The 57,671-nt window shown below is 66.8% G+C and carries 45 protein-coding genes, 1 tRNA gene and 1 pseudogene (1 of these 47 cut by a window edge); 30 read left to right on the top strand and 17 right to left on the bottom strand.

What is annotated here, in order from left to right; all coding sequences use genetic code 11:
- The 3 genes from E6K79_09600 to tkt all read right to left on the bottom strand — a co-directional run.
- On the bottom strand, window positions 1-1,989 hold the 5' portion of the coding sequence (locus E6K79_09600) for a hypothetical protein (protein TMQ63879.1). It extends 2,139 nt beyond the left edge of the window; 1,989 of the gene's 4,128 nt are visible here — the first part of the coding sequence; it begins with the start codon at window positions 1,987-1,989; the stop codon falls past the left edge of the window.
- 133 nt (window positions 1,990-2,122) lie between these two features.
- On the bottom strand, window positions 2,123-3,733 hold the full coding sequence (locus E6K79_09595; GenBank protein TMQ63878.1) for a hypothetical protein: 1,611 nt from the start codon (window positions 3,731-3,733) through the stop codon (window positions 2,123-2,125).
- A 7-nt stretch (window positions 3,734-3,740) separates the two neighbouring features.
- On the bottom strand, window positions 3,741-5,774 hold the full coding sequence (gene tkt / locus E6K79_09590) for a transketolase (protein ID TMQ63877.1): 2,034 nt from the start codon (window positions 5,772-5,774) through the stop codon (window positions 3,741-3,743).
- Here tkt and E6K79_09585 point away from each other — a divergent pair.
- Window positions 5,668-7,359: a peptidase M48 gene (locus tag E6K79_09585; GenBank protein TMQ63876.1), complete on the top strand. Its 1,692-nt coding sequence runs from the start codon at window positions 5,668-5,670 to the stop codon at window positions 7,357-7,359. The two genes, tkt and E6K79_09585, sit on opposite strands and share 107 nt — an antisense overlap.
- Here E6K79_09585 and E6K79_09580 read toward each other — a convergent pair.
- Window positions 7,356-7,982 (bottom strand): TVP38/TMEM64 family protein, encoded by a 627-nt coding sequence (locus E6K79_09580; GenBank protein ID TMQ63875.1) that lies wholly within the window; start codon window positions 7,980-7,982, stop codon window positions 7,356-7,358. The two genes, E6K79_09585 and E6K79_09580, sit on opposite strands and share 4 nt — an antisense overlap.
- Window positions 7,983-8,111: 129 nt before the next feature.
- Here E6K79_09580 and acnA point away from each other — a divergent pair, with 129 nt between their 5' ends.
- Window positions 8,112-10,877, top strand: a complete 2,766-nt coding sequence (gene acnA / locus E6K79_09575) for an aconitate hydratase AcnA (GenBank protein TMQ63874.1) — start codon at window positions 8,112-8,114, stop codon at window positions 10,875-10,877.
- Window positions 10,738-12,135 (top strand): DUF4010 domain-containing protein, encoded by a 1,398-nt coding sequence (locus E6K79_09570; GenBank protein ID TMQ63873.1) that lies wholly within the window; start codon window positions 10,738-10,740, stop codon window positions 12,133-12,135. Before acnA ends, E6K79_09570 begins: the two co-directional genes overlap by 140 nt.
- On the opposite strand, the gene E6K79_09565 is transcribed toward E6K79_09570, so the two are convergent.
- Complete coding sequence (locus E6K79_09565; GenBank protein TMQ63872.1) at window positions 12,132-12,899, bottom strand: methyltransferase domain-containing protein; 768 nt, start codon at window positions 12,897-12,899, stop codon at window positions 12,132-12,134. The genes E6K79_09570 and E6K79_09565 overlap by 4 nt on opposite strands.
- A 42-nt stretch (window positions 12,900-12,941) precedes the next feature.
- Here E6K79_09565 and E6K79_09560 point away from each other — a divergent pair, with 42 nt between their 5' ends.
- Together E6K79_09560 and E6K79_09555 are read left to right on the top strand one after the other, a co-directional pair.
- Complete coding sequence (locus E6K79_09560) at window positions 12,942-14,324, top strand: DEAD/DEAH box helicase (GenBank protein ID TMQ63871.1); 1,383 nt, start codon at window positions 12,942-12,944, stop codon at window positions 14,322-14,324.
- A 95-nt stretch (window positions 14,325-14,419) separates the two neighbouring features.
- On the top strand, window positions 14,420-14,983 hold the full coding sequence (locus E6K79_09555) for a DNA-3-methyladenine glycosylase 2 family protein (protein ID TMQ63914.1): 564 nt from the start codon (window positions 14,420-14,422) through the stop codon (window positions 14,981-14,983).
- Window positions 14,984-14,990: 7 nt separating this feature from the next.
- Here E6K79_09555 and carB read toward each other — a convergent pair whose 3' ends face one another.
- Together carB and carA are read right to left on the bottom strand one after the other, a co-directional pair.
- On the bottom strand, window positions 14,991-18,218 hold the full coding sequence (carB, locus tag E6K79_09550) for a carbamoyl-phosphate synthase large subunit (GenBank protein TMQ63870.1): 3,228 nt from the start codon (window positions 18,216-18,218) through the stop codon (window positions 14,991-14,993).
- Between the two features lie 3 nt (window positions 18,219-18,221).
- Window positions 18,222-19,343 carry a glutamine-hydrolyzing carbamoyl-phosphate synthase small subunit gene (gene carA / locus E6K79_09545; GenBank protein TMQ63869.1) on the bottom strand — a complete coding sequence of 374 codons (1,122 nt, stop codon included), beginning with the start codon at window positions 19,341-19,343 and terminating at the stop codon, window positions 18,222-18,224.
- A gap of 136 nt (window positions 19,344-19,479) precedes the next feature.
- Between carA and msrB the strand changes: the two are divergent.
- From msrB to E6K79_09530, 3 genes and pseudogenes are all read left to right on the top strand, one after another.
- Window positions 19,480-19,979, top strand: a pseudogene (gene msrB / locus E6K79_09540) (peptide-methionine (R)-S-oxide reductase MsrB).
- Window positions 19,980-20,031: 52 nt separating this feature from the next.
- Complete coding sequence (locus E6K79_09535) at window positions 20,032-22,284, top strand: tetratricopeptide repeat protein (protein ID TMQ63868.1); 2,253 nt, start codon at window positions 20,032-20,034, stop codon at window positions 22,282-22,284.
- A complete protein-coding gene (locus tag E6K79_09530; protein ID TMQ63867.1) occupies window positions 22,149-23,096 on the top strand; it encodes a class I SAM-dependent methyltransferase in 948 nt (315 codons plus the stop codon). Before E6K79_09535 ends, E6K79_09530 begins: the two co-directional genes overlap by 136 nt.
- Here E6K79_09530 and E6K79_09525 read toward each other — a convergent pair.
- On the bottom strand, window positions 23,012-24,256 hold the full coding sequence (locus E6K79_09525) for an MFS transporter (GenBank protein ID TMQ63866.1): 1,245 nt from the start codon (window positions 24,254-24,256) through the stop codon (window positions 23,012-23,014). The genes E6K79_09530 and E6K79_09525 overlap by 85 nt on opposite strands.
- On the opposite strand from E6K79_09525, the gene E6K79_09520 reads away from it, so the two are divergent.
- The 3 genes from E6K79_09520 (at window position 24,216) to E6K79_09510 (ending at window position 27,572) form a co-directional block, all read left to right on the top strand.
- Complete coding sequence (locus tag E6K79_09520; protein TMQ63865.1) at window positions 24,216-24,944, top strand: porin family protein; 729 nt, start codon at window positions 24,216-24,218, stop codon at window positions 24,942-24,944. The two genes, E6K79_09525 and E6K79_09520, sit on opposite strands and share 41 nt — an antisense overlap.
- A gap of 98 nt (window positions 24,945-25,042) precedes the next feature.
- A complete protein-coding gene (locus E6K79_09515; GenBank protein ID TMQ63864.1) occupies window positions 25,043-25,459 on the top strand; it encodes a GNAT family N-acetyltransferase in 417 nt (138 codons plus the stop codon).
- A 46-nt stretch (window positions 25,460-25,505) separates the two neighbouring features.
- Window positions 25,506-27,572 (top strand): Zn-dependent oligopeptidase, encoded by a 2,067-nt coding sequence (locus E6K79_09510; protein TMQ63863.1) that lies wholly within the window; start codon window positions 25,506-25,508, stop codon window positions 27,570-27,572.
- A 25-nt stretch (window positions 27,573-27,597) separates the two neighbouring features.
- On the opposite strand, the gene E6K79_09505 is transcribed toward E6K79_09510, so the two are convergent.
- Window positions 27,598-29,499 carry a M61 family metallopeptidase gene (locus E6K79_09505; GenBank protein TMQ63862.1) on the bottom strand — a complete coding sequence of 634 codons (1,902 nt, stop codon included), beginning with the start codon at window positions 29,497-29,499 and terminating at the stop codon, window positions 27,598-27,600.
- 51 nt (window positions 29,500-29,550) lie between these two features.
- Window positions 29,551-29,976, bottom strand: coding sequence for an OsmC family protein (locus E6K79_09500; GenBank protein ID TMQ63861.1), 426 nt, complete (start codon window positions 29,974-29,976; stop codon window positions 29,551-29,553).
- 269 nt (window positions 29,977-30,245) lie between these two features.
- Between E6K79_09500 and E6K79_09495 the strand changes: the two genes are divergently transcribed.
- From E6K79_09495 to E6K79_09440, 12 genes are all read left to right on the top strand, one after another.
- Complete coding sequence (locus E6K79_09495; GenBank protein ID TMQ63860.1) at window positions 30,246-31,139, top strand: STAS domain-containing protein; 894 nt, start codon at window positions 30,246-30,248, stop codon at window positions 31,137-31,139.
- Between the two features lie 41 nt (window positions 31,140-31,180).
- On the top strand, window positions 31,181-31,549 hold the full coding sequence (locus E6K79_09490; protein TMQ63859.1) for an STAS domain-containing protein: 369 nt from the start codon (window positions 31,181-31,183) through the stop codon (window positions 31,547-31,549).
- On the top strand, window positions 31,546-31,992 hold the full coding sequence (locus E6K79_09485; GenBank protein TMQ63858.1) for an anti-sigma regulatory factor: 447 nt from the start codon (window positions 31,546-31,548) through the stop codon (window positions 31,990-31,992). Before E6K79_09490 ends, E6K79_09485 begins: the two co-directional genes overlap by 4 nt.
- A gap of 11 nt (window positions 31,993-32,003) precedes the next feature.
- Window positions 32,004-32,597 (top strand): stage II sporulation protein E (SpoIIE), encoded by a 594-nt coding sequence (locus tag E6K79_09480; GenBank protein TMQ63913.1) that lies wholly within the window; start codon window positions 32,004-32,006, stop codon window positions 32,595-32,597.
- Window positions 32,594-33,532 (top strand): hypothetical protein, encoded by a 939-nt coding sequence (locus E6K79_09475; GenBank protein TMQ63857.1) that lies wholly within the window; start codon window positions 32,594-32,596, stop codon window positions 33,530-33,532. Before E6K79_09480 ends, E6K79_09475 begins: the two co-directional genes overlap by 4 nt.
- The gene (locus tag E6K79_09470; GenBank protein ID TMQ63856.1) at window positions 33,525-34,157 is read left to right on the top strand and encodes a response regulator transcription factor; all 633 of its coding nucleotides are present in this window, start codon (window positions 33,525-33,527) and stop codon (window positions 34,155-34,157) included. The genes E6K79_09475 and E6K79_09470 overlap by 8 nt, the downstream gene beginning before the upstream one ends.
- 185 nt (window positions 34,158-34,342) lie before the next feature.
- Window positions 34,343-35,023, top strand: coding sequence for a hypothetical protein (locus E6K79_09465; GenBank protein ID TMQ63855.1), 681 nt, complete (start codon window positions 34,343-34,345; stop codon window positions 35,021-35,023).
- A complete protein-coding gene (locus E6K79_09460; GenBank protein TMQ63854.1) occupies window positions 35,023-35,766 on the top strand; it encodes a sugar transferase in 744 nt (247 codons plus the stop codon). The genes E6K79_09465 and E6K79_09460 overlap by 1 nt, the downstream gene beginning before the upstream one ends.
- A 37-nt stretch (window positions 35,767-35,803) precedes the next feature.
- A complete protein-coding gene (locus E6K79_09455) occupies window positions 35,804-36,649 on the top strand; it encodes a hypothetical protein (protein ID TMQ63853.1) in 846 nt (281 codons plus the stop codon).
- A 240-nt stretch (window positions 36,650-36,889) separates the two neighbouring features.
- A complete protein-coding gene (locus E6K79_09450; GenBank protein TMQ63852.1) occupies window positions 36,890-37,624 on the top strand; it encodes a hypothetical protein in 735 nt (244 codons plus the stop codon).
- A 365-nt stretch (window positions 37,625-37,989) separates the two neighbouring features.
- The gene (locus tag E6K79_09445; protein TMQ63851.1) at window positions 37,990-38,757 is read left to right on the top strand and encodes a hypothetical protein; all 768 of its coding nucleotides are present in this window, start codon (window positions 37,990-37,992) and stop codon (window positions 38,755-38,757) included.
- A 9-nt stretch (window positions 38,758-38,766) separates the two neighbouring features.
- Window positions 38,767-39,531 (top strand): hypothetical protein, encoded by a 765-nt coding sequence (locus tag E6K79_09440; GenBank protein ID TMQ63850.1) that lies wholly within the window; start codon window positions 38,767-38,769, stop codon window positions 39,529-39,531.
- Between the two features lie 30 nt (window positions 39,532-39,561).
- On the opposite strand, the gene E6K79_09435 is transcribed toward E6K79_09440, so the two are convergent.
- On the bottom strand, window positions 39,562-40,752 hold the full coding sequence (locus tag E6K79_09435; protein ID TMQ63849.1) for a T9SS type A sorting domain-containing protein: 1,191 nt from the start codon (window positions 40,750-40,752) through the stop codon (window positions 39,562-39,564).
- 276 nt (window positions 40,753-41,028) lie between these two features.
- Between E6K79_09435 and E6K79_09430 the strand changes: the two genes are divergently transcribed.
- The 3 genes from E6K79_09430 (at window position 41,029) to E6K79_09420 (ending at window position 47,520) form a co-directional block, all read left to right on the top strand.
- Window positions 41,029-43,116, top strand: coding sequence for a PKD domain-containing protein (locus E6K79_09430; protein ID TMQ63848.1), 2,088 nt, complete (start codon window positions 41,029-41,031; stop codon window positions 43,114-43,116).
- A gap of 190 nt (window positions 43,117-43,306) precedes the next feature.
- Window positions 43,307-45,373 carry a PKD domain-containing protein gene (locus E6K79_09425; GenBank protein TMQ63847.1) on the top strand — a complete coding sequence of 689 codons (2,067 nt, stop codon included), beginning with the start codon at window positions 43,307-43,309 and terminating at the stop codon, window positions 45,371-45,373.
- A gap of 86 nt (window positions 45,374-45,459) precedes the next feature.
- A complete protein-coding gene (locus tag E6K79_09420) occupies window positions 45,460-47,520 on the top strand; it encodes a PKD domain-containing protein (protein ID TMQ63846.1) in 2,061 nt (686 codons plus the stop codon).
- On the opposite strand, the gene E6K79_09415 is transcribed toward E6K79_09420, so the two are convergent.
- Together E6K79_09415 and E6K79_09410 are read right to left on the bottom strand one after the other, a co-directional pair.
- A complete protein-coding gene (locus E6K79_09415; protein TMQ63845.1) occupies window positions 47,510-48,418 on the bottom strand; it encodes a permease in 909 nt (302 codons plus the stop codon). The two genes, E6K79_09420 and E6K79_09415, sit on opposite strands and share 11 nt — an antisense overlap.
- Before the next feature lie 84 nt (window positions 48,419-48,502).
- Window positions 48,503-49,333 (bottom strand): hypothetical protein, encoded by an 831-nt coding sequence (locus tag E6K79_09410; GenBank protein ID TMQ63844.1) that lies wholly within the window; start codon window positions 49,331-49,333, stop codon window positions 48,503-48,505.
- 785 nt (window positions 49,334-50,118) lie between these two features.
- On the opposite strand from E6K79_09410, the gene E6K79_09405 reads away from it, so the two are divergent.
- On the top strand, window positions 50,119-50,475 hold the full coding sequence (locus tag E6K79_09405; GenBank protein ID TMQ63843.1) for a hypothetical protein: 357 nt from the start codon (window positions 50,119-50,121) through the stop codon (window positions 50,473-50,475).
- On the opposite strand, the gene E6K79_09400 is transcribed toward E6K79_09405, so the two are convergent.
- The 4 genes from E6K79_09400 to E6K79_09385 form a co-directional block, all read right to left on the bottom strand.
- Window positions 50,448-50,885, bottom strand: coding sequence for a hypothetical protein (locus E6K79_09400; protein ID TMQ63842.1), 438 nt, complete (start codon window positions 50,883-50,885; stop codon window positions 50,448-50,450). The two genes, E6K79_09405 and E6K79_09400, sit on opposite strands and share 28 nt — an antisense overlap.
- Window positions 50,886-51,514: 629 nt before the next feature.
- A tRNA-Leu gene (locus tag E6K79_09395) sits at window positions 51,515-51,597 on the bottom strand.
- A gap of 11 nt (window positions 51,598-51,608) precedes the next feature.
- Window positions 51,609-52,688 (bottom strand): HlyC/CorC family transporter, encoded by a 1,080-nt coding sequence (locus E6K79_09390; GenBank protein TMQ63841.1) that lies wholly within the window; start codon window positions 52,686-52,688, stop codon window positions 51,609-51,611.
- Between the two features lie 21 nt (window positions 52,689-52,709).
- The gene (locus E6K79_09385) at window positions 52,710-54,590 is read right to left on the bottom strand and encodes a redoxin domain-containing protein (protein TMQ63840.1); all 1,881 of its coding nucleotides are present in this window, start codon (window positions 54,588-54,590) and stop codon (window positions 52,710-52,712) included.
- A gap of 102 nt (window positions 54,591-54,692) precedes the next feature.
- Between E6K79_09385 and E6K79_09380 the strand changes: the two genes are divergently transcribed.
- From E6K79_09380 to E6K79_09370, 3 genes are all read left to right on the top strand, one after another.
- On the top strand, window positions 54,693-55,271 hold the full coding sequence (locus E6K79_09380; GenBank protein ID TMQ63839.1) for a hypothetical protein: 579 nt from the start codon (window positions 54,693-54,695) through the stop codon (window positions 55,269-55,271).
- 3 nt (window positions 55,272-55,274) lie between these two features.
- Entirely contained in the window at window positions 55,275-56,108 is an 834-nt protein-coding gene (locus E6K79_09375) for a hypothetical protein (GenBank protein TMQ63838.1), read from the top strand.
- Window positions 56,109-56,169: 61 nt separating this feature from the next.
- Window positions 56,170-57,671, top strand: a 1,502-nt coding sequence (locus tag E6K79_09370; GenBank protein ID TMQ63837.1) for a Zn-dependent oligopeptidase, incomplete at its 3' end; no start/stop codon positions are given.

The following is a 57,671-nucleotide window of genomic DNA, read 5'->3' as shown; positions in this document are numbered from 1 at the left end:
CGCAAGCGATGCGGTCTCCCCCGGATCGAGGACGCCGTTCCCGTTGCCTCCCGCTCCGGCGTCGCTGAACACATTCGCGGCGAGAAGCGGCGCGGGCGCTCCGACGGCGAGCGCGATCTGCGTGGTATCGGAGCGGACGCCGTCCCCGACGATGATGCGGAGCCGTTCGGAGCGCTCGCTCAGGGGCGTGGCGAGCGCGTGCGCTCTCAGGGTCGAGGGAATCGCGGTCTGGGCCCCGGCCGCCAGGGACGGCGCGACGCCGCTTGAAACGTTGACGGCGACTCCCGCCGTGAGCGCCTGCATCGTGACCTGCAGGGTCCCCGCCCCCGCGCTTCCGCCGGCGTTCCGGATCGAGCCGCCGATCCCGAACTGCTCGCCGGCGCCGACGGTTCCGTCCGCGTCCCCGCCCAGATCGTCCCGCGCTGCCGCGCCCAGGAAGACGTAGAGCGCCGGGGCCGAAGCCGACACCGTGAGCGAGTCGAGGGAGGGAACGCATCCTCTCGACGTCACCGCGAGCGAAAACGATCCGGTCGACGCGGGGTGGAACGGCACGGTCGCCTGCCCGGAAGCGTTCGTGTAGACCGCCCGGTAGTCCTCCCCCGCCTTCCAGGCGACGACGAGCGCCGACTCGACCGGGGCGCCGCTTTTCTGCACCGTCACCGCGAACCCGCCCGCGCCGATCGGAACGGAGCTGGGCCGGGTCACCGTGAGCGGTACGGGAGGGCACTTCCAGATGTCGAGCGAGGGGACGCCGAGGAGGATGGTCTCGAAGTAGCCCCAGCGGGCAAGGGTCTCGGACCGGCCCGACGGCAGCATCGTCGCGCGCGCGCCTTCGATCGCGTCCCCAAGAGGAATCGGGGAGGATCCGAACAGCCGGTCGAAAATCGCGTTCGCGATCGGCGCCGTGTTCTCGGGCCACGCATCCCTCGTCGCACCGACGTACGCCAGGGTTCCCCCGTTCGGAGACCGCACCATCCGCTCCGCGACACAGTCGAAGTCGACCGCCGCGGACGCGCAGTTGTTCGCGATCCAGAGCGCGGTCGACTCCCCCGTCGGGATCGACGCGAGCTCCGGCGCGGTGATGATCGCGTTCCCGAAGGAAAGCTGGGACCGGGAGCCGTGACCGTAGTGCGCCACGACGTGGTAGCCCTGGCCGATCGCGCTCATCGCGTTCGACTTGGTGAAGGGCAAGGAGCCAGGGTAGGCGGTGTAGTTCTCGTAGTAGCGGTCCGAGGCGACGCAGCCCGGCGTGCGGGGGAGCAGCATCTGCGCCTGCTGGGCGCCGTCGCTCGAGATGAACTGCCCCGGCTGCCAATCCGAGGGAAAGAGGACCTCCGCCAGGAGAAGGTTCTGGCCGACGGAGGCCGTCGAGACCCCGGTGGCGTAGCGCAGCGCGCGGTTCACCATGATGGTGGCCTCGGCGCGCGTGTTGGCCGACAGCCTCCCCACCGCGATGTCCGAGACCATGTCGAGGCTGTCCGCGACTTCCCCGTAGACTCCGTTCCCGTTCCCGTCCCACGTCCCGTCGAGATCGGCGTAGTACGCGTCGCTCGGAATGTCCTCCGGGGAGGGCGACAGGACCCGGACGACCCGGAGCGGAATCGCCTCGTGATCCCCGGCCAGGATCGCCCAGCGTATCCCCCAGAGCTCGTACGCGGATCGAAGGAAGCTCCGGACCGCCTGCGCGAGATCGTTCGACCTGGGATCGAGCGCGCGGATCGTCGAGAGACCGCGGACCACGGTGGCCCGACCGGTCCGAGTCTGGTAGTCGGCCAACCGCTGGTAGATGTCGGCCATGGAGTCGGGAGCCACGATGACGCAGTCGACGGGCGAGCCGGAAGTGGACGGGAGGAGCGACGGGGCGAACGGAGCCGCGCGGCCCGCGTCGGGAGCCTGCCGCGCCGGCCGCGGCGGGAGCGCCCAGGCGGACGTCGAAAGCCCGATCACGGCCGCGAAAGACGCGACGACGACCGGCGCTGCCCGGATCATCCGGCGGCGCCTCGAGCTCAGGTTAATGTTTTGGATTGAAGTCCCTGGATCTAATCAGGTTAGAGCTGCGGCGCCAGGACAAGAGGTAGGCCCTCTTACTACCCCTAAACGATAGCGTTTCGGCGCCCGGATTTCAACGGTTTTGGAAGGCGAGTCGGGGGTGCATCCGGTCATACACGTCCCACCGGATCGAGTAGAGGGAGTAGACATACGGAGCCGGTCGCGTGATCCCCAAGTCGGAGATCTCGCGCGCTACCGTAAAGACGTAGGGGTTGGCGGGATCGTCGGTCCGGGCGAGGCGGTTGGCTTCACGGGCGCGATCGATCAAGTATGACGGACGGCCCACCCTCTCGAAGAGGAGGCGGTCGACGATCGCGTCGTACCCCTCGCGGACCGCGATCGGGGCCATGGCGGGCGTGACCAGGCCGAACAGATCGAGCACCGGCCGGTCCGAGTAATATCCGAACGCGCCGATGTCGGGGGTCGCGATCACCGTTTTCGGCGGCGTGTGTCCGCGAGCCCAGAGCCCGAACGTCGCGAGCGAGGATCGGAGTCCCGCCGTATGGCGACGCGCGTGCGGCGCGCTATATCGCAGCGTGAGGTACGCGTTGGGCGCCGCGTAGAGGGCGACGAGGAGGACGACGGCCAGGACCTGGCGCCGCGCCCCCAGCCGGCCGGAGGCCCATTGGAGCGAGGCGACTCCCAGGAGGAGGAGCGAGGGAACGGCGGGGAGGAGGTATCTCGAGATCACTTGAACGCCGCCGGCGGCGAGCCCCGCCACGAGGAGGAGCGGCCACGCTCCGGCCATGAGCCAGAACGCACGCCGGCCCCGCGGCAGGGAGCGTAGGAGTCCCGGCCCCGCGAGCGCCATGGCCACGACGGCCAGCGCGATCGGAATCGCGTCCGTCGAGATCAGGATCCGGAGGGAGGCCCGGAGCGCCGAGATCATGAGGCCCGGCACGAACGGTGCGCCCGCCTTCGCAGCGCTGGTGTTGGGGAGCAGCCGGTGGAACAGGAGCCAGGCGTCCACGAGCCATGGGCCGGCGCCGGCCGCGACGCCCGCGAGCGCCGCGAGCGTCCGCTTGCCGCGCCCCTCCTCGGCCGCGAGCGCGACCGCGCCCACCCCGAGCGCGGCGAGGATCCAGCACTCCGGCCGAGCCAGCGTCGCCAGGCCGAGAAAAAGCCCGGCGAGGAACCCTCCCCTTCCCTCGATCGCGGCCCGTGCTACGGCCCCCAGCGCGAGCACGACAAGGAAGACGGCGAGCGGCGTCTCCATGCCGGAGATCGCCCACCGCGCGGACCAGGCATGGGCCGCCAGGAGCGCGGGCAGGGCAAGCGCGCTCGCGGGACGCCACCCGAGCGTCCTTCCCAAGCGCGCGAGCAGGAGGAGCGAGAGGGCGAGGAAGACGGCCCCGCACGCCTTCGCGACCCACGCGATCTCCGGCATCCGGGCGACGTCCGCCGGGGTCGCACCGGCGCCTGGCACGAATCGGCCGACGCCCGCCAGGAGGAGAACCCAGAGCGGGCTCGTCGATCCGTACGTCGGCTCCCCGGCATTGAAGGCGAAGCCGCGCCCTCCGATCAGGTTCTTCGCGAATTGAAGGTGGATGAAGGTGTCGTCGGTGAGGTAGCCGAGGAACGGCGTCAGGTGTCCGAGGCCGAGAAGAAGGATCGCGACAAGGATTGCCGTGTGACGCGGATGCCAGGGGTGGCGCGGCGCCAATGGCGGTTCCGGAGCGGTCACGCTCCGCTCATTCGGGACGGAGCCAGAGCGAGATTCGGCGCGCCACCGCCTCCGGCGTGAACCCGAGCTTCTCCGCGATTGTCTCGCCCGGCGCGGAGGCGCCAAAACGATTGAGCCCCAGGCGGAGCGCCTCCGACCCCACGAGGGCGCACCAGAGGTCGGTCTGTGCCGCCTCGATCACGACGTAGCGCGCTCCTTCCGGCAACACGGAGCGGCGATACGCTTCGGGCTGGCCCTGGAACCGCTCGACGCAGGGCATCGATACGACGCGGACCGGGATTCCCCTCTTCGCGAGGATCGCGGCGGCGTCCTGGGCAAGCGGGGTCTCCGATCCGGACGCGACGAGGATCGCGTGGGCGCGCGCCCCGGCCGCCTCCTGAAGCACGTAGCCGCCGCGGAGGACCGGCTCGAGGCCGGCTCCGCCCGCGCGGGCGAGCGGATGGAGCTTCTGCCTCGTGAGCGCGAGCGCGCTCGGTCCCTGGCTGCGCCTGAGCGCCGACGCCCACGCGGCGGCCGTCTCCGGGCCGTCCGCGGGACGCCAGACCTCGATGTTCGGAATGAGACGGAGCGACGCGAGCTGCTCGACCGGCTGATGCGTCGGGCCGTCCTCGCCCAGGAAAACGCTGTCGTGCGTGAAGACGAAGATCGACCGGAGCCCGGTCAGGGCCGCGAGCCGGATCGCCGGGCGCATGTAATCCGAGAAGATGAGGAAGGTGGCGCCGAACGGGAGGAACGCGCCGTGGAGCGCCATTCCGTTCACGATCGCGCCCATGCCGTGCTCGCGCACGCCGAAATGGAGGGTGCGGCCGGCGAACTCGATCGGGGCGCCGGGCTTGAGCCCCGCCGGAGCGACGCTTCCCCCTTTCCCGATGTCGGTGATCGTGGAGGGAGCGAGGTCCGCCGATCCGCCGACCAGGGACGGCACCGCCTCCGCCGCCGCCTGAATCACTCTCCCGGACCAGGTGCGCGTCGCGAGATCCAGGGCCGGCTCGACCGCCGCCGCGAGGCGGGCCTCGAGATCGTCCGGGATCGCGCGCCCGAAGAGCGCGTCCCAGCGCGACGCCTCCTCCGGCGCCTCGGCCCTGAGCGAGGCCCATCGCTCTTCCCACGCGGCGCGATGGCGGCGCTTCTCCTCGGCGCCCTTCTTGAAATAGTCGCGCGCCTCGTCCGGGACGAAGAACGCCGGCTCGAGAGGCCACCCCACGGCCTCCTTGGCGCGCTTGGTCTCGTCGGGGCCGAGCGGCTCGCCGTGCGTCTTCGCGGTTCCCTCCTTCGTCGGCGCGCCCTTTCCGATCGTGGTCCTCGCTATGATGATCGAGGGGCGGTCCTCCTCCGCGATCGCCGCGCGAAGGGCCACCTCCACCTGGCCGCGATCCTGACCGTCGATCCGCTGCACGTGCCACCGATACGCCTCAAACCGAAGCCCCACGTCCTCGCTGAACGCGAGCGTCGTGGGTCCCTCGATCGAGACGTGATTGTCGTCATAGAGGTAGACGAGGTTTCCAAGACCCCAGTGCCCCGCGAGCGAGGCCGCCTCCGACGCCACGCCCTCCATGAGATCGCCGTCACTCACGATGCCGAAGACCCGGCCGTCGAGAAGCGGCCCGAGGCGCGGAAACCGGGCCCGCACCATCCGCTGGGCCAGCGCCATGCCCACGCCGTTGCCGAAGCCCTGCCCCAGAGGGCCGGTCGTCGCTTCCACGCCGGGCGTGATCCCGTGCTCCGGGTGCCCCGGCGTCCTGGATTCCCACTGGCGGAAGCGCCGGAGCTCTTCCATGGGCAGGTCAAATCCAAAGAGGTGGAGGAGCGAATAGAGGAGCATCGAGGCGTGGCCCGCCGAGAGGACGAACCGGTCGCGGTTGACCCACGCCGGGTCGGACGGATCGAAATGAAGGAACTTGGCCCAGAGCACGAACGCCATGTCGGCGGCGCCCATGGGCGCCCCCGGATGGCCCGACTTCGCGCGCTCCACGGCGTCGACCGAGAGAAACTTGATGGTGTTGACGCAAAGCTGTTCGATGTCCACGGAAATGGCGGGCATCCATTCCTCCGATGGGACGAAGCGCCGTTCGCGGGATGCGAATTCCAGCCAACGGTGTATCATAATCGGATTCACAATTCATTCCCACGGACAGGGAGTCTCCCGAATGAGCCACGGAAAGCGGTTCGCGACAAGGGGCAGCGGACTCGCGCTGGCCCTGCTCGCCGTCCTCCTCACGACGCACCCCGGCTGCGCCACCAATCCCGCGACCGGCAAGCGGCAGATCTCCTTCGTCTCGCAGAACAAAGAGCTCGAGATGGGCAAGGACGCCGACCCGGCGATCGTCGCCGAGTACGGCCTCTACGGAGACTCCTCGCTCGCCAAATACGTGGACGGGGTCGGCCAGCGCGTCGGCAAGGCCTCGCACCTGCCGGACCTCGAGTGGCATTACCGCCTCCTCGACTCGCCGGTCGTGAACGCGTTCGCGATCCCCGGCGGCTACATCTACATCACGCGGGGAATCCTGGCGTACATGAACTCGGAGGCCCAGCTGGCGGGCGTGCTGGGTCACGAGACCGGCCACGTCACGGCGCGGCACACCGCGCAGCAGATGACGCAGCAGCAGATCGCTTCGGTGGGCTTGATCGCGGGCACGATCTTCGTGCCCCAGTTCCGGCCGCTCGGCGGCATCGCGGCCCAAAGCCTGGGGCTCCTCTTCCTCAAGTACAGCCGCGACCATGAGACCCAGGCGGATGAGCTGGGAATCGCCTATGCGACGAAGGCGAAATACGACCCGCGGGAGATCCCGGCGACCTACGCGACGCTGAAGCGGATCGGGGAGCGGCAGGGCCAGTCGATCCCCAGCTTCATGTCGACGCACCCAGACCCGGGCGACCGCGAGGTGCGCACGCGCCAGCTCGCGCTCGCGTCCGTCTCGAGCACGCAGGGCGACCTCATCATCCGCGCCCCGGAATACCGGAAGCGGATCGAGGGGCTGGTGTTCGGCGACGATCCGCGGGCGGGTTATTTCGAGGACAACCGCTTCTACCATCCCGACCTGGCGTTTCAGATGATTCTTCCTAGCGGATGGAAGACTCAGAATCTGCCTTCGGCGCTCCAGGCTGCCAATGAAGGGTCGGGAGCGATGATGCAGGTCACCCTCGGCTCGACGAAGGATCAGTCGGTGACGCCCGCCGAGTACGTGGATTCCCTGCGAGCCCGCGGGTCGGTCGCGACCGCGACCGGACGGACGGAGCAGTTCCGGGACTTCCCCGCGTGGATCGGGACCGTCATCCTCCAGGGCCAAGGAGGGCAGTCGGAGTTCGCCGCGGGCTTCGTCCGGATCCACCCAGGGCAATTCCTGGAGGTGATCGGACAATCCAAGGCAGGCCTGGCCAACGACGAGATCTACCAGTCGATCCGAAGCATCGCGGCGCTCCGGGATCCGGCGAAGCTGAACGTTGCGCCGGACCGTCTCTCCGTGCAGCCCGCGAAGCGCACCGCGACCTTCGCGACGGTCTGGTCCGATTTCGGACCGCTTGCGATCGGCGTGGAAGACGGGGCCATCCTGAATGGGATGCGCGCCACCGCCGAGGTCCAGGCCGGCACTCCCATCAAGATCGTGACGAAAGGTAAGGGCCGCTAGGGCCGGAGGAAGCTCCAGCCGAGGGCGGTCCCGGCGGCCACGAGCGCGTCCTTCGGCAGCCGGCCCAGCGCGACCGCGAGCAGAAATCGCTTCGCGTCCATCCCGATGATCCCCGCGACGAAGCAGAGCGCGTCGGCCGGCGAGAACGGGAAGAGAAATAAGGGCACGAGCGCGATCCAGCGCTTCCCGGCGAAGAGGTTTTGGGCCTTCTGGACAGCCTCCGTCCCCACGAGCCGCTCCGCGACGGGCCGACCGCCGCTCCGCCCGATCCAGAAGGCGGCCGCCGAGCCGAGGACCGATCCCGCCATGGTGATGAGCGGGCCGATCACCGGACCGTAGAACAATCCCGCGAGCACCGGCACGAAGAACCCTGGGATCGGCGCGAGCAGGATCTGCAGGGCCTGGACGGCGAGCAGCACGAACGGGCCCCACGCGCCGGCGTCGCGAACCCAACCCTCGATCCGCTCCCGCTGGAAATACGGCGCGAGCATGAATCCCAGCACCGTGATCGCGCCTAAGATGGCGACGGCGGCCAAAATCAGACCGATGCTCGGACCGCGCCGCCCGCCCCTCGCCGGGCCCGCGGGTTCTGTTCCGGATTCCTGCCGCGGGGTTGGGATCATTCGGGCGAACTCTACGCGAGCGCTCGGGGACCCGGAAGCCGGAATTTCCTCCGCGACACCGGACCGCCGCGTCGGGGCTTCGACATTTCTCCTGAGGCCGTGACGGCCGCCTCGTTTATTCTATGCGGCATGAACGATCCGTTCGGCGCCCGCTCGACGCTCAAGGTCGGAGGCCGCTCGTATGAGATCCACCGGCTCGACGCGCTCGCGCGCGCCGGGCTCCCGATCGAGCGCCTTCCCTACTCGCTGAAGATCCTCCTCGAGAACCTTCTTCGGACGCTCGACGGCCGCGTCGTTCGGGCCGAGGACGTGGAGGCGGTCGCCCGGTGGAATCCGGCCGCGGAGCCCGATCGGGAGATCGCGTTCACGCCGAGCCGCGTCCTCCTCCAGGACTTCACCGGGGTGCCGGCGGTCGTGGATCTCGCGGCGATGCGGGATGCCATGGCGACGCTCGGGGGCGATCCCAAGAAGATCAATCCGCTTCAACCCGCCGAGCTCGTGATCGACCACTCGGTCCAGGTCGACGAGTACGGGTCGCGCGCCGCGCTCCTGATCAACGCAGAGAAGGAGTTCGAGCGGAACCGCGAGCGGTACCTCTTCCTTCGATGGGGCCAGCGCGCCTTCCGCGATTTCCGGGTGGTCCCGCCCGCGACCGGGATCGTCCACCAGGTGAATCTCGAATACCTGGCCCGCGTGGTCTTCGCGACGCCCGGCCCGAAGCCTGAAGCGTACCCGGACACCCTGATCGGGACCGATTCGCACACCACCATGATCAACGGCCTCGGCGTGCTGGGCTGGGGCGTCGGCGGCATCGAGGCGGAGGCCGCCATGCTCGGCCAGGCGGTGTCGATGCTGGTGCCGCGCGTGGTCGGCTTCAGGGTGGATGGCGCGCTTCCGGAGGGCGCGACGGCTACAGACCTGGTCCTCACGGTCACCGAGATGCTGCGGCAGAAGGGGGTCGTCGGGTCGTTCGTCGAGTTCTACGGCCCGGGGCTCGAGGGGCTGCCGGTCGCCGATCGCGCCACGATCGCCAACATGGCCCCCGAGTACGGCGCGACGTGCGGGATGTTCCCGATCGACGCCGAGACCCTCCGGTATCTGGAATTCACCGGCCGTGGCGAAGAACAGTTGCGGCTCATCGAGGCATACGCGAAGGAGCAGGGTCTCTTCGCCGGCCCCGGGCATCCAGAGGCCCAATACTCCGACCAGCTCCACCTCGACCTGAGCCGCGTCGAGCCGAGCCTCGCGGGCCCACGCCGTCCCCAGGATCGCGTCCCGCTCCGCGACGTGAAGTCGAACTTCCAGACGGCGCTCCCGACGATGAAGGTCGCGCCGAAGACGCCGCCCACCCCCGACACCGACGGGCGCTGGGAGAGCGAGGGTGGGGACGGGAACGTCGTGGTCATGGCCCCGCCCGTGGGCAAGGTCACCATGGCGGGGGAGACGTTTCCCTTGAACGACGGCTCGGTCGTGATCGCGGCGATCACGAGCTGCACGAACACATCGAATCCGTCCGTCATGGTGGGAGCCGGCCTCCTCGCGAAGCGCGCGGTGGAGCGGGGGCTCAAGACCCAGCCGTGGGTCAAGACGAGCCTCGCCCCCGGCTCGAAGGTGGTGACCGAATATCTGGAAAGGGCGGGGCTCACTCCCTATCTCGAGAAGCTCGGCTTCTTCACCGTCGGATACGGATGCACGACCTGCATCGGGAACAGCGGGCCGCTCCCCGAGCCGATCTCGGCGGCGGTCGAGGCGAACGGGCTCGTGGTCGCCTCCGTGTTGAGCGGAAACCGGAACTTCGAAGGGCGCATCCACCCCGAGGTTCGCGCGAACTATCTCGCCTCTCCCCCGCTCGTGGTCGCGTACGCCCTCACCGGACGGATCGACGTCGACATGAGCCGGGAGCCTATCGGCGTCGGGAGCGACGGAACGCCGGTCTCCCTGCGCGATCTCTGGCCGTCGAGGCGGGAGATCGAGGATACGATCCGCGCCGCCGTCCAGTCGGATACGTTCCGCCGGGCCTACGCGAACGTCTATGCGGGCAACGAGACGTGGCAGAACCTTCCCGTTCCCGAGGGCGACCGCTACGCGTGGGAGCCAAGCTCGACCTACGTGAAGCGGCCGCCATACTTCGACGGGATGTCGCTCGAGCCCGCCGCGGTGGAGGAGATTCACGAAGCGCGGGTCCTGGCCCTCCTGGGAGACAGCGTGACGACCGACCACATCTCCCCGGCCGGGTCGATCAAGCGCGGCAGTCCCGCGGGCCAATACCTCGAGCAGCACGGCGTCAAGCCGGCCGACTACAACTCCTACGGCTCGCGGCGGGGAAACCACGAGGTCATGGTTCGCGGCACGTTCGCGAACGTCCGGATTCGAAACCGCCTCGTGCCCGGCGTGGAGGGCGGCTTCACCGCGCATGTGCCGAGCGGCGAGCAGCTGACGATCTATGACGCCGCGATGAAGTACGAGTCCGAGCGCGTGCCGACCATCGTCATCGCGGGCAAGGAATACGGGACCGGCTCCTCCCGCGACTGGGCGGCCAAGGGTCCGAAGCTCCTGGGCGTGCGCGCCGTGATCGCGGAGGGTTTCGAGCGGATCCACCGGAGCAATCTGATCGGAATGGGAATCCTCCCGCTCCAATTCCCTGCCGGCCGGACCGCCGACTCCCTCGGGCTGACCGGCCGCGAGCGCTACGACATCCTCGGAGTTCCGGACCTCCTCCGGCGCGGCCTCGAGCGCGGGGCCGAGGCCCTGGTCCGTGTCCGGAACGGAGCCGGCGCGGCGCGAGAGTTCCGCGCCCTGGTCCGGATCGATACGCCCCAGGAAGCCCGATACTACGAGCACGGCGGAATCCTTCCCTACGTGCTCCGCAAGCTCCTCGGCGCCACCGAACACTGAGCACCCCGTGAACTTCGATTCCACCGGGGTTCTTCGAATCGCGGTGGCGGCCGTCTGCGGAGCCGCGGTCGGGGTAGAGCGCCAGTGGTCCGGCCACGCGAGCGGCCCGACCGGGCGGATCGGCGGCGTCCGCACCTTCACCCTCCTCGGCGGGCTGGCGGGGCTCGCAGGGTGGCTCTGGACGATCGGGCTGCCCGCGGTCGCGACGGTCCTCCTGGCGGGGGCCGTCGGGTTGGTGCTGGCCGGCTACGTGGCGGTCAGCCGCCGCGACGTGGAGGGCACCACGGAGGTGGCCGCCCTCGTGACGCTCGCGGCCGGCGTCCTCGCGGGCCTCGGCTACCTGGCGATCGCGAGCGGCATCATCGCGGTGACCTGCCTTCTCCTCGTCGAGAAATCGCGCCTCCACTCGTCGATCGCCCGCCTGGACGACGCGGAGATCCGAGCGGCGATCCGCTTCGCGGTCATGGCGGTCGTCGTCCTGCCGCTTCTTCCCGAGGGTCCCTACGGGCCGTGGGGTGGGATCCGGCCGCGCGAGCTCTGGCTCCTCGTCTTATTTTTTTCGGGCATCAGCTTCGCGGGATTCATCGCTCGGCGCGCCGTCGGCGTGACCCACGGCTACCCGCTCGCCGGGCTTCTGGGCGGGATCGTCTCCTCGACGAGCGTCACGTTCACCTTCGCCCGCGAGAGCGCGGAGCACCCGGCGCTCGGCAAGCCCCTCGCCTTCGGAATTATCGCGGCGTGCACGGTGATGTTCCTCCGCATCCTCGTGGCCACGGCGGTATTGAACCCGGACCTCATGACCGCCCTCCTGCCCTATATCGCCGTTCCGTTCGTCCTTGGAATCGTGATCACGGTTCTGGGCTGGAGACGGCTGGATGGGGGCGGCGATCACGTCGAGGCGCCCTCGAACCCTCTCGAGCTCCGCGCTGCGCTTCAGATGGCCCTGATGTTCCAGGTCGTGTTGCTCGCGGTGCACGCCGCGCGCGAGCAGTGGGGAGACACGGGGCTCGTCGTATCGGGCGCGATCGTCGGCCTCACCGACATGGATGCGCTGACGATCTCGATGGCCAAGAGCGCGTCGGAGCCGGCCATGGTGGCCGCCGCGTCGCAGGCCATCGCGGTCGGGATTCTCTCGAACACGTTGTTCAAGTCGGCCGCCGCCATCGTGCTGGGACGAGGCGCGGTGCGCGTCCTGGTGCCGGCGTGCCTCGCCGTGATGGCGGTCGCCCTGGGGGCCGCCCTCTACTTCCTGCGCTAGCGCGCGGCCGATGCCGCGGCTGCCGGCGCCTCGGCCAGCTTCTCGGCGCGCGCGAGAACCGAAATTCCGCCTAGCTGCTCCACGATCGCGATCCGCGCGAACCCGGCCTCCTCGAGGGCGTTCTCGAGCGTCCGCTGCCCCGGATAGGCCCGGAGCGATTCCACGATGTGCCAATAGGTGTCCAGCTTTCCGTGGAGCACGAGTCCCCAGAGGGTGCCGAAGAGGAAGAGGTACGCGAGGCAGAGGCGGCGATACCAGCGAGAGGGAGGCAGTCCGAAGTCGAGCGAGATGAAGACTCCGCCGGGACGAAGCGCCCGGTGAGCCGCGACCATCGCGCCGCGCAGATCGCCGATGTACCGGAGCCCGTACCCGACCAGGATCGCATCGAAGGTCCCCGCGGCGACCGGGATGGCGTTCAGGTCGCCGCGGGCAAGGTAGACCCTCTCGTGCGCGGCGCACTTCGCCCGGGCTCGCGCGAGCATGGCCTGGCTGCGATCGAGCCCGAGGATCGTCCCTTGGAACCCGGCTCGGCGGAGGAGATCCGGGAAGGCACCGGTGCCGGTCGCCAGATCCAGGACCCGCGCTTGCCTCGCGCCGGGCGGAAGCAGCTCGATCACCGCCTCTTTCCACCTCTCGTCCCGGCCGAAGGAGAGGAGGCGCGTGAGGCGGTCGTACTGGGGTGCGACGCGGAGAAAAACCTCGTCGACGTAGGCCGCGCGCTTCGCGCTATCTTTCGGCCAGTCTTTCAGCCACAATGGTGCCATTCCCTGATGCTACAACACTCTCAAACGTAAGGAGAAAACCCCCTGCCATTCGCCGCCCTTGGGCTGCCCGCCGCCATCGTCAAAGGCGTCCGCGCCGCCGGATACACCGAGCCTCTCCCCGTACAACGAAAAGCCATCCCGGTCGTGCTCTCCGGGAGGGATTTGATCGCCGCCGCGCAGACCGGCACCGGAAAGACCGCGGCGTTCGTGCTCCCCATCCTGACCCGGCTTATGGACGGCCCGCGCAAGATTCGCGCCCTGGTACTGACGCCGACCCGGGAGCTTGCCGCGCAGGTCGAGACCAACGCGCGGGATTACGCGCGCTTCACGAATGTGAACGTCGGCGTGGTCTATGGCGGGGTTCCCCTCCCGCCTCAGGAGCGGATGCTCCGCTCGCCCGGCGTCGAGCTTCTCGTCGCCACCCCGGGCCGGCTTCTCGACCTGCACGGACGCCTGGCGCTTCGGCTCGACTACGTCGAGGTCCTGGTCCTGGACGAAGCGGACCGCATGGTCGACATGGGCTTCGCGCCGGATCTGCGTCGCATCTTGAAACTCCTGCCCACCGAGCGGCAGACGCTCATGTTCTCCGCGACGATGCCGCCCGACCTGAACAAGGTCGCGAAAGAGGCGCTCCGGGATCCGGTCCGGATCGACCTGGCGCCGCCTTCCCGGCCGGCCGCGGGAATCACGCAGGCGATCTACCCGGTGCCGCGCAATCTCAAGACCGAGCTCCTGGACGAGATCCTCTCGCGCACGGAAGTCCGGAGCGTGATCGTCTTCACGCGGACGAAGCACGGCGCCGACCGCCTCGCGCGCCAGCTGGCGCGCCGGAATTTCACCGTCGCGCCGCTCCACGGGAATCGGAGCCAGAGCCAGCGGGAGCGGGCGTTGAGCGACCTGAAGCGCGGAAGGATCCAGATCCTCGTCGCGACCGACATCGCCTCGCGCGGCATCGACGTCGAGGGGATCACGCACGTGGTCAACTACGACGTGCCGCACACGCCCGAGGATTACGTCCACCGCATCGGCAGGACGGGCCGCGTCGACGCGATCGGGGACGCGTTCACCTTGATGAGCCCCGACGAGCAGAAGGACGTCACCGCGATCGAGCGGTTCCTCGGACGCACCGTCCCGCGCGTGCTCCTCCCGGATTTCGACTACAAGATGCGCCCCCGCGAGATCGCGGACAGCGTCCGTACCCAGGGTGGCCACGGCGGCCGCCACGGCGGCGGGCACGCTGTCGGGAGACCCGGCGGGAACGCCCGCGGATCGAGCGGAGGCCGCGCCCACCACGGCGGCGGCTCGAGCTCCGGCGGGTCGCGACCCAGCCGTCCCATGACCCATTCCGGCCAACCCGCCGGCGGCGGCTTCGGCCGGCGTCCCAAGGCGGTTCGCGGTCCGGATCGCAGGCGGGGCCGCCTCTAGACGTAAGGTCCTTGGCGCCACGCGTGTCCCTCTCGTTCGACGTTCAGGAAGCCGAGCGACTCCTCCGCGCCTCCGATCCAAAGCTGGCGCCGCTCATGGAGCGGCACGGTCCATTCCGCCTGAGGGCCGACGCTTCGCGAAGCCCGTTCGCCTCGCTGGCCGAGGCGATCGCCTACCAGCAGCTCACCGGGAAGGCCGCGGCCACGATCTTCTCGCGCGTCCTCGCGCTCTATCGCCCGAAGCGCTTCCCGTCGCCGGAGGATTTCCTGGCCACGCGCGACGAGGCTCTCCGTTCGGCGGGCCTCTCGCGCGCCAAGGTGGCGGCGGTGAAGGACCTCTCGCGGAAGACCATCGACGGCACGGTGCCGACCCTGGCCGCGATCCGCCGGCTCGACGACGAGGAAATCGTGGAGCGGCTCACCGCGGTCCGCGGAATCGGCCGATGGACGGTGGAGATGCTCCTGATACGGCTCGGACGCCCCGACGTGCTCCCGGCGCACGACTACGGCGTGCGGAAGGGATTCCAGCGCGCGTTCCGCACCCGGGGACTCCCGACGCCGGCGCAGGTGCTCCGCCGTGGGGAGCGATGGAGACCGTTTCGCACGGTGGCGAGCTGGTATCTGTGGAGAGCGATCGACAACCCGACCGGCAAGGCGTAGCGCGCGGTCAGGCCGTCGCGGCCTCGGGGGCGGGAGCGAGCCGCGCGCGGCTCTCGTAGATCTCCTGAAGGCTGATCACCTCGGGCGGGCGCTCCCGAAGCGCGCGGATCGCCTGCACCGTGGCCGCGGCCGCGGTCAGCGTGGTCAGGCAAAGAATCCCGTATAAGATCGCGTTCTTCCGGATCGCCCCGTCGTCGTAGAACGATTCCTCTCCGAGCGGCGTATTCAGGATCAGGTCGATCTCCCGGCTCTTGATCCGGTCGACGACGTTGGGCCGGCCCTCGTTGACCTTGTAGATCGTCTCCGCGGGCACTCCCTGGCGGCTCAAGAACTCCGCGGTTCCCCGGGTCGCCACGATCCGGAATCCCATCTCCGAGAGCGCGCGGGCGTGCGGCAGGACGCCGCCCTTGTCGTGGTCGTTCACGCTTACGAAGGCGGTCCCCGAAGTCGGAATGTGGGACCCGGTCGCGGCCAGCGCCTTCGCGAACGCGATCCCGACGTTCTCAGAGATCCCCATGACCTCCCCGGTCGACTTCATCTCCGGCCCGAGCAGGATGTCGGAGCCGGGGAATTTCAGAAACGGAAAGACGGACGCCTTGACGAAGAACCGGTCCACCGAGAGGTCGTCGACGATGTCCTGCTCCCGGAGCGACCGGCCCGCCATGATCCGCGCCGCGACCTTGGCCAGCGGGACGCCTGTGGCCTTGCTGATGAACGGGATGGTCCGGGACGCGCGGGGATTCACCTCGAGGACGTAGACCCGCTCCCCCTGGATCGCGAATTGGATGTTCATGAGGCCTTTGACGCCGAGCGCGATCCCCAGCCGTCGCGTCGCGTCGCGGATGGTCTTCAGATGGTGAGGGGGAATCTTGAACGTGGGCAGGACCATCGAGGAGTCGCCGCTGTGGACCCCGGCCTCCTCGATGTGTTCCAAGATGCCGCCGATCACGACCCGCTCCCCGTCGGCCACCGCGTCGACGTCGACCTCGTATGCGTCCTCGAGGAAGCGGTCGACGAGGATCGGATGCGAGGGCGAGGCGAGGACCGCCTCGCGCACGTACTCCTCGAGGTGCGCCTCGTCGTAGACGATCGCCATCGCGCGTCCACCAAGGACGTACGAGGGCCGGACGAGCACCGGGTAGCCGATCCGGGCCGCCACCGCCTTGGCCTCGTCGAGCGAGGTGGCCGTACCGCTCTCCGGTTGCGGGATCCCGAGCTGGGAGAGGAGCGCGCTGAAGCGGCGGCGGTCCTCGGCCGCGTCGATCGCGTCGGGGCTCGTGCCCAGGATCTTGACCCCCGCCCGATGCAGCGGAAGGGCCAGGCGGAGCGGCGTCTGCCCGCCGAACTGGATCACCACGCCTTCGGGGCGCTCCTTCTCGATGATGTTCATCACGTCCTCGAACGTGAGCGGCTCGAAGTAGAGGCGGTCCGAGGTGTCGTAGTCGGTCGAGACGGTCTCCGGGTTGCAGTTCACCATGATCGTCTCGTACCCCTCCTCCTTGAATGCGAAGGAGCCGTGGCAGCAGCAGTAGTCGAACTCGATGCCCTGGCCGATCCGGTTGGGACCGCTCCCGAGAATGATGACCTTCTTCCGGTCGGTGGGGTCGGCCTCGCACTCCTGTTCGTAGGTGGAGTAGAGGTATGGGGTGTGGGAGACGAACTCGCCGGCACAGGTATCGACCCGCTTGTAGACCGGCCGGATCCCCGCCTCGTGAAGTCGGGCGCGCACCTGATCCTCCCGATGGCCCGACAGGGCCGCGATCCGCGCGTTGGAGAATCCCATCCGCTTCGCCTCACGAAGAACGACCGGATCAAGATCGGGGCCGATCCTCTCTTTCATGTCGGCGATCTGCTGGATCTGGTCCAGAAACCAGGTGTCGATCCCGGTCATCCGGTGGATCTCGTCGTGGGCCCAGCCCAGCTCGCACGCGCGCTTCACGTAGAGGATCCGGTCGGGGTCGGGCGAGAGCAGCTTCTCCTTGATCCGAAGGTCGTCCAGGTCACCCCGGCCGAAGCCGTCGCCCCCGGTCTCGAGCCCACGGAGCCCCTTTTGCAGGGCTTCCTTGAACGTGCGCCCGATCGCCATGACCTCCCCGACCGACTTCATCTGCGTTCCCAAGAGCGGGCTCGCATCCCGGAACTTCTCGAAGGCCCACCGTGGGATCTTCACCACGACGTAGTCGAGGACCGGCTCGAAGCACGCGGGCGTGACCCGCGTGATGTCGTTCCGGATCTCGTCCAAGCGATATCCCACGGCGAGGAGCGCCGCGATCTTGGCGATCGGGAAGCCCGTGGCCTTGCTCGCGAGCGCCGAGGACCGGGAGACGCGCGGATTCATCTCGATCACGACCATCCGTCCCGTCTTCGGATCCACCGCGAATTGGATGTTCGATCCCCCGGTCTCCACGCCGACCTCGCGGATGATGGCGCGGGCGGCGTTCCGCATGATCTGGTACTCGCGGTCGCTCAGGGTCTGGGCCGGCGCCACGGTGACCGAATCGCCGGTGTGGATTCCCATCGGGTCGAAGTTCTCGATCGAGCAGATCACGACGAAGTTGTCCGCGTGATCGCGCATCACCTCCAGCTCGTACTCCTTCCACCCGACGATGGACTCCTCGACGAGAATCTCGTGAACCGGCGAAAGCTCGAGCCCGCGCGCGACCGCATGCTCGAACTCCTCCATGTTGTACGCGATTCCCCCGCCGGAGCCGCCGAGGGTGAAGGAGGGCCGGATCACCGCGGGCAGACCGGTCTCGTGCAATACCGCAAGGGCCTCCTCGCGGGTTCCCGCGAACCCGCCCCGCGGCATGTCGAGTCCAATCCGGGTCATCGCCGCGTGGAACAGCCGGCGGTCTTCCCCGACCTCGACGGCGCGACGGCTCGCGCCGATCAGGCGGATTCCAAGCCGGTCGAGAACCCCGCGCTTCGAGAGCTCCACGGCGAGGTTGAGCGCCGTCTGACCGCCGACGGTGGGAAGGAGCGCGTCGGGTCGCTCCCGCTCGAGGATCGCTTCCACGACGTCGGCGGTGAGCGGCTCCACGTACGTGCGGTCCGCGTACTCGGGGTCCGTCATGATCGTCGCGGGGTTCGAGTTCACCAGCGAGACCCGGATCCCCTCGGCGCGGAGGACCTTGATCGCCTGGGTGCCGCTGTAGTCGAACTCACAGGCCTGACCGATGACGATCGGCCCCGAGCCGATCACGAGGACGGAGCGAATGGAGGGGTCTCGCGGCATCGGTCAGGCCACGCGGCGCGCGGCCATCTCCTCCATGAACTCGCGGAACAGGTAGTGGCTGTCGTGCGGGCCCGGGCTCGCCTCGGGGTGGTACTGGACTGAAAAAACGGGAAGCTCCCGGTGGCGGAATCCCTCGACCGTACCGTCGTTCAGGTTGACGTGGGTCAGCTCGTATTCCGACTTCGAGAAGAGCGCCGGATCGACGGCGAAGCCGTGGTTCTGGGCCGTGATCTCGACCTGGCCGGTGCGCAGATTCTTGACCGGATGATTGGCTCCTCGGTGCCCGAACTTGAGCTTGAACGTCTTCCCGCCGCACGCCAGGCCGAGGATCTGGTGTCCGAGGCAGATGCCGAAGATCGGGCGGCGGCCGATGAGGTCGCGCGCCGCGCGAATCGCGTAGGTGCACGGCTCCGGGTCACCCGGGCCGTTCGAAAAGAAGATCCCGTCGGGATCGCCGGCCATGGCGTCCTCGGCGGAGGTCGTCGCCGGCACGATGGCCACGTCGCAGCCCGAGGCGGCGAGCATGCGAAGGATATTTCGCTTCATCCCGAAGTCGTACGCCACCACGCGGAACCGCCCGCGCGTCCCGGCGACGTCCGGGTCCTCGAACGCGTGGGCCGCGTCGCACGTCACCTCGCGGACCAAGTCGAGCCCGACCATGGAGGGCGCCTCGCGCGCGCGCCGGATCAATACGTCGGCATCGAGCGTGGTGGTCGAAATCACCCCCCGCATCGCGCCTCGAGTCCGGATGTGCCGCGTCAGGGCGCGCGTGTCGATTTCGCTGATCCCCACGACGCCCGCCTCGTCTAAATACCGGTGGAGCTCCCCGGACGCCCGCCAGGAGGAGGCCCGGGTGGAGATCTCGCGGACCACGAACCCGGCCACCTGAGGGTGGAGGGACTCGACGTCCTCCCGGTTGACCCCGTAATTCCCGATGTGCGGGTAGGTCATGACGACGACTTGGCCGCGGTAGGATGGATCGGTGAGGACTTCCTGGTATCCGCAGAGGGTCGTGTTGAAGACCACTTCACCGAATGTCTCAGCGCTTCTCCCGAACCCTTTGCCTTCAAAGAAGGTGCCGTCCTCGAGTGCGAGGATGGCGCGGGTCCCCTCCTTGGTCGACATAGGGCTCCTTGCGTTGAAACCGTCTGGTGGATTCGTGGCGGAATCGGGGGCATCATAACCGAGCGCGGCAATCTGCGCGAGATCGTCCTGAAAGGACCGCGGCTGGTTGGATGAAGGGGTGGAGGAAGGAGCGCGAATGAAGTGGTGGAATGGGGTTTGGGTGCTCTTGGCCGCGGCGTCGATCGCCGCCGCGCCGGCAGCCCCCGCCAAGATCAAGATCTACTCAGCTAAGAAGAGGGGAATCGTCATCGTGGACAAGGTCGTGAAAAGCGATGCGGAGTGGGAAAAGATCCTGACTCCCGAGGAATTTCGAGTGGCGCGCAAGGCCGGGACCGAGGTTGCCTTTACCGGAAAGTACTGGAACAACCACGCCAAGGGTGCGTCTGCTGCGGCACCGACCTCTTTTCCTCGGATGCCAAGTTCGAGTCGGGCACCGGATGGCCCAGCTTCACGGCCCCGATCGCCAAAGAGAACATCGCCGACCGTTCCGACGCGAGCCTTCTCATGGATCGGACGGAAATCCGCTGCGCCCGCTGCGACGCGCACTTGGGACACGTGTTCGACGACGGGCCGAAACCGACGGGTCTGCGCTACTGCATGAACTCCGCCGCGCTCAAGTTCGACCCTTTGAAATAGGGCTTAGGGCCGCGGCGGGCTGGCCGCCGCCGCGTTGAGATATACTCGCGCCATGCGCGAGCGCGTCGGGTCGTTCCGCCTCCTGAGCCGTCTCGGCGAGGGGGGAATGGGCGTCGTCTATGCGGCACAGGACGAGCGCCTCGGCCGCCGCGTCGCCATCAAGATGATCCGCGAGACCTCGGCCGCGAGCTCGGCCCGCGAGCGCTTCTGGCGGGAGGCCCGCGCCGCCGCCCGCATCAGCCACCCCAACGTCTGCCAGATCTACGATGTCGGCGAGGAAGAGGGCGAGCTCTGGATCGCGATGGAGCTCCTCGAGGGCCAGTCGCTCGCCTCCCGCCTCACGCCCGGGCCGCTCCCTCTGAGCGACGCCGGGCCGATCGTGCTCAGCATGCTCTCGGCGCTCGAGGCGCTTCATCAGCGCCAGATCGTCCACCGCGACCTCAAGCCCTCGAACGTCTTCCTCACCCCGCACGGCGTGAAGCTGCTCGATTTTGGCCTCGCGCGCACGTTCCACGATTCCGACCACGCTCCGGACGGGGATCTGACGCGGACGGGATTCATTGTAGGCACGCCGCGCTACATGGCGCCCGAGCAGTGGAAGGGAGAGGCGGCGGACGCGCGCACCGACCTCTTCGCGGTGGGCGCGATCCTGTTCGAGGTCTTGACCGGGACGCCCCCGTTCCCCGGCAACTCGGCGGCGGAGGCAAGACACGCCACCCTCTTCGACCAGCCCCCCGCGCTCTCCGGTCCCCCGGCGGTCGCCGCAGTCGACCGCGTGATCCAACGGGCGCTCGCGAAGCCGCCCGCTGACCGTTACGGCTCCGCGCAGGAGATGGCCGAGGGCGTCCGAGGCGCGCTGGCGCTCCTGGAAGGCAGCGAGGTCGTGCGCGCGCGCACGGTGACGCGCCTCATCGTGCTTCCCTTCCGCTCGCTCCGGCCTGACCCTGAATCCGATTTCCTCACGTTCAGCCTTCCCGACGCGATCACCGCGTCTCTCGCGGGAATCGAGACGCTGGTCGTGCGCTCGCACTTATCGGCTTCGGCGTTCACGGGGCCGGCCCCGGACCTGAAGCGGATCGCCGAGGAGGCCGACGTCGACCTCGTGCTGACCGGAACGCTCCTCCGGGCGGGCGACCAGATGCGGGTGGCCACGCAGCTCCTGGACGCCCCGTCGGGCACCGTCATGTGGACCCAAACGACCCAGGCCTCGATGGGCGACCTGTTCCAGCTTCAAGACTCCCTTGCCCGTCAGATCGTCGACTCGCTCTCGCTGCCGCTGGCGAGCCGCGAAGCGCGGTCGCTCCAGAGCGACGTTCCCGCGACGGCGAAGGCGTACGAGTTCTACCTCCGCGCGAACCAGCTCGGCCGGAGCCCGGAGGGGTGGACCCTCGCCCGGGATCTCTATCTCAAATGCCTTCAGGAGGACCCGAACTACGCGCCGGCCTGGGCTCAGCTGGGCCGCACGTATCGCGTGCTCTCCAAATACACGGGGGACAACTCGGAGGAGAATCTTCTCCGCGCGGGCGACGCGTTCCACCGCGCCCTCTCGATCAACCCCGACCTCTCCATGGCCCACAACCTCTACGTGTATCTCGAGGTCGAGATGGGCCGGTGCCAGGAGGCGATGGTCCGTCTCCTGGACCGGGCACGCCAGCGAAGCAACGACGCCGAGCTCTACGCGGCCCTCGTGCAGGCTTGCCGGTATTGCGGGCTGCTCGAGCCCTCCGTCGCGGCATCCGAACACGCGAAGCGGATCGACCCGTCCGTGCAGACGAGCGTCGGCTACACCTATTTCATGCTGGGCGACCTGGATCGCGCGATCGCCACCGAGCAAGGACGCTCGCAGCCAGGGCTCCTCTTCCTGAGCGCCTACGCCTTCGGAGCGAAGGGGGATCTCGAGGAGGTGGACCGGATCTACCGCGCGGCGAAGTCGAGCAGCCACGTGGAGCACTCGATCCTCGGATCGCAGCTCACCGCGATCTCCGGAGATCGTGACGCCTCCCTGGCTTCGCTCCGGGAGGTCGCGCGGTCCTCCTTCCGCGATCCGGAGGGCCTCTATTTCATGGCGCGCACGTTCGCGTACTTTCAGGAGACCGGCGAGGCGCTTGAGACGCTGCGGCGCGTCGTCGAGCGAGGGTTCTATCAGCCCGCCATCATGACCCGGGATCCGTGGCTGGATTCCCTCCGAACGAATTCCGAGTTCATCCATCTCCTCCGCCTGGCCGAGTCGCGCCGCCGCGAAGCGGTCGCCGCCTACTTCGAGCACGGAGGCGATCGCATCTTGGGGGTGTCGCCCGCCGCGTGAACCGGCCGCCGGCGGAGACGATCGCCCTCGAGCTGTACTCGCGCGCGGAAGCGCATCCCGGCGATTCCCTGCTCCAGTTCGGCAGCCTTCTGGGCGCGTACCAATATCTGCCGCTCTACCGTCTCTTCCGGAACTACGTGCCCGAGGGGGCCCGGGTGCTCGACTGGGGCGCCGGCAACGGGCACTTCTCATATTACCTTCAGCGTTCCGGGTACCGCGCGTCGGGCTATTCGCTTCTCGACGGGTCGTTTCTCCGCTGGCTTCCGGACCGCGATTACCCATTCCTGCGCGGGGACGAACGCGAGCCGGTCCAACTCCCATACGCCGACGGTTCGTTCGACGCGGTCGCATCGGTGGGGGTCCTGGAGCACGTTCGCGAGACCGGGGGGAGCGAGGCGGGGAGCCTGGCGGAGATCGCCCGCGTGCTCCGGCCCGGCGGCGTGTTCGCCTGCTACCACTTCCCCAACCGATCCAGCTGGATCGACTGGGCGGCGCGGAGGGTGCCAGGAAAGCACCATCACGAATTCCGGTTTACCCGGTCCGACATCGAGTCGCTCACCGCGGGCGCGGGGCTCCGCCTTCTCGAGGCCGGCCGCTACGGGGTTCTACCTCGAAATTTCGGCCACCGCCTGCCGGCCGCGCTGCGCCGGTCGCGCGCGCTTGCCGAGGCGTGGGACGGGCTCGACTCCGTTCTCGCCGTTCCCCTCTCGACCTGGTGCCAGAACCATTACTTCGTCGCGCTCAAAGGGGATCCCGCGACCTCCTCCGGAGGCCGGATCGACCGGAACGCGGAGAAGAGCAGCACGTCGTAGGTGATCTTCATCGCGGCGCCGATCACGAGCGGCGCGGCGAGTGACGCGGTCCGCATGAAGAGCCCCGCGAATGCGGGCGCGGCCGCCCACGATCCCAACCGCACGATGTGCGTCACGCCGGACGCGAACGTCCGCTCCTCGGGCCGAACGACCGCCATCACGTAGGACTGTCGCGTCGGAACGTCCATCTCCACGAGCCCTTCCCGGATCAGGAAGAGGATCGCCGCCACGAGAAAGCTCGGCGCGAGCGGAACCGTGAGGAGCAGGAGGCTCGAAGGGATGTGCGTGAACACCATCGTGTTCACGAGGCCGATCCGGCGCGCGAGCCACGCCGCGCCCATGTGGGAAAGCGCGTTCATCGTCCTGGCCCCGAAGAAGAGCGCGCCCACGACGCCTTCGTCCACGTGAAACCGGCTGTAGAAGAATAGCGAGAGCATCGCCGTTGTCAGGAACCCGCCCCCCAGGCCGTCGAGCGCGAACAAGGCCGAGATCCGGGTGACGATCCGGCGGGTCTCGGGCGAGATCCGCACCTTTTCTTTCGGAGCCACCGGCTCCACGCGCGGCGAGAGCGCGGCGTACAGGACCGCCGTCGCGAGGAGGAGGAGCGCGTAGAAGCCGACCGCGAGGCGAAGCGAGTCGCCCTCGGCCATGGGAACGAAGCGCCGGACGAGCAGCGGTAGCCCCGCCAGCAGCGATCCGAGGGCGTGCCCGATGTCCTGCACGATGTTGTAATAGGCGAACGCATAGGTTCGCCGGTCGTCGGTGGTCGTTGCCGGGAGCACGACCTGATCCAGAATCATCGAGGCGCCGCGGTCTCGGCCCATGCCGTTCAACATCCCGAAGAACGCGGCGAGCCCCACGATGTACGGTTTCGCCGCGAGCGCGACCGCCAGCCCGCCGAGCGCGCCTAGAATCCCCAGCCCTATAAGGGCACGGCGCCGTCCGATCCGATCGCCGGCGACGGTGACGAGGAGCGCGGCCGCGGTGGCGCCGGCCAGCCCGGCCGCCACCACCGTCCCGATCGAAGCCGGGTCGAACCGGAGCTTGGCGAGATGGATGCCGATCAAGACGGCGATCATCCCGGTGGCGAGCGCGCGGAGGAAGGCCGCGGTATAGACGATGAGGCGATCGCGACCGGGAGCGGTGCTTGCAGGATTCAATTTGGCACGCTATCGAGTCCGGGGTAGCATGGTGGCCGCATTGAAACACGGCCCCTTCCCAGGTGTCCACTTACTCGAACACAGGAGGAATCGCATGAGGCGGATTCGAATCTCCACGGTCTCAGCCGTTGCCATCGCCGTTGCGGTGGCGGGTTGGTCGGCCACGGCGTCGGCGATTCAGAAGCCGTTCCAGATCGGCGTGGGCGGCGGCGTCAGCGTCCCGGTCGGAGACGCGGGCGACGCTCTGAAGAGCGGTTGGCACGGATCGGTGATCGCCAAGTTCAATCCTCCCGGCCTGCCGTTCGACCTCCGGGCGATCGGCTCCTACAAGCACTTCAAGCTCGACCCCGCAACGGTCGGCTCCGACGGCGCGAGCAAGATCATCTCGGGCCTCGGCAACATCACGTACACGCTGCCGTTCCCGGGGCCGGTGAGGCCCTACATCACGGCCGGGCTCGGCGCGTTCAACATGAAGACCACGTTCGACGCGGCGGGCGCTCCGAAACCGGGCTCCGTGACCAAGTTCGGCATCGACGCGGGCGCCGGCGTGCAATTCGGGCTGATGGGGTTGAACGGGTTCGTGGAAGGCAAGATCGAGAATGTCTACACCGATCAGGGGTTCAGCACGGCCGTCACGAAGGACCTCAAGACCCAGATCATCCCCGTTACGTTCGGAATCTTCTTCTAGGGAGCGCCGTTCCGGTGTCGGCGCGGGGCGCTGGCGGTTCGCGGCGCTCCGCGTCGCCCGGTCTTCCCGTGAGCCCGCCCCAAATTCCGGTGCGACCGATGAAGGTCGAGGACGCCGCCGCGGTCGCCCACCTCGCGACGCAGCTCGGCTACCCGTCGACCGCCGCCCAGATCGAGCGCCGATTCCGCGCGCTGGAGGAATCTCCCGATGCGCGCGCTCTGATCGCCGAGGGTCGAGACGGGACGGTTCTCGGGTGGATCCACGTCTACGGAACCCGGCATCTCGAGTCGGACCCCGGCGCGGAGATCGGCGGCCTCGTCGTGGACGAAACGGCCCGCGGACGGGGCGTCGGATCGGCGCTCATGGCCTCGGCGGAAGCATGGGCGAGAGAGCGCGGGTACGAGGTCGTGCGCGTCCGAACCAACGTCATCCGCACCAAGGCCCACGAGTTCTACAAGTCTCGGGGATACGAGGTCGTCAAGTCGCAGTACAGGCTGGGGAAGAGGCTCGTGTAGAATCCCCGCCGACTACATGGAGCCCGCCATCCTGCCTGGAGGAATCGTGACCCTACTGAACTCGTGCCGAGTCGCCAAAGCCCATCCGATGCTTGCCTTCGCGCTGCTGATCGCGCTGTCGCCCCCCGCCGCCCGCGCCGCGGTAGCCGCCGAAGAGATGCCGGCCGCGGCGCCCGCGCCCTTCTTCACCGGCGCCCCCGACGTGGCGACATTCCAGGTGAGCGCGGAGGCCGAGCTCCAAGCCGCCCGGGACGCGCTCAGCGCGATGCTGGCGGTACAGGGAAAGCGGACGATCGAGAACACGCTCGTCCCCTACAACGCGGTCATGACCCACGCGGAGAACGCGGCGTACGGGTCGCACCTCATGGAATCGGTCCATCCCGATTCGACGTTTCGCGCCCGGTCCGAAGAGCTGACCCAGCGCGCGAGCAAGTTCATCGACGACCTCAGCCTGAACCGGCCGGTCTATGACGCCTTGGTCGAGGTCGACGCGAAGAAGGAGGACGCCGCCACGCGGTACTTCCTCTTCCGGACGCTTCAGGACTTCCGCCTCGCGGGCGTGGACAAGGACGAGGCCACCCGAAAGACGATCTCGACCCTTCTGGAAGAGTTGACCAAGACCGGGCAGGACTTCAGCCGGAACATCCGGACCGATTCCCGAACGATCCAGGTCGACCGAGTCGAGGATCTGGCGGGCCTCCCCGAGGACTTCATCCGGTCCCATCCCCCCGGGCCGGACGGGAAGATCACGCTGAGCATCGAGAACCCCGACTACTTCCCCGTCATCCGGTACGCGCAGAACAGCGACGTCCGGCGCCGGCTCATGTACGAGGACCTGAACCGAGCCTATCCGGCGAACATCGCGGTGCTCGACTCGCTGATCGCCAAGCGCTACCGGCTGGCCCGGATTCTGGGCTATCCGACGTGGGCGGACTACGTGACCGTGGACAAGATGATCGGGTCCTCGAAGAACGCGTCCGACTTCATCCAACGGCTTCGGAGCACGACGTTCCGCCGCGCCCAGGAGGAGTACGCGCTCTACCTGAAGCGGAAGCGCGAGGACAATCCCGCCGCGACCCAGGTGGACAAGTGGGAGATGTCCTACTACGGCCGCCTGATCCGGAAGCGGGACTACGATTTCGATCCGCAGGAAGCGCGCGCCTACTTCCGCTTCGACCTGGTGAAGCAGGGCGTGCTCGACGTGACCTCGAAGATCTTCGGCCTCACGTACAAGCGGATGGAGAACGCCGCCGTCTGGGATTCGAGCGTCGAGGCGTACGAGGTGTTCGACGGCCCGAAGCTGCTCGGCCGCTTCTTTCTCGACCTCCACCCGCGCCCCGGAAAGTTCAACCACGCGGCGAAATTCACGATCCGCCAGGGCGTAGCCGGCGTCCAGGTGCCGGAGCACGCGCTCGTCTGCAATTTCCCGGGCGGAAAGCCGGGCGATCCGGGACTGATGGAGCACTCGGACGTCGAGACGTTCCTCCACGAATTCGGCCATCTCGTGCACGCGATCCTGGGCGGCCAGGGCCGGTGGGAGCCGATCGCGGGGACGGCGGTGCAGCGTGACTTCGTCGAGGCGCCGTCTCAAATGCTCGAGGAGTGGGCCTGGGACCCGAAGGTGCTTCAAACCTTCGCCCGGCACTACCAAACGGATCAGCCGATCCCGGTGGCCCTGGTGGAGAAGATGAGGAGGGCGGACCAGTTCGGCCGCGCCCTCAACACCGCCACGCAGGCCTACTACTCGGCGATCTCCCTCGGCATCTACAACGCGAAGCCCGACCACGTGAACACCGATGCGGTCGTCGCCGACCTCGAGCCCAAGTTCACGCCGGTGCCCCGCATGGAGAACACCCACATGCAGACGTCGTTCGGGCACCTGGACGGCTACTCCGCCGTCTACTACACGTACCTCTGGTCGCTGGTCATCGCGAAGGACATGTTCAGCCGGTTCGACCGGGAAAACCTGCTGGATCCGACGGTCGCTTCGCAGTACCGCGACACCGTGCTCGCCCCGGGCGGGTCGATGCCGGCGAGGGAATTGGTGAAGGGCTTCCTGAAGCGGGATTACGACTTCAAGGCCTTCGACGCCTGGCTCGCGGGCAAGGATTGAGAACCCGCCGCGTCCAGGACCCGGCCTAGCGGGGTTTCGTCCTCGGGCTCAGGACCCGCGTCAGGTAGTCCGGCTTCGACGGGTCGCGGACGAGCCGTGGATACCGCTCGCCGCCCCGGTAGTCGATCCGGAACGTCTTGAGATAGTCGCCCGACTCGGCCAAAAGCTCGATCGGGCCGCCCGAGCTCCTCGCCGTGGCGATCGCTTTCCGGCCCCGATCGGCGGTCCACGTGCGGCCGTTCACCGCGATGAGCTTCATCCCGGGGGCAAGCCCCGCCTTCGCCGCAGGAAGATCCGGATTCACGTCGATGATCGCCCCGTCGGAGCCCAGAAGCAGGCCAAGCGAGAAGGTCAGAAAGGTCCACTGCCGCGCCCGCTCGATCGCGCGCGCGTACGCCGAGAGGCTGTCCGAGTAGGCGAGGCGCCACCCGCTGCCCTCGATGCCCCCGAGCGGCGCCCGCTTCGAGGCTTGGCGGACGCGCGTGGCGAAGAATCCATCCCAGTCGTAGGGCGCGATTTTCTGAAGCGCCGCCACGACGTCGGCCAGAGTGTAGGTCTTCACCACTGGGCCGCTGCTCTCCCCACCGTGGAAGAGGCGGCAGAAGTCATCGAGCGACTTGGCTCCGCCGCTCTCGCGGCGAAGGATCGAGTCGACCTCGAGCCAGATCAAGACGCCCTCCGAGTAGACGTCCCCAAAGCTCCGCCGCCAATTCGACCACGGCCGCCCGGCACGGCCGGTCATGGGCGCCGATATCGCCGCGTCACGGAGCGGCCGCCACGATCGCCCCGACTCGTTGGCGACGGTCGCCGCCGTCTGCGCCAGGTCGGCCAGGGACTGCTCGAACGTAAGGAGACCGGACCTCGCCGTGAAGACCCACGCCAGGTAGTCGGTGAGGCCCTCGTAGACCCAGGTCAGGTCCGTTTCCATCGGGGCCTGGAAGGCGCCCCGCGTCATGTCGGCGGGCCGGCGGTGCTTTCCGTTCCAGGAATGGGCAAACTCGTGCGGGAGGAGCTGCGCGGACCGGATCTGGAGATCGGGCTCCACGAGAGCCCCCTCCGGGCTCCGGTTATCGCTCGACTCGTGGTGCTCCAACCCCGAGTAGCTCATCTGATCGCTGAGCGAGAAGAGGAAGTGATACTCGCGGTAGTGCGTCGCCCCGAAGGTCGCGATCTCCTCCCGCACGAGACGCTCGAGGCTCGCGATCCGCGACGGCTCGATCTCGAGCGCGCCGGGACTGTCGGCCGCCAGGTCGACCTCATGCTTCGGCGTGATCTCCGGCGCTAGGCGGATGACCCGGAAGTACGCGCCGGTCAAGACCGGAGAATCGACCAGCGTCACGAGCGACGCCGGCCGGAACGTGATCTCGTTTCCGGCGGCACGCTCCACCGGGAGGGCCGTTCCCCACTTCCATCCTTCCGGCACGCGGAGCGTTGCCTTGACCGTGAGGCTCTCCGCCGGCGTTCCCTTCGGATAGAAGAGAACCTGATTCCAGTCCAGGACCGCGAGCTTGGAGGTCGCGGACGTCGTGCCGCGCAACCCGTCGGTGCCGGATGGGATGAGATAGTCGAGCGATAGGTCCACCGCGCCGGCTCCCGCGGGCACGTCGCAGCTGATCGCGTACATTTCCTCTCCGTCGCGGCTCCACTCGATCTGGCGTCCACCCGCCGAGAGCGTGATGCCGGCGACGTTCTGGATCGGACCGGTCGGTCCGTGCTCCCCCGGAATCCACTTCGGGTAGTAGAGCGTGAGCTCACCCGGCGCGGCGGGAATGCGGAGCTTCGCGTGGAGGATGTGGCGCGGCGCTTCGGTCGCGTCGACCGCGAGCGCGATGGCCGGCTCTGAAGCACGGGCGGAGGGAGCCCCGAGGCATGACGCCATCGCAAGAGCGACGACCATCCCGGCGGCTCCTCGAATGCGAGCGTTCATCGACGTCCTCTGGCTCCCGTCGGTCGATCCGTGCAGGCCGCCATCACAGTCCTACGCCACGAGCTTCGCGTCCATCGTAATCTTGGCGTTGAGAAGCTTCGAGATCGGACAGCCCGTCTTCGCCTCGTTGGCCGCCTTCTCGAAGGCCGCGCGATCCGCGCCCGGGATCTTGGCGGTCACGTCGAGGTGGGAAGCGGTCACCGCAAATCCACCCTCGACCTTCTCGAGGGTGACCGCCGCCGTGGTGCGCACGGTTTCCGGGGTGATCCCGGCAGCGCCGAGCTGCGCCGAGAGCGCCATCGAGAAGCAGCTGGCGTGCGCCGCCGCGATCATCTCCTCCGGGTTCGTCCCCTTCCCGTTCTCGAATCGAGTCCCGAACGAATAGGCCGCGTTCGCGAGCACGCCGCTCTCCGTCGAAACGGTCCCCTTCCCCTCCTTGAGGCTCCCCTGCCACTCGGCGGATCCCTTGCGAATCATCGTGTCACCTCCGTGAAATGTCCGTCACCGCGCAAATCTCCGCCTCGCGCTTGTAGGCCAAACAACTACATTTTCGCGTATCTGCGGAGTGGGTCGAGAGATGCGATTCGCGGCCCCGAAACTGTCCCATCACGTATCAGTGTTTTTACGATTATCTAATTGCAGGCCCGGCCGATGCTCATATTAAAATAATACATGCGGATGCGCGTGGGGCGTTCCGGTCGCCATGAGTGCGTCTGAATCGTGCAACACATTAGGAGGAGGATCTCATGACGGACAGCGCTGTCAAAGTCACCTTCGCTCCCCCGACTCAGGACGAGAATCCCGCGCTCCTGCGCGAGCTCGTCTCACATTTGAGACAGAACCGCACGAAGCTTCGCGAGGAATGGGTACGGCGGATCAGCGTCGCCGAGCTCCTGACCGCGATGACGAAAGAGGAGATCTTCGCGGAAGCGACCTCCGTCTACGATAGCTACGTCCTCGCCCTGGAGACGGGAACCCTTGAAGCTCTTCAAGCTTACGCGCGAAACCTCTCGGAACGGATCATCCCGCGAGGAGTGGAAACGCACGAGGTCGTCGGCATCGTGCTTCTCCTGCGCGACGTCTTGGCGCGATCGCTGTTCGCCAAGTACCACGCCGACTTCGCCCCGCTGAATCGCATCCTCGACGCCTATGAGCCGGCCGCGAACCGCATCGCGATCACGGTGGCCGTCGGTTTCGTGCAGGAGCGGGAGCGCGTCATCCGCGAGCAGCAGGAGGCCATTCGAGAGCTGTCCACGCCCGTTCTGCAGGTCCGCGAGCGGTTGCTGATTCTTCCGATCATCGGCCTCATCGATCCGGCGCGGGCGCGCCAGCTCACCGAGCAGCTTCTGCGGGGCATCCGGACGAACCGAGCCAAGGTCGTCGTGATCGACATCACCGGCGTCGCGGCCATGGACGCCAACGTCGCGAATCACCTGGTTCTGACCGTCGAGTCGGCGCGACTCCTCGGCGCGACCGTCATCGTGACCGGTCTCTCGCCGGAGATCGCTCAGACCCTCGTCAACATCGGCGTGGATCTCGGCAAGATGACGACGGTGGGAGATCTTCAGGGAGGCATCGAGGAGGCCGAGCGTCTCCTCGGGTACAAGGTCCTTCCCATGAGGGAATCCGAAGCCGCCTAGGGGACGCGGCACCACTCGACCTAAATCAAAGGATCGCATCTGTGGAAGTCCCGATTCTGAAGCAGGGCGCCTACCTGATCGCCTCGATCCAGGCGGCGCTCTCGGACACGGACCTGCTCCATTTCCGCGACGTCTTGATGAAGTCCGTCGGCCAGCACCGCTCCCAGGGGGTCATCGTGGACGTCGCGGCACTCGACGTCATGGACTCCTTCGGCACCCGCGTGCTGGGTGATATCTCCCGGATGATCAGCCTGCGGGGCGCCAAGACGGTCATCGTCGGAATCCAACCCGAGGTCGCCATGGCGATGGTCCAGATGGGCCTGACCCTCGGAGCTGTCGCGACCACGCTCGATCTGGAGGAAGGTCTTGCCTATCTCGACGCGAACACCAAGCCGCCGGCGAAGCGATGAGCACATCGGCGAGTTCGGACAACAATTCATCCGCCCCATCGGGGTCGCCGGAGCAGGGCGTGCCGCTCGTAACCGAAGCTGACATCGTCGCCGCTCGCCAAAAGGGTCGCGAGCTCGCCTTGGGGATCGGCTTCTCGCCCGGAGACGCGACCCTGATCGCCACGGCCATTTCCGAGCTCGCCCGGAACATCGTGACGTACGCGAAGCGGGGCGAGATCCGGCTGATCCCGATCGAGCTGAACGGGAAGCGCGGCCTGACCGTCGTGGCCAAGGACGAAGGAGCGGGAATTGCGGACGTCCGCCAGGCCCTCCAGGACGGATATTCCACCGCAGGGCGATTGGGCTTGGGGTTGCCCGGAGTCAAGCGGCTCATGGACGAGATGGAGATCGTCTCCCAGCTTGGCGTCGGCACCACGGTAACGGCAAAAAAATGGAAACCGTGACAGCGCTCTCAATGAAGTGGGCCGTCGCGCACCGCCCGCTGAACGACGCCGCGGAGTCGGGGGATCTTTGCGTCGTCCAACCGTTCGCGGACGGAATCATGATCGCGGTTCTGGATGGTGCCGGCCATGGACGCGAGGCGGGCGCCGCCGTGGCGGTCGCAGCGAAGCTCTTGGCGAAGCACGCCGGGGAGCGACCGATCTCGCTCTTGCGCATGTGCCACGACGCGCTCCGGAGCACGCGGGGCGCGGCCGTGAGCGTCGCGTCGATTCGACCGTCGGAAGGCTTCCTGTCCTGGTCCGGCGTCGGGAACGTGGAGGGCACCCTCTTCCGCGGGGATCCGACCTTCCGGCCCCGGTCGGAGGGGCTGGTGAATCGCGCCGGCGTGGTCGGGAGCCGGCTGCCGGCGCTGAGCGGCACCGTGCTGCCGATCGGGCAAGGAGACACCCTGGTCTTCACCACCGACGGAATCTCCCACGGATTCACGAAGCTGATCTCGCCCGGCGCGCCGCCAAAGCACATCGCCGACCTCATCCTGGCCCGCCACGGTAAGAAGTCGGACGACGCGCTCGTGGTGGTAGCATCCTTCACGGAGCCCGGACGATGAATAACGGCACGCCTGCATTCGAATCGCGGTACGCGGCCGCACTCCGCGGGCATGTCGCCGGCGGAGGCGAAGCGTCCCTCAACGCGGCGTACGAGCTGGGCCGAGAGGCGCTCGCTTCCGGAGTCGGCGCGCTCGAGATGGCCGCGCTCCAGCACGCCGCGCTCCTCGCCGTCTGCCAGGAGGCGGGCATTCCCGAGAAGTTCGGGGCAATCCTCCGCGCCGCGGAGGGCTTCGCGCGGGAGTCGTTCTCGCCGTTCGAGATGGCCCATCGCGGGGTAAGCGACGCCAACTCGGCGCTTCGACGGATCAATGAGATCCTCGAGGAGCAGGTGCAGCGGATCGCGCGCGAGCTCCACGACGACGCCGGGCAGCTTCTGGCCTCGGTTCACCTCGCCCTCCACGAGGTCGGCCGCGACCTCGCTCCTTCGTCGAGGCAGCGGCTCAAAGACGTGCGCGGCCTTCTGGATCGGATCGAGGAGCAGCTCCGCCGGATTTCGCACGAGCTCCGCCCGCTGATCCTCGACGACCTGGGCCTCGTCCCCGCGATCCAGTTCCTGGGGGACGGAGTTTCCCGGCGCGCGGGGATTGCCGTCATCGTCAAGGGCTCGACCGAGGAACGGCTGCCGCCGGTCGTCGAGACGACGCTCTATCGGATCGTCCAGGAAGCGCTGAACAACGCGGCCCGGCACGCCCAGGCCTCTCGCGTCACGATCACGCTGCTGCACGAGGACGGCCTGGTTCGATGCTCGATCCGCGACGACGGGGTGGGGCTTCCCCCCGCGGCCAAGGGCACGCGTCAAGGGGGCCGCGGTCTGGGATTGATTGGAATTCGCGAGCGGATCGCTCCGCTCTCGGGGACACTGGAGATCCAATCCGGCGAGCGCAAGGGAACGGAGCTCCTGGTGACGATCCCGCTGGAGACGATCCGTGCGTGAGAGCGTCCTTTTGGCCGATGACCACGCCGTGATCCGGGACGGCCTGGCCACACTTCTCAACGCGGAAGGCTTCAAGGTCGTCGGATCCGCTCCGGACGGCCGCGAGGCCGTCCGCCTGGCCAAGGAGTTGAAGCCCGACATCGCGGTGCTGGACCTGGGCATGCCTCAGCTGAACGGGCTCGAGACGACGCGAAGCGTCCTTCAGTGCTCGCCCGAGACGCGCGTGATCGTCCTCACGATGCACACGGAGGACCCCTACGTCATCGAGGCGCTTCGGGCCGGCGCCCGCGGGTACCTCCTCAAGACGCAGGCGACCGCGCACCTAGTGCAGGCCATCCGCGAGGTCGCCCAGGGCTCGGTCTATCTGAGCCCCGGCATTTCCAAGGCGGTCGTAGAGGCCTGCATCTCCAAGGTCGATTTGCCGGACGACCCCTTGACCCCGCGGGAGCGCGAGGTGCTGCAGCTCATCACGGAGGGCCGGTCGTCCAAGGAGATCGGCGTAGCGCTCGATATCAGCGCGCGGACCGTCGAGGCACACCGGGCTCATATCATGGAGAAGCTCGACATCCACGAGACCGCCGGGTTGGTCCGCTACGCGATACGAAGGGGCCTCATCATCCCCTAGCCCTCCGCACGGCCGTTTTTTTGCCCTCAAGCCTCGTCCCTCCCTCCCCCTCTTCCCCACTAGGTAGTTTTTCCTATCCCGGGCCGTAGTCCACCGAATGGTGGGCGCGACGCATCTGCCGCAATACTTCCTTACGTATGGATACCGGGCGCAAACAAAGCTTCAACGGTGGATGGAAAGCGGCCATGGTGCCGGCCCTCGTGGCCACGGCCATCGCCGCCGGCGCGTCCTCGTCGGCGGCAGATCCTCCGACCCCGATCGAGTGTCAGGTCCGCTCCGAGCTGGCGGCGGCGAAAGGCGATGGCTTGAAGGCGATCGCCTGGGCCGTGTCCCTCGTCACGCTGGATCCCCACTCGAGCTACGCGTTGTCTCGAGTCGCCTCTCTGTACGAGAACTTCGGTGACGACTCGGCGGCGCTGGACTGGGGGCAGCGGGCGCTCGCCGTCGACAGCTTGAACTCCGAGGCGGCCATGCTGGTGGGTCGAGTGAGCTGCTTGGTTGGAGATCCGGCCCGCGCCGCGGCGGCGCTGACGCCGCCGCTCCGACGGTCGGGAGCCGCGCCCGAGCTCTATGCGTTGCGCGCGCTCGCCCATGAGCTGGATCGGAACTACGGAGCGGCCCTGGCCGACCTCAAGCGCACCGGATCGCTCCTGCCCGACTTCGAGTGGATCGCGACGGGGATCCTGGGCATGGCGCTGGAGGACGGCCGACTCGGCGAAGCGTACTCAGCGTTTCAGCTCGCCATGGAGCTCCGGCCTGATGACACGCGGACGCTCGCGTTGGGCATCTCGCTCGCGCAGCGATTGGGCAACCCCGCGTTGGAGCGGACGCTTCTGCGCGCGCTCCGCGCATCGGAGGTGCGCTGATGCCCGCCTCCGTAATTTTCCCCTCGGCGAATCGGGGTATCACCGAATGGCTCGCCCGGCGTCCCGTTCCTATCGTCTCCAAGAGTATGGGAACCGAGCCAAACAATGCAGCGGTGACTGCCGCGGGACGGCCGTGGAGGCTTGCACACCCGAAGGAGAGGGATCTCGCGAAGCGAGCCGTCGATCTCGTGATCGCGGTGACTTGCCTCGTGGCGCTCCTCCCGATCTACGTCGTGGTCGCCGTGGCGATCTGGCTGGAATCGGGCTCACCGGTCCTCTTCAGGCAGGAACGGGCCGGGCTCCGCGGCCGTCCGTTTCTGATGTTCAAGTTCCGGAGCATGGTCGCGAACGCGGAGCAGGAGACGGGGCCGGTCTGGGCGGCCACGAACGACGCGAGAGTGACTCGCGTCGGGGCGTTTCTCCGTCGCACGCACCTCGACGAGCTGCCCCAGTTCTGGAATGTGCTTCGAGGCGAGATGAGCGTCGTCGGTCCACGCCCCGAGCGGCCGATCTTCCTGGCCAAGCTGGACAAGGAGATCCCGGGCTTTTCGAGTCGCTGCACCGTGAAGCCCGGCATCACCGGCCTCGCGCAGGTCAGCAACGGCTACACGCAGTCGACGAGGGCGGCACGGCGGAAGTTGCGCTACGACATCCATTACATCCGAAACTACTGCTTCCTTCTCGATCTGAAGATCATGGCCAGGACGATTCAGGTGCTGGCAAACGATGAAAACGCAAGATAGGCGGGGAGGCCCGCCAGCCGGGAAAGGGAGTTCCATCATGGATGAATTTTCGACGCATCGAGGACGATCCCCGCGGGATTCGGGCGTCGTCGCCCTTCGGATCATGCGATTCATGCCCGTCACGATTCCGGTGCCGATGCGCATTGAACCCAAGGTCAACTCCGGAACTCTCGTCGTCCGACCGGGCGTGCGCGTCGCGGTGGGGGGAACAATCACGGCCGAAGGCTTCGGCGCCCGGCTTACCTATCGCCAACGTGGAAGCGGCACCACGCCGGCCGATGAGGTCACCAGCGAGCGAATTGCTCTCCTTCACGACCGGACCCTGACGCTCCCGCCGCGAGCCGTGGACCGCCCCGTCGCGGGCCGTCCTCCGGATCTTTGGATCCAGTTCCTCGACGGCGGAGGCACCCCGGTCACGGGCCTCACCCGCCTGGGCCGTTGCGACCAAGGTCCATTCGACCTGACCCCAAACCTCACCCTGGGAATCTCCGTGGACGCAGCCATCCTGAGACCGGAGAGATCCGATCCCTATTCCATGCCGATGCTCGCCCTGGCCGGGGAGATCTGCATCCGGACCGGAATCGTCGCGCGATTCACCCTCACCGAGAACGGCGGTCCGGCCCCGAGGCCGGGCGATCCGACCACGCCTGCCGATGTGTCGTTGTTTCCAGGCGGCACCGAGGTCCAGCTGCCGCGGCGGATGCTGCACGGGCCGATCGGGCGCGATTCCTGGATCTACGTCACGTTTCTGGACGGAGCGGGCCGGCCGACGGGCGGAGAGTCGTTACTCGGGAAAGCGGAGCCCGGCGTCGTGGAAAGCTCATTGGTCAGCCCGGACGGGCTGCTGGAGAGGAGGACGCATTTGGACCGTGGCGGTCGCTAGCGTCCAGGAACCCGTGTGGCGGACCCGACCTATAGCTCTCCGAGTGTCCCCAGCGGGGCTACGCGCCCACGAGACCGGAACCGCCGGCTGCATCGCCACGGAAGATTGATCGATGCGAGAGATGGAGCTCACGCATTCGCGATAGGAACGGGAGGACTCATGGAGAGAATGCACGCGGCGCACCCACTCGTACCTGAATCGAACCGACAGAGAATTCACCCCGGCTCGGACCGGTCTCGGATGCTGCGCTTCTCCGCTGCTCTCTCGATGCCCGTACAGGTACAGGGATCGGTCCGCCTCACGGAATGCCACGATCCCCATGGGTTCCGGGTGACCCTGGATGGCGCCGTCGTCCTCGCGGGGCTGGCTGCGGTACTCAGCTTCGGACGGGACGCCCACCAGAGTCATTTCAACGCGGACCGCTTCAAACAGAACACGATGACGCTGATCCCGCCCGGCGAATGGTTCACGGTCGCGGCGGCGGCCAGCCGCGCCCCGATCGATCCCGGTGCGCCGATCCGCATTCGATTCCACGACGGGGACGGCACCCGCATCTCCGAGACCTGCGAGGTCGGACCTTGTGACCGAGAGCCGCATGGATTCGCGCTTTCCTTCCACGTCCCCGTGGCGGTGACGGTGGAGATCGCGACAGACACCTTGTCTCTCGTGCCGAGCTCTCGGTCCACCATTGGCGGCAACCTCGTGTTTCTCCGCGGCATCCTCGCGCACTGCATGTATCCGTGGCGCGAGCCGGATCGGTACGACGACGAGCCCCTGGTCGCCGCCACCGAAGCCGTTGCGATTCCGATCGGCCAGACTGTTCGCATCCCCGATCAGCCGATGTCGAGGACGACACCCGCTCATCCGTTGCGCGCGATCTCCTTCTTGGACGGACTCGGGCACCCCCTGGGGCGATTCGTCCCTCGCGCGGGTGCTCGGAACGGGAAACCTTGGAGAGGAGGTGGTTCTATTTGATCTGAAACTCGCAAAAAATGGATGCCTTCCGGAGCGCCGGATGACCCATGTCGTCGGGAGTGGCGACCAAGCATCCGGCGCTCACCCCTTTTGGGCGCGATCTTCATCGCATTCGCCAACTCGGCCCGCGTTCTCCTTGCAAATCGCAACCCGAACCATCCGTAGTTTTTCATCCTCAAGTCCGCAATCCATCGAATGGCGGCTCCTTCTCCCCGTGGCGATACTTCCTTCCGTATGGGGACGAGGAGCGGTTGGCGGCCGAATCGCCAGGTGATGAAAGGAGACACACAATGGCAAGGGTGATCACGCAGCGCGAGCAACCCTTGGACGTGACGAGTTCAGCTGTACTGCGGATCATGCGATTCGTGCCGGTCACGATCCCCATGGCCCTGCACATCGAGCCCACGATGAGCCCGGGCGCGCTCCGCGGCGGACCGGGCGGGCGCGTGACGGTGGGAGGCACGATCAAGGCCGGTGGATTCGGCGCGCGGCTGACTTACCGCAGGGTCGAGCGCGGCACTTCCCTTCCGCTCGAGGAAACATCCAGCGAGCGGATCGCGCTCCTCCACGACCGATCCCTGTCGATTCAGCCTCAGGCACTCGACTGGGCGGAAGTGGGGCGTCCACCGGATCTCTGGATCCAGTACGTCGGCGGCGGATCCCCGCTCGCCCCCCGGACCCGCTTGGGCCGGTGCGATCAGGGGCCGTTCGACCTGAACCCGTCTCTTCCACTCAACCTCTTCGTCGACGCGATGGTCGTCAGGGGCGAGGTGTTCGATCTGAATCCGATCTCCGACCTCGCGATGTCCGGCGACGTCTCCATCCGGTCCGGCATCAGGGCCCGGCTCACGCTGTCGCCGAGCGACTCATCGGGAGTCGACGCGGGCCAGCAGGAGGCGGCCGTCGAAGTGCCGCTCGTCCCGGACGACACCATCATTCATCTTCCCCCGCGGCCGCTTCGGTCCCCACTGGGCCGAGACTCCTGGATCTACCTCGCATTCCTGGATGGGATCGGGCAGATCACGGGAGGCGAGTCGCTCCTGGGAAGGGCGCAGCCGGGCCTCGCCGAGATGCAAAACGGTTGCGTCACGGCTTCCACTTCCACCGTGGCGCCGGCGTATCCCGTTCATTAGGAGCCAGTCATGATGTCAACCCACGTGATGTCTCAGTCGATAGCGCCCGCGTTTCGCCGGATCCCCCACCGGGACCCGGATGTCAACCGGACGGTTCGGATCGCCGCGAACGTCTCGATGCCGCTTCAGGTGCAGGCCTCGATCCGCGAGGCGGGTCATGGCGCTCCGCTTGGCTCTACGTTGACCCTCGAAGGGGCGATCGTGCTGCCGGGGGTCAGCGCGATGCTCACGTTTGCCAAGAAGCATGCCAACCGAGATGGCGGGAGCATCGCGACCGAGGCCATCCTCATCCCTCCGGGTGAATGGTTCGTGGCGGCATCGTCGACTCCGCCGCTTCGAATTACCCGGCACTCGCCTCTGCAGATTCAGATACGCGATTCCTCGGGTGCACCGCTGGCCGAAGCCTGCAACCTGGGGCGCCAGGAAGACGGCGAGCCGCGTGAATTCGGGCTATCCGTCCGCGTGCCCGCCACGCTCGTGGCGGAGATTACGACCGACGGGAGATATTCCACGCGGTGCACGACCATCGGCGGGAAGCTCGTCTTCGGCCGCGGAATCCTGATTCGCTGCATGTTCGGCGAGGGTGGCGAGGCTTGGGGCAGCCACCTATGTGGTGTGGGGAAGACGGATATCGTCGCCGTGGAGGTCGGACAGACGATCCTCTTCCCCGACCAGCTCGTGGAGCCGAGCGCGCGGGAGGTCTCGCTCCAAAGGATGCTCTTCCGCGACGGCCAGGGGTATCCGTTCAGCTCGAACGGGCTGTACGGCGCCTAGCGGCGCTGCCGCTGAGATGCGGCCCCGGCGTTACCTCGCGACGACGATCTTCCGCATCTGGACTTTTCCGGCCTGTTCCAGCTTGGCGAAGTACGTGCCCGACGGAACGGGCCTGCCCAAGTGGTCCCTGCCATTCCATGCCACGGAGCGCCAACCCGAGGGCAACGCGCGCTCCACAACCGTCGCGACCCGTCGTCCGCGCACGTCGAATATGGTCAGCCGGACGGATCCGGACCGAGGAACCGCGAAGTTGAACCGGGTCTCGGTTTGGAACGGATTCGGGTAGACGGGGTCGAGCTGCAATGCGAGCGGAGCAGCCGCGTCCGAGGGCACCAAGACCCATACCTCGTTCGAATACCCATTGTCCGTCGGAGACTGGACGAAGAGCCGGTACGCGTAGCGCTCGCCCGGGGTCACCGACCGGTCCTCGTAACGGACATAGCCGCCGCTCTCCACGTCGGCCTGCCCCAGAGTCGCCCAATCGCTGATCGCGGTACGCCGCTCCACCATCGAGACCGAGCTCCGCGCGTCCGGGACGATCCAGCGAAGGCGAACAAGCCCTGCCTCGGCCTGCGCGTCCTGGAGCGCGACGGAGACCGCGGTCGTGCTCCGGGCGAGGCCGTCGGTGTCGAACCAGTCCCCAGGGACGCCGTAGAAGGCCTGCGTGTTCGGCCCGTCCAGCCGGTACGTGTTGTCGCCGCCTATCCCAGGACACTCCGTCCCGAACGACGTATAGTCCTGGGCCCCAGTGATCAAATCCACAAATGTGATCGCGGGAGCCCCGCTCGTGCCGGTGATCGTCAACGTCCCAAGCCTAAATAGGCCCCCCGGCGTATAGGAGAACGAGTAGAACGCGTCCTTGTACGTCCCGTCCCCCGGGTTCAGCACCTCTGCGTGGTTCGGGAACGCAGCCGGCTGCCGGTTGACGTAGGTCCCATACGTCACGGTGCCGCCGGTCGCCACGATGCTGAAGGCGTACGAGTTGATGTCCATCGCGGCAGCGGGCAGGGTATTGCAGGTGACCGCGCTCCCGTTGCGGTTCAGCGTCGTGCTCAAGTAGATATCCACGAAGGTCGAGTCGTTGTTCGCGTTCAGCCGATCGCCCGTGTCATGAACCCCGTTCCCGTTCGCGTCCATGTACATGTACTGCGCATCCGCCGCTTGCGTGAGGCCTGCGACCGCGACAACCGTAAGCAGGGCTGAGAGTATCCACTTCACCATGATCTCCAACCTCCGAGGTAAGAAACCGGCACGTCCCCCAATGCCCTACCACCTACTTCTTACTCCCATCGGTGCCCCGTCGCAACTTGTTTTGGCTATCAACCCCGGCGGCACCCCGCTACGTAGATTTTCTACCTCGATTCCGTATTCTTCCGAATAGTCCTCCCCGGCGGCCCGTCCTACACTCAAGTGGCGAAGGAAACCAACGTCGAGGAACGGCCGTGGGGGTCGGGGGATCCGCCGGGCGGCCGCTCCCGATTGGCCTGGGGGGCTGACATGATCGGTTTCTCCAATCGGCGCCGCCCTGCGGGGGGCGAGCCGAGGAACCACACGCTATCCGCCATCCTGCTCTTCTCCGTCTCCCTGATCGGACTCTCTCCAAGCCGAGCGCCGGGCCAGCCGTTCGCAGCGCCGGCGCACTACGCAACAGGGTCCCAACCCAGCCACGTCGAGGTGGGAGATCTCAATGGGGACGGTACGCTGGATCTCGTCACGTCGCACGCGAACAGCGTCTCTGTCCTCCTGGGCACCGGAAACGGGGCTTTCGGGGCGCACGTGGACTATCCAACGGGCGTCACCGGCTCGCTCCGGATGGGTGATCTAAACCAGGACGGGAAGCTCGACTTGCTGATTCTGAGCGGCTCGGCCCTCTCTGTCCTCCTCGGCAACGGGGACGGGTCGTTCGGCCCAAGGACCGACTACGCCACGAGAGCGGGCGTTTACGGCCAATCGCCATTCCTCTTAGCGGTAGCCGATCTAAACGGCGACTCAAAACTGGACGCCATCGTGGCCGGCTGGGGCATCCTGTCTATTTTCCTAGGAAACGGAGACGGCACGTTCGGCGCGAGGATGGACAACGATATGGGATGGCCGGTTTATTCGCTCGCCGTCGCTGATTTCAACGGAGACTCGAATCAGGACCTCGCGTATCCGAAGGGCGGTGGAGTCACTGTGTTGTGTGGGAATGGCGACGGCAGCTTTCGGGGCTGCGGGGGCGCGGCAATCTCCCTTGCGCGCCCCGGCGGCGAACCGTACATCATCGCGGTCGGGGACTTGAACGGGGACGGTAAGACGGACCTGGCGACGAGAGTTTTCGACATCGATGTCATGGCTACCCTCTTAGGCAATGGCGACGGTAGTTTCGGGCAGCCCATCCAGTGGGGGTCATCCTCTACAGATGATATTGCCAAGGGGGACTTCAACGGCGACGGGCACTTGGATCTTGTGGTCACCAATCCGAACGCCATCGAAGTCTTCCTCGGGGCCGGTGATGGCCGAACAAACGGCCAGGTTGCGTGCGCGGCGGGAGGTCCTCCTGGGTTCACCGCGCCGGCAGATCTAGACGGCGACGGGCGGCTCGATCTTGTCACCAACCTGCGAGGAGCCGATTCCGTGGCCGTAATGCTCAACATTCGGAACCGCTATCCGGTGGCGAACGCGCGAGGGCCGTACGCCGGGCTCGTCAATCAGAGCATCGAGTTCATCGGTACCGGCTCGTCCGACCCGGACGGCGACGCGCTGGCGTACGCCTGGGACTTCGGAGACGGCAGGACGGCCACGGGCCCGACCCCCATGCATGCCTACGCGGCGGAGGGCGTCTTCCCGGTAATCCTCCAGGTCACCGACACGGGCGGCCTCTCCGACGACGACCCCACGACGGCCACGGTCCGATCCGACGTCCCGGTCGCGATCATCGCCAAGAACAACGGAACCGTCCTCGATGCCAGGAAGGTGAGGGGATACACGAAGGTGGCCGTCGAGCAGGCCATGGTCCCCTACTCGTCCATTGTCGCCACCTCACTCCGCCTGACGACCGACTACCCTACCCCCGGCACCGTCACCGAGTGCGCGGCCGAGATCAAGGCCGGCACGAGTACTCTCGGCGACATGAATCTGAATGGTGTACCTGATTACATGATCAGCTTCGCCGAATCGTGTGTCAGGGATCTCTTCGATGGGGCTCCGAACAACACCACGGCGAACATCATCGTCACCGGAGAGGTCGAGACCTCGTCGGGCACCGCGCCGCTCCGCGGCGTGAAGACGGTCACCGTTCGCACGGCCCACAGCTCGGCGCCGATCCACGCATCCGCCTCGCCGAACCCGTTCAACCCGGAGACGGCGATCTCGTACACGGTGAACAGCGCGGGGCCGGTTACGCTGCGAATCTTCTCGATCGACGGCCGCCTGATTCGGACGCTGAAGCATGGAGAGATGACGACGGCGGGCACGCATGAAGTGTGGTGGAACGGCGCGAACGACCGGAGCGAGCCGGTCTCGTCGGGCATCTACTTCGTGAGGACGGATCAGGTGCTCGGCGACAGGGAGCTGTCCGCGGTGCTGAAGCTAACGCTTACGAAATAACGAATTGCCCGGGGAGGCGGCCAAACCGCCCGGCCCGGCTCATCAGTAGTTTTTCATCGCCGGATCTGGAATCCAGCGAATACCGGTTCGCACGCGCGTCCCGTACGATCCGTCGCGTCCCCTCCTACCGGGACGGGGACTTGAGCCGCGGCCACCTTCAGGGCTGGGGGGCGGCTGCTAGGAGGACGCGATGAATGGAATCTATCGGACCTCTCTACCCACCGCTCTGCTCCTTTCCATTTCGCTGATCGAACTCGCCCCGAGCGGAGCTTCGGGCCAGCCGTTCGGAGCGCCGACGCAGTTCGAAACGGCGCTCGGCCCCGGGGACGCTGCGGTAGGCGACCTCAACGGGGACGGCGCTCTGGATCTCGTCACGGCACACGAGGGATCGGGCATCGTCTCCGTCCTCTTGGGCGACGGGACCGGGGCCTTCCAGCCGCACAGGGAATACGCAACGGGGACGGGGCCGTTCCGTGTCCTCGTCAGTGACATGAACCAGGACGGGATCTTGGACGTGCTGACCTTGGGTCAAGCCGCCGTCTCGGTTCTCCTCGGCAACGGCGACGGGTCGTTTCGCGAGAGGGCCGACTTCCCCACGGCAAATCCACAGGGACCATCCACGTTTTTCGCGATCGCCGATCTGAACGCGGACTCTAAGCCGGACGTCGTCGTGGTGGGTTTTGGCATCGTGTCCGTCTTTCTCGGCAATGGGGACGGCACCTTCGCGCCAAGGACGGACGACGATCGCTGGGGCGTCGCTTATTCGGTCGCCGTGACCGACCTGAACGGAGACTCGAAGCCGGATATCGCGTTTTCGAAGGGTGGAGGGATCACGGTGCTGTTTGGAAACGGCGACGGCACCTTTGGCTACGGCGGATATACGCCCGTCTACCACGTGCCCTCCGGCGGGGATCCGGACATCATCGCGGTCGGCGACTTGAACGGGGACCGAAAATCGGATCTTGCAACGGTCGTTTTCGACGTCCACATCCTGTCGGTGCTGTTGGGCAACGGCGACGGAACGTTCGGAGATGTGATCGACTGGGGGTCTCCCTTCGCGCCCGGTGTGCTCGGCAAGGGCGACTTCAACGGCGACGGGCTGTTGGATCTATCGACGTTGCCGGACAGCGGCGGCGTCGCAATCCTCACCGGCGCCGGCGACGGGCGGAGAGACGCGCAGTATGTGTACGAGACGGGAGGTGCCCCGGGATTCATCGCGCCGGCGGATCTGAACGGCGACTCGCGGCTCGACCTCGTGGTCACGCTCCCGTCATCCAATTCCGTGGCGGTACTGCTGAACGTCGGAAACCGCGCTCCGGAGGCAAACGCCCGCGGACCGTACGCAGGGCTCGCGACTCAGTCCATCGACTTCAACGGTACCGCCTCGTCCGATCCGAACGGCGATGCGCTTGCGTTCACTTGGGATTTCGGGGACGGCAAGACCGCCTCTGGCCCGACCCCCGCGCACGCATACCCCGCCGAGGGGGTCTTCCCGGTGATGCTCCATGTGGCCGACGCGGGCGGCCTTTCCGATGACGACTCCACGACCGCAACGGTCCGATCCGATGTCCCGGTCGCGGTCGTCCTCAAGAACAACGGCACCGTCCTCGATGTCTCGACCGGAAGGGGATCCACCAAGGTTGCCATCGAGGAGACCATGATGCCGTACTCATCGATACACGCCGCTACGCTCCGCCTGAAGACCGACTACCCGACCCCCGGCGCGGTCACCGAGTGCGCCGCCGACACCCGGGTTGGCACGGGTACCATCGGCGACATGGATCTGAACGGCGTACCCGACTACCAGATCAGCTTCGCCACATCGTGTGTCCGGGACCTGCTCAGCGGTGCTCCGAATAACAGCACCGTGAACATCATCGTCGCCGGGGAGGTCCAGACAACGTCGGGGACCGCGCCGCTCCAAGGCGTGAAGTCGGTCACCCTCCGAACCGGCGGCACAGGCTCGGCACCGATCATGACATCGGCCTCACCGAATCCGTTCAACCCAGAGACGGCGATCTCATACACCGTGAAGAGCGAGGGGCCGGTCACGCTCCGCGTCTACTCGATGGACGGCCGCCTCGTTCGGACGCTGAAGCAGGGTGAGATGACGGCGGCGGGCACCCATGAGGTGCGTTGGGACGGCGCGAATGACCAGAACCAGCAGGCATCGTCGGGAATCTACTTCGTGAGAACGGATCAGGTGCTCGCCGGCGGAGCGCAGTCCGCGGTGCTGAAGGTGACGCTTACGAAGTAGGGCCAACGCTTGTGTTTGTCCGGTGAAGGACTTGCACTTCACCGCATTCGAGGCGAGGAGGGTCTTACTCACTAGGAGGACTCGCCATGAATCGCACCCCTCTGCCCACCGTGCTACTCATCTCCATTTCCCTGATCGGGCTCATTCCAAGCGGAGCCTTGGGGCAGCCGTTTGGAGCGCCGGCGCAGTACGCTACGGGATCCCAACCCAGCCACGTCGAGGTGGGAGATCTCAATGGGGACGGCACGCTGGATCTCGTCACGTCGCACGCGAACAGCGTCTCTGTCCTCCTGGGCACCGGAAACGGGGCTTTCGCGGCGCACGTGGACTATCCAACGGGCGTCACCGGCTCGCTCCAGATGGGGGATCTAAACCAAGATGGGAAACTCGACTTGCTGATTCTGAGCAGCTCGGCCCTTTCTGTCCTCCTCGGCAACGGGGACGGGTCGTTCGGCCCAAGGACCGATTTTGCCACGAGAAAGGGCGTATTCGGCCAACCGCCAAACCTCTTAGCGGTAGCCGATCTAAACGGCGACTCAAAACTGGACGCCATCGTGGCCGGCTGGGACCTCCTGTCTATTTTCCTAGGAAACGGAGACGGCACGTTCGGCGCGAGGATGGACACCGAGAATATGGGATGGGAGGTTTCCTCGCTTGCCATCGGTGACATGAATGGAGACTCGAAACCGGACATCGCGTATTCGAAGGGCGGAGAAATCATTGTGTGGTTTGGGAATGGCGACGGTACCTTCGGAGGGCGCGGTGGGGCGGCAGTCTCCCTTGCGCACGAAGGCGGGGAACCGTGCATCGTTGCTGTCGGAGACTTCAACGGGGACGGTAAAGAGGATCTGGCCACGGTCGTTTTCGACGTCCACATCCTAGCGGTGCTCCTGGGCCACGGCGACGGATACTTCGGGGAGCCGATCCAATGGGGATCACGCTTCGATAACAATACGCTTGCCAAGGGGGACTTCGACGGCGACGGGCGATTGGATCTTGCGGCGACCGCGGAGGCGATCCCACCCCACATCGCGGTCCTCCTCGGGGCCGGTGACGGCCAACTAGGTGTGCGAGTTGAGTGTGCGACCGGAGGTACTCCTGGGTTCATCGCGCCTGCAGATCTTAACGACGATGGGCGGCTGGATCTTGTCACCAATCTGCGGGGAGTCGATTCCGTGGCCGTAATGCTCAACATTCGGAACCGCGCTCCGACCGCGGACGCCCATGGACCCTACGCCGGCCTCGCAACTCAAGGCATCGACTTCACCGGCGCCGGCTCGTCTGATCCTGACGGCGACGCGCTCGCGTATGCCTGGGATTTCGGAGACGGCAGCACCGCCTCGGGCCCAACCCCCAGGCATGCCTACGCGGCGGAGGGGGTCTTTCCGGTGATCCTCCATGTGACCGACACGGGCAGCCTCTCCGACGACGACTCCACGTCGGCGACGGTCCGCTCCGATGTCCCGGTCGCGATCATCCTCAAGGACAACGGGACCGTCCTCGATGCCAAGAACGGAAAGGGGTACACGAAGGTGGCGGTCGAGCAGACCATGATGCCCAACGCGTCGATACTCGCCAGTACGCTGCGCCTGAAGACCGACTACCCGACCTCCGGCACCGTCACCGAGTGCCCGGCCGAGGCCAAGGCCGGCACGGGCGTGATCGGTGACATGGATCTCAACACCGTGCCCGACTATATGATCAGCTTCGACGAATCGTGTGTCCGGTCCCTGTTCACCGGTGCTCCGAATAACACCACCGCGAACATCATCGTCACCGGGGAGGTACAGACCTCCTCGGGGACCGCGCCCCTCCGCGGCGTGAAGTCGGTCACCGTCCGGACCCGCCGCGGCTCGGCGCCGATCTCGACATGGGCCTCGCCGAACCCGTTCAACCCGGAGACGGCTATTTCATACACCGTAGAGAGCGCGGGCCCGGTCACGCTGCGCATCTACTCGATCGACGGCCGTCTGATCCGGACATTGAAGCGTGGCGAGATGACGACAGCGGGCACTCATGAAGTGCGCTGGGAGGGCGCGAACGACCAGAACCAGCAGGCGTCGTCGGGCATCTACTTCGTGAGAACGGATCAGGTGGTCGCAGGTGGAGCGCAGTCCGCGGTGCTGAAGGTGACGCTTACGAAGTAGCGCCGCTGCCGCGCCGGACGGACCCGACCAGCAACAGAACTACGCCCGCGAGGATCACGCCCGTTGCGGCCCACTCTTGAAGCGTAACCGACTCACCCCCGAAGACGATGCCCAGGAGCAGTGCGATGACCGGATTCACGAAGGTGTAGCTTGCGGCCAGGCCAGCGGGGGTGCGGGCAAGCAACACCATGTAGGCATTGAACGCGAGCAGCGAGCCGAACACGACGAGATACCCCCAGGCCCATGCAGCCAGTGCCTGGGGTGGCCACTCCAAGTGCTCCCCGGCAATGCCGGCGAGGAGCATCAGTACCAGTCCGCCTGCGAGCATCTCACTCGCGAATCCCATGGCGCCCGGCGCAAGCGGCAGTCGCCGCTGGCTCAGCACGCTGCCGACGGACCAGCAGACGCAGCCTATGGCTACCGCAGTCAATCCCGCCGGCGACGACTGAAACCCCTGCCCCCGCGTCAGCAGCACGACCCCGGCGAGCCCCATGGCGATCCCGATCATCTCCATGCGGCCGGGTACCACACGCCAGAACAGGTTCACGCCCGCGATCACGAGCGGGTTGATCGCGATGAAAACCACCACGAGCCCGGAACCGACGGTCTTCTCGGCGATCGCCACGCTTCCCATGCCGCCGGCAAGCATGAGCGCGCCGATCACGAATGCATGGCCCCACTGACGGGCGTTCGGCCAGGGCGCGCCTCGTGCCCAGCGCATCCATGCTGCGAGGCCGGCGCCCGCGACGAGGAAACGCGAGCCCATCTGGAGATACGGCGGGAAACTGACCAGCGCGAAGCGGATGGCGAGCGAGCCCCAGATGAGCCAGGTCGCGGCGAGGCACGCCAACACGATCGGCGGGAGCCGCCGCGCGGTCCCTTCCGCGAGTGTGCTCATGGGATCTCCGTTGAAAACAAGGGTCGCGGCGACGAAAGCAGCGTGCGTGCTATGTAAATTATGCCCGGGGAAGGGCTCGAACCTTCATGGGGTTTCCCCTTGTTGCGGCTCTTTGAAGGGATTCCAGTCGGGCTCTCCCCGCGCCTTCCGTAGTGCCTCGACTGCCTCCTCCGCGATCCGGACGTCACCAGGCGCGTTCTTGATCAGCGCCGCAGTGATCGCGGGCAGCTGGACCGCGCGTTCCCACCACCCCGACCGTCCCTCGATCGGATCTTCCCAGTCCTGCGCCCGCGAATGGAGGATCGCGTTCCTTCGCTCCATGAGGTCTTCGATCTGTGTAAGAAGGGTCCTGTCAACCTTGGTCAGCGCGCGCGCGAGGGCGACGAGATCCTTACCCATCAGCCAACCCCTCTTCTTGGGCCACACGCGTAGCAGGAGTTTGCGCTGTTGGCCATGGGCGGTTGCCTTTCGCAGGCTGGCGATCGCGACGAGCGAGTGCTCGCACGCCGCGGCTGAGAACACCGTGCAGATGACCGAGTGCCGGAAGTGGTCGGACGGCATCTCCTCCCGAAGTCGCTCCTTTCCGAACGTCCAGCCGCCCACTTTCGGCCGCCCGGGGAGTGCTTCAAGGTCGCGATGCGCACGCTGCGCCAAGTAAAGGTAGAACCGGCTCGACTCCATCGCAACTACCGGCTCCGTCTCGACGAGGCGCACACGCGCGCCCATTCGCTCGAAGATCCGCCTGTATTGCCTCGTGCGGCCGTGCACTTGAAACGCCGAGACTGTGCTCCCGTCGCGCTTCTTGTAGCGGCCGCGTCGGTTCACCTCCGCGGCGAGATCGGTGGTCGTGGTCCACCAGTTCTCCCGCCCCCGCAGTATCGCGGCGAGTTCATCGTGCAGCAGCACTCGGTCCATGTGGCTCCTCGTTCTGTCACCATGTTTCACTGCCGCATGCCCTGGATCACCGATTCGACCTGGGTGGGGGGAATCCCGTTCTCCTGAGCGGCCTCCGTCCATAGGCTGTCTTCGTCTGCCGCGGGGCTTCGGCGGAGAGGCTGAAGCCGCCCTCGAACGGATCGTTCATGCCTGAGTAATGCGAGAAATACAGTTTGGAGTCCCGCACCGTCGCCTCAAGGTATCCGCGGAGGCGCGGTGAGGTCTCTTCGCTCCGGTCGCGGAGCTTGACGTATCGGTAGAGGGGTTCCGGTACGTGGCAACCCATCTTGCGGGCCTTCTCGGTGTCCTCTTCGGTCCAGCCTCTACGTGACCTGTCGGGCACCGGGACGAAGGCGCCGGTGATTGGCAAGGACGGAGTCTCTCCGGTCACGGTTACCTTAGGCGCTCTCCCGACGCGCTCTCCAAGGGTCCATTACTTGCTACCTTTCTTTGGCGGCATAGCTTGGTACACTGTGTCGTTGACAAACAACCACTTCGGATCCGGACGGCCACTTGCGCCGAGCGATCCGTCGACCCGTAAGTATTGATGCACCAGGGCGATGCACTTGCCTTTCTGCGTTAGATATGCTACTATCTGGCTCCTCGTGCAGAAGGGCTCGGCAGCTTTCGGGAGTGCAGGATGCCTGTCTGTGCGCACGGACGCGACCAGGATGCCGTCGGTAATCTGATCCGCGTAGCCGGCGCTGTTAAACATCTCGCACAGCACCTCAGGCGTGACTAACTGCTTTTTTCGAGGTTTGACCATGAGCGCCTTGTCCGAACTGAAGAATCAGATTGCCAGCCTTGTCGAAGGTGGGTCGATCGATGCATTTCAAGAATGGTTCGTTCCTGCGGTGATGAATGGTGTCGCCGACTCGGAACTTGACGCGCTTTCCGCTGAGGTTGAGTTGCGCCTCGCGGAGCACACCAGCGGCCATCTTTCTGAGCCTGAACTCCGCGAAGAGTTTCGTGCGCTTCTCGAGGGTCGACTCGTCGCCTCCGGCCAGCCTGCGCCGAAGATCACGTACAGGATCACTACTACGTCCGCGGCTAACTACGAGATCTCGGTCGGAACAAGCCCGCTTCCTCTCACTCAGGAACTCGAACTACGGACGGGGTGATAGACGATCCGGAGCGGGATTCTCGTGAGGAGTTGGTCGTCATCCAAGATCACGGAAAACCAATAGAGACCCTCCTGGTCCACCTGAATACTCGTCTGCACGACCAAGTTCACACCGCGATCCTCACCCTCAAGTAGGACGGGCGTGTCTGCCGGCGGCAGGAAATCCCCCGAGGGCTTCTCCGGTCGGATCGTGATTTTATGGCGTCCCTTCGCCCTTCCCGCCTTGAGGAGCACGATCGCCGTGAGGGATACCTGGCCAGGCGGCATGGAGTCTGGAACCTCAGGGCCCCGAACGCTGATTGTCAGGCGGTCGATGACCCTGATGATGCTCATGACCCCATCCTTCTCCTCGAGCGTCCGCTCGCAAAAGACGGCCATCCCAAGGTAGGGACCGCCGGAATCCTTCATTTGCGTTTCACCCCTCGCTTTCCTGGCCACCTGCGTCCTGGGTCAACTAACACGCCATGCGGTAGCAGACCATGCCGGCCGGTTGGTCGTCAACCACCGCCGACCTGAGTATCGTCTTCAGCGGTGGAGGGGGGCCGATCCCTTCGGGGGCTGCCCCACCACCAAACTTTCATGCTCGACCCCGCGTCGGCGCGGAAACGGCCTGATCCACCAACGGGACCCCACACCCGGCCGGATGGGACCCATCGCCTCTGAGACAAGACCCATCGCCAGATCGCAGAGTCGAGTCCGGAGACAGGCTCGCCGATGGACCGCCCTCACCACCGCACGTCAGCCGCTCCGAGCGGGACTCCGCGCCAGGTGGGGACGACTTGAGGCGCCGGGCCGGGGTAGTGCCCTTGGGGGGTACGTCGGGGATGAACCACACGCGAAAGCGAAAACCCGGAAGCACGACCAAGGTGCTGACCAAGACGCTCATACGTGTGGGGATGATCATCTTCGAGAGAAGGGCCTTCGAAAGATGATCACTTTCGAAGGAAGAACAAGGTGATCAAGGGCGAACCCTCCGCGCTCGGGCACCCGTTTGGGCACCGGGCAGGAGCGTCTCGTTGCGCGGCCTTCTAACTAATTGCCCGGGGAAGGGCTCGAACCTTCATGGGGTTTCCCCCAGGGGATTTTAAGTCCCCTGCGTCTACCATTCCGCCACCCGGGCATCGAGACGACTCACCGCACCATCCTCGCCACGTCGTGCTCGTCCTCGATGTCGCCGACGATCTCCTCGACGATGTCCTCGAGGGTGATGATCCCGATGGGGACGCCGGCTTCGTCGATCACCACCGCCATCTGCCGGCGAATCTTCCGGAATTCCTTGAGCTGCTCGGCGATCGATCGCTGCGCGGGCGCCCAGGTCGCGGTGAACATCGCGTCCTCCAGGTTGACGAGCCCGCTGGTCGCGTAGACCGCGAACAGATCCTTCACGTTCACGATCCCGACGATCTTCGTCCGCTCCCCGTCGTACACCGGGAAACGGGTGTGCACGCTGCCCTGGAGGGCGTTCAGGATCTCATCGGGCGTCATCCGGTACTCGAGCATGATCGCGTCCTTGAGCGGGACCATCGACTCCCGCACCCTCTTCTCCGGGAGCCGGAACGCGTTTTTCAATAGCTCAGCGTGGTCGGGGGTCATCCTCCCCGCCTCGGACACGTCCTCGACGAGAAGCTGCAGCTCGTGGACCGAGTGCACGTGCTGCGCGTGCTCGGCGGGCTCGAAGCCCAGAAGCCGGACGAGCATCATCCCGACACGATTGATGAACGCGATGAACGGGCGCAGGACCCGCTCGAAGAAGAGGAGTGGCGGCGCGAGGGTCAGGACCACGCGGTCCGGAATCCGGATCGCGATCGTCCGGGGCGCCAGCTCTCCGGCCACGATGTGGAGGAAGGTGATTCCGCCGAAGGCGACGATGGTCGCGGCGGTGTGGGAGGCGAAAGGCCCCCATGCGGCCGGGAGGAATCGGAACCACGGCTGCATCGTGCCGGCGAGCGCGGGCTCGCCGATCCAGCCGAGCGCGAGGCTCGCCATCGTGATCCCGAGCTGGGTCGCCGCCATCATGTCGTCGAGCCGATCGACGGCGCCCATGGCGAACGAGACGCCGGCCACCCGCTTCGAGGCCAGCTCCTCGAGGCGGGTCCGCCGGACGCTCACCAATGCGAACTCGGCCGCGACGAAGAACGCGTTCGCCAGGACCAGGAGCGGGATGATCAGAATGCGGCTGTAGGTGCCGAGGTGGGCCCAGAACTCATGCATGGGTCGACGCCCTGCTCGGTCTCAGGCGACCGCCGCGGTCAACTCGGTGGCCGACTCCCCCCGCTCCGAGAAGCTCACCGGAACGCTCCAGCTGGGATTGGCCGGAACGCAGACGCCCATTCCTTCGTGGCAGTACGCGAACGAAACCTGCACGTGAAGATCGGCGGAGCCGCTGGGCTGGGCGGGCAGCTCGAAGGCCAGCGGCCATGTCGCGCCCAGCATCGTCCGCTGCATGAGCACCGAGCCGCCGCGGCTCACGCGGACGCTCGCGGGGGCTTCCTCGCTCACGTGCGTGCCCTCGGGCAGACGCACGCGTACTTTCCATTCCGTCGCGGCGCCGGCGCGGAGCTTGGCGGGCGCGGTCAACGTCGCGGTCGCGTGCTCCGTCTCCTCGCGTCGGGAGACTCCCGGCGCCTCAAGTCCCTCGATCGTGATCTCGCTCCATGAGAGATCGGCGAGCGACACGCGGACGACCCGGTGATTGTTCGTGTCGGCGATGTAGAGGACGCCCTCCGCGGCGTGGAGCCCGCCCGGCTCGAATAGCGCGAGAGCGGCGTCCGATTGCGCACCGGGCTTCCCCGTCCCTGCCAGGGTCCGGATCGTCCCAGCCTTCGGGTCCAGTTCCTTGATCTTGTGGTTGTAGGTGTCCGCGACCAGGATCTTCTCACCCGAGATCGTGACCCCGAGCGGGTGCTGGAGCCGCGCGTCCGCGAGGGGACCGTCGATATCGCCGTAGTCAAAGAGGCCCTTGCCCACGAGGGTCTCGACCAGCTCCTCAGCGAGATCGATCCGCCGCACCGCGCTCACCTCGCTGTCGGCGAAGTAGAGATAGTTTCCCGCAAGCGCCACCCCCGAGGGCTGGGCCAGAGCCGCCGCTTCCACCGGCCCGTCGACGATGTTCTCTCTTCCGCTCCCGGCGAAGGCGCGGCAGAGGCCCATCGGCAGGTCGAGCCGCCAGATCTGGTGGGGGCCGGCCATCGCGATGTAGCAGGTGCTCCCCTCGACCGCGAGGTCCCAGGGAGAGTTCAAGACCTGCTTCGTGCCAACCTTCCCGCCCGCGCGGTCGTATCCCTGGACCCCGGTGCCCGCGACAGCGCGCACGGTCCAGGCGTCGAGGTCGACGGCGCGGATCATATGGTTCTCGGTATCGGCCACAAGAAGCGTCGACCCCATCAATGCGAGGCCCTGCGGATGGTGAAACGTGGCCCGATCGGCGGGCGCGTCGTCCCGGCCCTCCCTGCCCGATCCGATCACCCGAATCAAGCTCGAGCGGCCGGCTGAGTCCGGCAAGGTCGCGACCACGACCCGGTTGTGGTTCGAGTCCGCGATGAAGAGTCGCTTCCCTTTCGGATCGGCCAGGATCTTTCCCGGGAACGCAAGCCCGCTCGCGGCGCGCACCGACTGCTCGCGCTCGAATTTCAACGGCGCGGAAGCCAGCGTGCCCGCGGCGCGCCCCTCGGCCAGCACCTGGGCGATCGCCTCGTCGAGCCCCTCGCGGTTCCCCTCCCCCGCGACGGCTCCGACGATCTTCCGATCGGGCCCGACCAGAACCAGCGTCGGCCACGAGCGGACAGCGTACTCGCCCCAGAGCGCCATCTCCTCGTCGATGATCACGGGGTGCGCGATCTCGTACCGGCCCACGGCCGCCCGGACCGTCTGGCGCTGCCCCTCGTTCGTGAACTTGGCGCTGTGGACCCCGATCACGAGGAACGGCTGGTCCTTGTACTTCTCCTCGAGGTAGGCAAGGTCCGGGAGGACGTGCATGCAGTTGATGCAGCAGTAGGTCCAGAAATCGAGCAGAACCACTTGTCCCTTCAGCTCTTTGGCGAACATCAGGGGTCGGTCGGTGTTCAACCAGGCAAAGCTCGACGGAAGCTCGGGGGCGCGGGGATTGGCGTTCATGGAACCTAAGATACCACGGTCTGGCGGGGGTGGCGTGGGGCCCGGGAAACCGGCATAATCGCCTTCGTGATGGAACGGATATCCCGTAAGCCTTGGAGTGTCGTGGCGTGCGCGGCGGCGGTGGTCGCAGGCACCCTCCTGCTCCATCCGTCGGCGCGCGGCCAGCAGTACGTCCCGACCGACCCCCAGGAACACCCTCGTCTGGACTATGGAAACTCGGTCGTAACGCTCAACGACCGCTGCCCGGTTCGCCAGGCGAAGCTGAACCCAACCTACAGGCCGGTCTACGTGAACCGCCGGCCGGTCGCGTTCTGCTGCATGACCTGCGCTGGGGTCTTCGTGCAGGATCCGGAGCGATATTTGAAGGCGCTCCAGATCACGCCGCCCAGCCTCTTTCAGAAGGGGAATAAGCCCATCCTCGACTCATCGCTTCGCTACCGGATCGGGTTCGAGATCTACTATTTTTCCAACCGCGCGGAGATGGATCGATTCAAGAAGGAGCCGCTGCGCTATTGCGGCGATCTGACCGACCCCGTGACCATGGTCCGCTTCCAGCCGACTGCGACCTCGCCCCACATCGTCTACGCGAACCGGACGTACTTCTTCGCCTCCGACTCGAGCCTCACGCAGTTCCTCGAGAAACCCGAGCAGCACAAAGACCGACGCAACGGCATGAACTAACGCGTGACCTCCGCATCGACTCGCCCGGGCACTCAGCCCGTTCGCTCGCTCACGGAAGTCCCCGAGCCCGCGGTTCGAGCTTGGATCGAGGAGGCGCTCCGGCGATCCGAAACGCTCGGATTCCTCCTCTGCGGGAGCCGCGTCGTAGGGTGGGCGGAACCGGACGGGGACACGGACGGATTTCTCTACGTCACGGAGGCGCACCGCCGCTCCCTCGACGTCGAGCAGACCGAAGTGCGTCTGACGGCGGAAGGCGAGGTCCCAAAGCGGCTGATCGGCGACTTCTCGATCTTTTCCGATACGGCGCTCGAGGAGCAGCTCCGCTCCCCGCTCGACATCGACCATTGGCCGTACGTCGACGCGGTGGTGATCCACGATACCGGGGGCGCGCTCGAGGCGTGGCGCCGACGGATCGCCGCCTTTCCCGAGGAGGGGTTTCGGGAGCGTGCCGTGCACAAGTACATTCAGCTCGTGATCGCCTACCACTACGCGGCCATGGACGACGTGCGTGGCTACCCGGTCGACCGGCAGCTGAACCTCTATCGGGCCGCGCTGGCCGGGGTGCACCTCTGGTTCACGCTGAAGCGCCGGTGGGCGCCTCCCTTCAAGTGGTGGACCCGCGAGGTCGAGCGCCTCGAGATCCGCCCCGACACGCAGGCCGTGATGGAGGGCGCGATCCTGAATCCCACGATCGAGACCCTCACTCATCTCCGTGATCACATGAAGACGGAGATGCGGCACGCCGGAATCTCCGAGATCGACAACGTCCTCCGCGCGTTCTTCACCACGCTTCTGCCGGAGCACCGCCCGGCGGTCTACCGGAACTCGTATCTCTAGCCCCTTGACGTCGCCCGCTGCCGGCTGCCTTAACCCGTCCCGATCGGACAAAGGAGGATCCGTGCTTTCTCGGTTCGCTCGCTGGCCCTCACGTCGCGGTCCATCGCGGCTCGCCGTCGCCGTAATCCTAGTAGCCGCGCTCATCGTGGGCAGGTCCACGCCGGGCACGGCGGCGACCCGCGCGGCCGCGGCCCACGCCGCCGCCGCGGCCTCGACCGGTCCGCCTCTCTTCTACACCGGGAAGCCGGACGCGGCCGCCTTCCGCACGCTATGCGAGGGCGAGCTCCAGACGGCCAAGGGAAGCTTGGACAAGATGCTCGCGGTGAAGGGCAAGCGGACGATCGCGAACACGCTCGATCCCTACAACCTCGTGATGCTCCACTCCGACAACGCCGGGAGCTACTCCTCCCTGATGGAGTCGGTGCATCCCGACTCGGTGTTTCGGGCGACCGCCGAGACGCTGACGCAGGAGGCGAGCAAGTTCCAGGATGAGCTGAAGCTGAACCGCGCGGTGTACGACGCCCTCAAGGCGGTTGATGTTTCCAAAGCCACCCCCACGACGAAGTACTTCGTCTCGAAGACGCTCCGCGACTTCCGGCTGGCGGGCGTGGACCAGGACGATGCCGTGCGCAAGCGGATCGCCGCGATGCGCGAGGAGCTGGTGCTCGTCTCGCAGGACTTCGATCGCAACATCCGGAATGACTCGAGGAAGATCCAGGTGACGGCGGCGGACCTCGAGGGGCTCCCCGAGGACTTTGTGAAGAGCCACGCGCCGGGCCCCGACGGAAAGATCACGCTCAGCATCGAGTACCCGGACTATTTCCCGGTGATGAGGTATTGCAAGAGTGGCGAGACGCGCCGCCGCCTCCAGTTCGAGGCGCTGAACCGCGCCTATCCCGCGAACATGGCGGTCCTCGACTCTATGATCGCGAAGCGAGACCGGTTGGCCCACATGCTGGGATACGGCAACTGGGCCGATTACATAACCGCCGACAAGATGATCGGCGACGGGAAGCACGCCGCCGAGTTCATCGAGCGGATCGGGAATCTGACCCGGGCGCAGGCCCAGCGCGAATACGAGGTCTTCCTGAAGCGCAAGCAGGAGGACGACCCCAGCGCCACGGTCGTCAATCGATGGGAAGCGCGGTACTACGAGCTCTTGATCAAGAAGCGCGACTACGATTTCGACGCCCAGGCCGCGCGCCCCTACTTCCCCTTCGAGCGGGTCAAGCAGGGCCTCTTCGACGTCACCTCGAAGCTCTTCGGCGTGACGTACAAGAAGATCGAGAACGCGGCCGTGTGGGATCCCAGCGTGGAGGCGTACGAGATCTGGGAGGGCAAGAAGCTCCTGGGCCGGTTCTTCCTCGATCTCCATCCGCGGCCCGGGAAATACAACCACGCCGCGCAGTTCGGAATCCGCACCGGCGTGACGGGGCTCCAGCTCCCCGAGGCCGCATTGATCTGCAACCTTCCGGGCGGGATCGAGGGCGACCCCGGGCTCATGGAGTTCGCCGACGTCACGACGTTCTTCCACGAGTTCGGCCACCTGCTTCATTCGATCTT

Source organism: Candidatus Eisenbacteria bacterium (assembly GCA_005893305.1).
GTDB lineage: Bacteria > Eisenbacteria > RBG-16-71-46 > SZUA-252 > SZUA-252 > WS-9.
This window is presented reverse-complemented; position numbering and strand designations above follow the sequence as displayed.

Bases quoted from the DNA above. Each gene is read 5' to 3' on its own strand.
- E6K79_09585 (TMQ63876.1), top strand. From the start codon at position 5,668: ATGGGCGCCCCCGGATGGCCCGACTTCGCGCGCTCCACGGCGTCGACC.
- tkt (TMQ63877.1), bottom strand. From the start codon at position 5,774: ATGCCCGCCATTTCCGTGGACATCGAACAGCTTTGCGTCAACACCATC.
- E6K79_09580 (TMQ63875.1), bottom strand. From the start codon at position 7,982: ATGATCCCAACCCCGCGGCAGGAATCCGGAACAGAACCCGCGGGCCCG.
- acnA (TMQ63874.1), top strand. From the start codon at position 8,112: ATGAACGATCCGTTCGGCGCCCGCTCGACGCTCAAGGTCGGAGGCCGC.
- E6K79_09565 (TMQ63872.1), bottom strand. From the start codon at position 12,899: ATGGCACCATTGTGGCTGAAAGACTGGCCGAAAGATAGCGCGAAGCGC.
- E6K79_09555 (TMQ63914.1), top strand. From the start codon at position 14,420: ATGGAGCGGCACGGTCCATTCCGCCTGAGGGCCGACGCTTCGCGAAGC.
- carB (TMQ63870.1), bottom strand. From the start codon at position 18,218: ATGCCGCGAGACCCCTCCATTCGCTCCGTCCTCGTGATCGGCTCGGGG.
- carA (TMQ63869.1), bottom strand. From the start codon at position 19,343: ATGTCGACCAAGGAGGGGACCCGCGCCATCCTCGCACTCGAGGACGGC.
- E6K79_09535 (TMQ63868.1), top strand. From the start codon at position 20,032: ATGCGCGAGCGCGTCGGGTCGTTCCGCCTCCTGAGCCGTCTCGGCGAG.
- E6K79_09520 (TMQ63865.1), top strand. From the start codon at position 24,216: ATGAGGCGATCGCGACCGGGAGCGGTGCTTGCAGGATTCAATTTGGCA.
- E6K79_09515 (TMQ63864.1), top strand. From the start codon at position 25,043: ATGAAGGTCGAGGACGCCGCCGCGGTCGCCCACCTCGCGACGCAGCTC.
- E6K79_09505 (TMQ63862.1), bottom strand. From the start codon at position 29,499: ATGAACGCTCGCATTCGAGGAGCCGCCGGGATGGTCGTCGCTCTTGCG.
- E6K79_09500 (TMQ63861.1), bottom strand. From the start codon at position 29,976: ATGATTCGCAAGGGATCCGCCGAGTGGCAGGGGAGCCTCAAGGAGGGG.
- E6K79_09495 (TMQ63860.1), top strand. From the start codon at position 30,246: ATGACGGACAGCGCTGTCAAAGTCACCTTCGCTCCCCCGACTCAGGAC.
- E6K79_09485 (TMQ63858.1), top strand. From the start codon at position 31,546: ATGAGCACATCGGCGAGTTCGGACAACAATTCATCCGCCCCATCGGGG.
- E6K79_09480 (TMQ63913.1), top strand. From the start codon at position 32,004: ATGAAGTGGGCCGTCGCGCACCGCCCGCTGAACGACGCCGCGGAGTCG.
- E6K79_09475 (TMQ63857.1), top strand. From the start codon at position 32,594: ATGAATAACGGCACGCCTGCATTCGAATCGCGGTACGCGGCCGCACTC.
- E6K79_09465 (TMQ63855.1), top strand. From the start codon at position 34,343: ATGGTGCCGGCCCTCGTGGCCACGGCCATCGCCGCCGGCGCGTCCTCG.
- E6K79_09460 (TMQ63854.1), top strand. From the start codon at position 35,023: ATGCCCGCCTCCGTAATTTTCCCCTCGGCGAATCGGGGTATCACCGAA.
- E6K79_09455 (TMQ63853.1), top strand. From the start codon at position 35,804: ATGGATGAATTTTCGACGCATCGAGGACGATCCCCGCGGGATTCGGGC.
- E6K79_09450 (TMQ63852.1), top strand. From the start codon at position 36,890: ATGCTGCGCTTCTCCGCTGCTCTCTCGATGCCCGTACAGGTACAGGGA.
- E6K79_09440 (TMQ63850.1), top strand. From the start codon at position 38,767: ATGATGTCAACCCACGTGATGTCTCAGTCGATAGCGCCCGCGTTTCGC.
- E6K79_09435 (TMQ63849.1), bottom strand. From the start codon at position 40,752: ATGGTGAAGTGGATACTCTCAGCCCTGCTTACGGTTGTCGCGGTCGCA.
- E6K79_09430 (TMQ63848.1), top strand. From the start codon at position 41,029: ATGATCGGTTTCTCCAATCGGCGCCGCCCTGCGGGGGGCGAGCCGAGG.
- E6K79_09425 (TMQ63847.1), top strand. From the start codon at position 43,307: ATGAATGGAATCTATCGGACCTCTCTACCCACCGCTCTGCTCCTTTCC.
- E6K79_09420 (TMQ63846.1), top strand. From the start codon at position 45,460: ATGAATCGCACCCCTCTGCCCACCGTGCTACTCATCTCCATTTCCCTG.
- E6K79_09415 (TMQ63845.1), bottom strand. From the start codon at position 48,418: ATGAGCACACTCGCGGAAGGGACCGCGCGGCGGCTCCCGCCGATCGTG.
- E6K79_09410 (TMQ63844.1), bottom strand. From the start codon at position 49,333: ATGGACCGAGTGCTGCTGCACGATGAACTCGCCGCGATACTGCGGGGG.
- E6K79_09405 (TMQ63843.1), top strand. From the start codon at position 50,119: ATGAGCGCCTTGTCCGAACTGAAGAATCAGATTGCCAGCCTTGTCGAA.
- E6K79_09400 (TMQ63842.1), bottom strand. From the start codon at position 50,885: ATGAAGGATTCCGGCGGTCCCTACCTTGGGATGGCCGTCTTTTGCGAG.
- E6K79_09390 (TMQ63841.1), bottom strand. From the start codon at position 52,688: ATGCATGAGTTCTGGGCCCACCTCGGCACCTACAGCCGCATTCTGATC.
- E6K79_09385 (TMQ63840.1), bottom strand. From the start codon at position 54,590: ATGAACGCCAATCCCCGCGCCCCCGAGCTTCCGTCGAGCTTTGCCTGG.